Source organism: Paramagnetospirillum caucaseum, assembly GCF_000342045.1.
Taxonomy (GTDB): Bacteria; Pseudomonadota; Alphaproteobacteria; order Rhodospirillales; family Magnetospirillaceae; genus Phaeospirillum; species Phaeospirillum caucaseum.
The window spans coordinates 1-51,148 of sequence record NZ_AONQ01000028.1 but is presented as its reverse complement, the minus strand read 5'-3'; the positions used below and the strand labels follow the sequence as shown (position 1 = coordinate 51,148).

Below are 51,148 nucleotides of genomic sequence, written 5' to 3'. Positions count from 1 at the left end.
TTCCGCCCGGAAGAGCCCTACATCCTGACCTCGGGCTGGGCCAGCCCGGTCTATGTGGATTGCCGCAAGGTGATCTCGTTCCCGCGCGCGCGGACCAAGATCAGCGAACTGATGTCCAACGCCATCCTGCGCGAGGTCGGCTATGAATCCACCGAGGCGGTGGCCGGCGGCGAAACGGCGGGCATTCCCTACGCGGCGTGGATTTCCGACCGCCTGAACCTGCCCATGCTCTACATCCGCAAGAAGCCCAAGGGCTTCGGCCGCAACGCCCAGATCGAGGGCGACTTCAAGGACGGCGACCGGGTGGTGCTGGTCGAGGATCTGGCCTCCGATGGCGCCTCCAAGGTCAATTTCGTCAACGCGCTGCGTCAGGCCGGCGCCAAGGTGGACCATTCCTTCGTGGTGTTCTTCTACGGCGTCTTCCCCGGCGCCCTGAAGAGCCTGGAGGAAATCGGCGTCAGCATGGGCTATCTGTGCAATTGGTGGGACGTTCTGGAAGTGGTCGAGCAGGAAGGCCAGTTCGACAAGCGCGCCATCGAGGAGGTCCGCTCGTTCCTCCACGATCCCGTCCAGTGGTCGTCCCTGCACGGCGGCCGCAGCGCGTAATACAGGTCCTACATTCGCCGGGCGCGGGACTTCGCATGAAGGCCGCGTCCCGGACGGGCATTCAGACGGGGGGCTTGTCGCCCCCCGTTTCGTTTCCCATGTTGCGAAGCTTGACCACCAGGATGGTCCCGGCCAGGGCCAGGGTGGGGACGTTGGACGCCACGATGGGCCACGCCCCCAGCAACAGGCCGTAGATCGTCCACAGGCTCACCCCGGTGATGAAGGTCACCCACATGGCCAGGGAGATATCCCGCGTCCGACGCGTGCGCAGGGTCTTGACCACCTGCGGCACGAAGGAGATGGTCGTAAGGAGCCCCGCGACGGCGCCAAGCAGGTCGATGGGAGAGAGCCAGTCCATGGATAAAACCTGAGAGGAGAGCGACAATGCTTCCCTATATCACGGTTCTGCTGCTCTGCCAGCTTGCCGGCGAGGTCCTGGTCCGCCTCTCCGGCCTGCCCCTGCCCGGCCCGGTGGTCGGCATGGTGATCCTGTTCGCCGGCCTGGTGATCCGCGGCCGGGTGCCCGACGGCCTGGAGCAGACGGTAAAGGGCATCTTCGCCAACTTCGCCCTGTTGTTCATCCCCGCCTGTGTCGGCGTGATGGTCCATCTGGAGGTGATTGCCGCCGAGGCCCTGCCCATCGCCCTGGCGGTGTTGGGCAGCACCGCCGCCACCCTGGTGATCTCCGGCCGGCTGATGCAGTTCCTGATGCGGAGCAAGGGGGGCGACACTCCATGAGCCAGGATTTCGCCGGCCTGTGGGTCTATCTCTCCACCTCACCGCTGCTGGGGCTGACCTCCACCCTGCTGGCCTATCAGGTCGCCGTCTGGCTGTTCGAGAAAAGCGGGCGCACGCCGCTGCTCAACCCCATGGTGGTGTCGGTGTTCATGATCGTCGCCTTCCTGATGGCCACCGGCACCCCCTACCGCACCTATTTCGACGGCGCCCAGTTCGTCCACTTCCTGCTGGGGCCGGCCACGGTGGCCCTGGCGGTGCCGCTCTATAACCAGTTGCCCATCCTGCGCCGCGCCTGGCCGGTCATCCTGCTGGTGGTGCTGGTCGGCGCCCTGATCGCCGGCGGCGGCGCGGTGCTGATCGCCTGGGTCCTGGGCGGTTCGGAAAAGGTGATGCTGTCCCTGGCCGCCAAATCGGTGACCACCCCCATCGCCATGGGCATCGCCGAGCGGGTCGGCGGCATTCCCTCGCTGACCGCCGTCATGGTGCTGCTGACCGGCATTTCCGGTTCCATGGCCGGCGCCTGGATTCTCGATCTGGCGCGGGTCCGGGATCAGGCGGCGCGGGGATTGGCGCTGGGCATCGCGGCGCACGGCATCGGCACCGTCCGCGCCCTGCAGATGAGCGAGAAGGCGGGAGCCTTCGGCGGCCTGGCCATCGGGCTGACCGGGCTGTTCACCGCCGTGCTGGTGCCGCTGATCCTGGGATTACTGCGGTAGGGCCTTGCGGATACCGCCGAGGTTCCAGCCCTTGGCGGCGTCGCTCAGCACCTCGCCGTTGGGCAGGTTGTCGCCCTCGATCTGCAGCAGGACGCGCGCCCCCAGCACCATCAACACCTCGCCGTTGCGGCCCTGGGGGTCCCAGCGCAGCACCGCCTCCTCGTTGCCCACCGCCACCTTGCGGGCGTTGGGCTGGGGAAAGGCGGCAAGCTGGGAGGTGGCGGCGGACACCGCCGGGCTGTCGATGATCAGAGAGATGTTGAGCGTGCCGTCGTCGCGCCCATAGGCCCGGGTCACCGCCAGCCCGCCGCCGCTTCCCGCCAGGGAATGGGTCTCCACCGCATCGGCCTGCCAGCCGGCCAGGGGCGGCGGCAGGAACTCGGCCAGTTGCCGGCCCAGACGGCCCTGCAATTCGGCCACCGCCGCCTCCAGTTCCATGGCGGCGCGGGCCAGATCGCCCCTGGCATGGGCAATGCGGGCGGCGTCGAGGCGGGCGGGAACAGAATCCGCCGCCAGGACGGGAGAGGCCAGCAGGGTGGCAAGGCCGAGGATGAGCACGGCACGGCGCATGATGGTTCATTTCTCCCGCATATTCGTCCCCCGAGATTTACAACGTGCGAAGGCGGGCGGCAAGGATGCGCGGCGCCATTCCTTCTGATAGGGTCGGCGTGAATTGGGGGGGTGCCAGCGTGAACGCCGTTTTCCTGGTCCTGGTGGTGGTGTCGTTCGTGGTGGCCGCGGCAGCCGAGCTGTCGGGCGGCGCCGGCGCCATGGAGACGCTGTCGGCCGGCCTGGTGGAGGCGGTGGCCGGCGCCGTGCCCCTGGCGCTGGGGCTGGTGGGCATCATGGCGCTGTTCCTCGGCCTGATGAAGGTGGCCGAGGCCGGCGGGCTGCTGGGCGCGGTGGCCCGGCTGCTGGAACCGCCGCTGCGCCGCCTGTTCCCGGAAATCCCCGCCGGCCACCCGGCCATGGGCGCCATGGTGATGAACCTGGCCGCCAACCTGCTGGGGCTGGGCAACGCCGCCACGCCGTTCGGCATCCGCGCCATGGAGCACCTGGAAAGCCTCAACCGCGACAAGGGCACCGCCAGCAACGCCCAGGTGCTGTTCCTGGCCATCAACACGGCGGGCCTCACCCTGCTGCCCACCAACGTCATCGCGCTGCGGGCCGCCACCGGCTCGGCCGAGCCGGCGTCCATCGTCGCCCCCACCCTGATCGCCACCATCATCGCCACGCTGGTCGCGGTGCTGGCGGCGCGCGGGCTGCAGGGCCTGTGGCAGCCGCGTCCCTCCGAGCCGTTGCCCGAAGCCGGAGCGGCACCCGGCCCGCTGTGGCCGTCCATCGCCGCCCTGGCCGTCCTCCTGGCCCTGTCGGGGGCGCTGCTGGCCTGGGGCAAGGCGGTGGGGCCGTGGATCATGCCGTCGCTGGTGGTCGGACTGCTGGTCTACGGCGCGGCCAGGCGGGTCCGCCTCTACGAGGTGTTCATCGAAGGCGCCAAGGAAGGCTTCGATGTGGCGGTGCGCATCATCCCCTATCTGGTGGCCATCCTGGCGGCCATCGGCATGGTGCGGGCCTCGGGCGCCATGGACCTGCTGATCCGCCCCCTGGGCCGCCTGACCGAGGGGCTGGGCCTGCCGGCCGAGGCGCTGGTGATGGCCGCCATGCGCACCCTGTCGGGCTCGGGTTCCTACGGCATGCTGGCCGCCAATCTGAAGGACCCGGCCATCGGCCCCGATTCCTATCTCGGCGCCCTGCTGTCCACCCTTTACGGTTCGACGGAAACCACCTTCTACGTGCTGGCCGTCTATTTCGGAGCGGTGCAGGTGCGGCGCATCCGCCATGCCCTGGCGGTCGGGCTGATCGCCGACCTCGCCGCCCTGGTCAGCGCGGTGATCGTCTGCCGCCTGCTGTTCGCCTGAGGCTTGGGCGCCCAGCTGATGTGCCTGTGGCCCTCACCACACCCCACAAATGGAAAGCCCCCGAAAGGCGTTACCTTCCAGGGGCTTAAAGTGGTGCCCAGGGCCGGAATCGAACCAGCGACACTGCGATTTTCAGACCTGCCGGGCGATAAATCAATATGCTGATGCGGCGAGGTAACAACGCTCTATATACGGCGCACTACCTGCCAAGATCTCCAAGCAGTTCGGCTACGACCGTTCGCAGCCCCGGCAGCGCGCTTTGGGCAATATCCCACACGCGGCGATGTTCGATTCCGGCATAGCCGTGGATCAGGACATTGCGGAAGGCGATAATGTCGCGCATGTCTGGGACACGCAGGGCCAAATCGGGATCGACCTTCGCCAATTGACCCAAGGCTTCGCCGATAATCTCGAACTTCCGCTCCACCGCCGAGTAAACCAATTCGTTCTCGGCAAAGGTCGTTGGGTCGAACCCGTCCAGGAAACGCATGATCGCATCGGCCGCCTGCTGGATGTCCCAGAGATAGGCTCGTGCGTCACGACGCATAGACCACCTCGCGCGTCTGGTTGACGGAGGCGAGCAAGAACGGGTTGCGCAACGCTCCGGCCTCGACAAGATCCACGGGCCGCCCCAGCAAGCCAGCAAGCCCCTCGGCAAGGCCGAAATATTGCTCCAGCGGCGAAAGGTTGGATACTGCCGGATCGAACGCCACCAGGAAATCGGCATCGCTCTCCACCGGATCAAAATCCACTCCCCTCGCCGCCGAGCCGAAAACCTCCAGCCGCCGCACGCCATAGCGGCGGCACATGGTGGCGATTTCGGCGCGGTGCTGATCAATGAGGTGATGCATGGTCTTTCCGGGGCAGGATCATTTGACCCTACCACAGCTTGCGTGACAGTCCAAACGGCCCTCGGTCGCACCCACAGGGTGGAAGCACGAACCACGGCTTCCGGTATCAGTCTTCGCCATCACCGAAGATAACTCGGTCCTCGATCAAGAACCATGAGGCCAATTCCCTTTCCCAGTAACGGAAGGCGTCCCTGAACACATCAATCGTTTCCAGCATATTTGAGCCGTCATGGATCACCGCATGCTGGCGATAGGTCCGCAGCGGGCTGTCACAGGTACCTTCACACGTCGCCTCATCGACGACCTCCCAACCGAGATCGGCGGTGACATTCTCGTCGTTTCCGCGTTGCACGACTTTATGCTTGGAGCCGGTTGCAATCTGTCGGCACAGATGCAAGGCTCGGCATTGGCGGCGAAGAAATGCTTGAAACGTCCCCACATCCGCAATCCGGTCTCCCGCGCGGGCAGAGAGGTCTCCTTTGACCTCCTCGTCCAATTCTTCCCACGCCCAGTCGCTGATATGCCATGCGGTAACCGCGCAATTAAAGGCCGTGTAGCGGACGTCAAAAAAACTGTCCCCTTTGGATGCACGATCCAGGTTGGAAATTTCCCACGCCAGCTTGCCCAGCATGTGACCAGCCGTATGGATGGCGAATGTCTTTCCTCTGGGAGGCGGTGGCGGAATGCGCATCCGATGGCAGCCTGATATATGAAAATTGCAGCTTGGAGCGCGACACCCTGACAGCGCAACAGGTATGGCAATGTGTGGGGAGGTGACCGTTTCTGCACTGGCGATGAAATTGGGGGATCAGCACCAAACCAAGCAATGATGCGGGTTTGAGGCGATGGGGGTTTTGCACCGAGTATCGGGCAAGAATGGTCAGGAATGGTCAAATTGCCGGTCGATTTTGCACCGGATAGGGGTTCCGACGAGGCGGAAATGGCTCACCACTTTTCGATGACGGGATCGGGCGGAATGATGGCGCCTGGCTTCGAGTACTTCCCTTCCAGATCCCTGGCGAGTGCCTTGGCCCCGCCACCGGTGAGCAGCGCCCTGGCGTCGCCGAAGGTGGTGTAGGGCACCTTCCCCTTGGTGAAATCCAAGGCTGTCTTGGCGAACAGCAGGGCTATATCGGACAGTAAGGCGATCTGCCGATCCTCTTGGCCGGCGGCGATTCGCATGGAGATGTTGGCGGCATCAAGGCGACCCGCGATCTGCGGCTTGAGTGGCGCGGGCAGTGCGTTGTCAGCGGCCAGCTGAATCATATCCCCGACCATCACCATGTCGCGCCAGGTCCGCACCACGTCGGCGGGAGTCTGCACCTGTTTGATGGCGGTGGGATTGGCTACCAGATACTGGGAGACTTGGGCGGTAAGTCTGTCATTTACCGCGTCGGCCCGAGCCACCGATCCCATGGACAGCAGCGTTAGAATGGTGATGACGGCAAGGCGCATGGTAACCCCCTCTAACGCTATGGCGCGCCCGATAACAGGCGTGCGAAGCGGAGCATGGTGTTGAAACCAGCCACTAAATCGGCCAATTGAGTATCCTGCAGGTCGGCTACCGCATCCGTACCGAACGCCCGCTTCAATTCCCCTCGGAACGCCTCTTCAACCTTCTCGCCTTCGCCAGCCAGGAAGCCCTCCAGCCGGTGAATCAAGGTCTTCCGCTGGGCATCCAGGCCGGATTCCATGGTCAGGTTAAGGACGGTGACCGGGGCCTGAAAGATGATGGTGGGGGCTGCCTGGGAAATCTGCCTGTTGTCGTTGCTGCCGGCAGCCGATGCCAGCAATCTCCGCGCCTCGGTCGTCCAATCTTTCCCACCCATCGCCATCAACTCGCTTGATTCAATAAGTCCTTGAGGATTTCACCGGGTATTTGGCCTTTTGCAACAACGTCCGTCAATTGTTTGTATACAAGAGCGATCATTTCCCCCTTCTTTTCCGGGGGTAAGGTTGCCTGACGTGCCCGCAACAATTCTTCGACTGCCGTGATGGCCCCGGCCAAGGCGCCCGCATTGACGCTTTCGATCTTTGGCTCCAGCAAGGGGGCGCTGGCCATCTGCGGCCCTTCCCCGGTGACCAGCCAATGGCCGCTATAGCCCAGGGCGCAAAGCTTGGCCAAAAACTCCGCATCCGGTTGTCGCTCGTCCCGCTCGTAGCGGCCGATGGTGTTCTTGTCGACGCCCAAACGGGTTGCAAAGTCCGGCTGCCGCACATCTCCACGCACCATTCGGATGCGCTCCCCAACGGTCTGGCCTTTGGTTTCAGCGGACATAGCCACGGCTGAAACTCCGGCACAGGCCCGCTGAAACCGTTTCAGCGGCATTCAACTGATTGAATAATAAAGGTGTTTTAGACATCCAGGCCACGCAAGGCACCGCCCAGCCGCTGAAACTGCCGAACGGTGTTTTTCGCCGTTGCAAATAACCCCGTTTGGGGTTTATAACGTTTGCCATGTCAAATGCCATTGCAACTACTGACGTCCCAAAAAACCCCGCCATCAGGCGGGTGTGGATTTGCGGCCAGCTCCGTATCCGGGGCACCAGCCTGCGTGCGTTGGCGCTCAGGGCCGGAGTAACCCATCAGGCCATGAGCGCCGCCCTGATGGCGCCCAACATTCATCTCGAACCGGCCATCGCCGAGGCCATCGGCTTGACGCCCCAGACGCTATTTCCCGAGCGCTTCGGGGCGGGCGGGGTCCGGCTGACCAGGACTCGCACCATTCAGCGTAGCACGCAGCCAAGGTGCGACAAGGTCGAAAGTGCGGGGGGACGCTGACATGACCCGCCGCCGCCAGGACCCGACCACGCCCCTGCTGGACTGGCAGCCGCCGCCGATCACCCGCCGCTACCCGGACGTGGCGCTCAAATCCACCTCGCTGGCGACCCTGCTGGCCAAGGCGGTCAGCCTGACGCTCAAGGATTGCGGCATGAGCCGCGCCGATGTCGCCCAACGCATGAGCGCCTATCTGGGCGAGACCATCTCGGAAAACATGCTGGACAACTACGCCAGCGAGGCCCGCGCCGACACCGTCATCAACGGGGTGCGGATCATGGCCCTGGCCCATGTCACCGACGATGTCCGGCTGCTGCAGGTGATGGCCGAGCCCTTCGGCTGGGCGGTGGTCGATGACCGCTATGTCTCGCTGATCCGCGCCACCCAGATCCGCGAGAAGGCCCGCGAGCTGGAGCAACTGGCGGCGGTCGAGGAGCGGCGGGCACGGGGGGCGGGACGATGAGCGACTGGATGACCGCCGCCGAATTGGCCGGGCTGGGCCTGCCCAAATTTCCCGCCTCTCCCCAGGGCGTCAACAAGCGGGCCGGCACCGAGGGATGGCCGCGCCGCCGCCGCGCCGATGCCACCCACGCCTGGGAATACCGGGTAGCCGCCATCCTGCCCGCCCTGGACGACGCGGCCCGCGAGATCCTGCGGCACGGCCACGCCCACCATGTCGCCGCATCTCTCCTCCCGGCGCCGGTAGTGGCCGCCGCCGCCACGAGTCTGGCCCCGGTGGAACTCATCGGCGACACCACCCACCTGACCAACAGCCAGCGCGCCATCATGGATGCGCGGGCCGCCATCCTGGCCTATGTGGACCGGCTGATCCCCGTCGCCGGCGGTATCACCCAGGCGCGCCAACAGGTGGAGCGGCTGGCCAAGGGGGGCAATCTGCCGCCCGAGATCGCCCGGCTGCTGCCGGTGGCCAACGCCAAGGCCGGCACGGCGGGCAGCCGCACCATCTGCCTGCGGACCCTGATCAACTGGCACACCGAGCGCACGGCGGCCGGCGGCAAGGCCGTCGCCCTGGCGCCCAAGGTGCCGGAGCCGGACATGAGCGTCCCCGCCTGGGCGCCCGCCTTGCTGTCGCTTTACAACACACCCACCAAGCGCTCGCTGCGCGACATCGTCGAAAACGATCTGGCCAAGCCGGGTGCCCTGCCCATGGGTATCGCGCCGCCCAGCTACGGCCAGGCGCGGCGCTGGCTGGACAAGGTCTCGACCATCGAGCGCAACCGGGGCCGTTTGGGTCCGAAAGAGCTCAAGTCGCTGCAGCCCTATGTCCGGCGCGACCTGTCCGGCCTCGATCCCCTCGACATCGTGCAAAGCGACGGCCATTGCCTGGATGCCGAGGTCACCCACCCCCGCCACGGTCGCCCCTTCCGGCCCGAGATGACCACCATCATCGATCTGGCCACCCGCCTGTGCGTCGGCTGGTCGGCGGGGCTGGCCGAAAACGCCCTGGGGGTGACCGAGGCCATCGTCTACATGGTCACCCGCTGGTGCATCCCGGCGGTGTGGTACGTGGACAACGGCTCGGGCTACAACAACCAGCTGATGGATGACGGGCGCACCGGCCTGCTGGCCCGCATCCGCACCACCAAGCTCAACCGCCTGCCCAACAACCCCCAGGCCGGCGGCTATGTGGAGCGCTCGCACCAAAGCATCTGGATCAAGGGCGCGCGTCGCCTGCCCACCTATATGGGCCGGGACATGGACCGCCAGGCCGGGCAGAAGGTGCACAAGATCACCCGCGCCGACATCAAGGCGTTTGGCGCCTCGCGTCACCTGATGGCCTGGAACGAGTACCTGGCCTGGGCCGAGGCGATGGTGACCGAGTACAACAACACCCCCCATCGCGGCCTGCCCAAGATTACCGACCCGGTGACCGGGCGGCGCCGTCACCAGACCCCCATGGAGGCCTGGACCGCCGCCATTCAACGCGGCTGGAACCCCCTGCGGGTGTCACAGGCCGAGGCCGCCGACCTGACCCGGCCCTACGAGACCCGCAAGGTGCTGCGCGGCACCGTCTCCGTGCTGGGCAGCAGCTATTTCAACCGCGATCTCAAGGACTGGCACGATTGCGAGGTGCTGGTGGGCTACGACGTCCACGACGCCTCCAAGGTCTATGTCCGCGATCTCGACGGCCGCCTGATCTGCGAGGCGGGATTCGAGGCCAACAAGCGCTCGGTGGTGCCACGCTCCTATCTGGACGCCGCCCTGGACAGGCGCCACCAGGGCCGCATCCAGCGGGCCGAGGCCCATGTGGCCGAGATCCACGCCGAGCGCGGCCACCAGATGATCGACGTCACCGCCACCCCGGTGCTGCCCGACAACGTCGCCGCCATCCACCAGCATCTGGTGCTGGAGATGACCGCCACCCAAATTCCCGCCGCCACCATCGCCGCCATCCCCGAAACCGCCGCTGGCCGCTTCCAGCGCTGGCGCGACCTCGACGCCGCCACCGCCACCGGCACCCCCGTTTCCGACGATGAGCGCCGCTGGCACCAGCGCTACCCGCTGTCGGCGGAATGGCGCGCCCAGACCGAAATGGCCGCGAGTTTCGATCGGGAGGAGGTCAACGCCGACCGGGCCGGCTGATAAGCAAACCGCCCGCCGTTGGAGCGGCGGGCGGCTTAGAAAACATCAACACACAGGGGAATCTTATGACCGTGATCACGCCCATCGTCAACACCGTCGCGCCGCTGACCAACGTGGCCATCATGCAGGAACTGGTCGGCCGCCTGCGCGACCGCAAGCCCCATCTGCCCGGCATCGGCTGCTTCTACGGCTTTTCCGGCTACGGCAAATCCATCGCCACCACATACGCCGCCAACAAGCTGGATGACCGCGCGGTCTATGTGGAGGCGCGCTCCACCTGGACCAAAAAGAAGTTCATGGATGCGCTGCTGGGCGAACTGGCCCCCGGCGTCAATTACCGTTCCCGGCCGGTCTACGACCTGATCGAGATCGCCGCCGAGAAGCTGATGACGGGGCGCATGGTGCTGTTCGTGGACGAGGCCGACTATGTGGTGGATCGCGGCTATATCGAGATCATCCGCGACCTCTACGAGATCGCCAACACCCCCATCATCCTGATCGGCGAGGAGGATCTGCCGGTCAAGCTGGAGCGGTACGAGCGGCTGCACAACCGCATGGCCCGCCCGGCTCCGGCACTGCCCTGCACCCTGGACGACGCCCGCCACCTGACCCGCCTGTATTGCGACAAGGTGGAGATCGCCGACGATCTGCTGATGCATCTGCTGGCCGAGGTCACCGGCTGCACGCGCCGCGTCGCCGCCAACCTGGACGATATCCAGGAAGAGGGCCTGCGCAATGGCTGGGACAAGGTGGACCGCAAGCTGTGGGGCGAGCGCAAGTTCAACACCGGCGCGGTGGTCGCCCGCAAGAGGCACTCCTGATGGCCGCCCATCCCCGCCACCCCGGCCGCCAGCCGGCCGACAAGATCGCCACCGGCCGGGCCGTCACGGGCCAGGACGCGGTGTGGATTGCATTGCGCGCCCTGTCCGGCGGCCAGGGCATAACCCTTGACCGGATCATGGGGTATTTCGCCGAAGCCCGTGCGCCGCGCCTGTCCGCCGACCGTAAAACGGTCAAGGATTATCTCGCCCGTCTAACGGCCGCCGCCATCCTGACCGAGGCGGATGGCGCTTACCTTCTGGCCCAGGACGACGGCGCCAAGACGCCGCGCGTCCGCAGGGACGGCAGCCGTGTCGAGATGGGGGCGGGCCGCCGGGCCATCTGGCGCACCATCCGCATCCTCGGCCAATTCACCCTGGACGATCTGGTCAGGCTGGGTTCCACCGAGGAAGTGGCCATCAACCGGGTGGATGCCACCCATTTCGTCCGCTGGCTGGTCCGGGCCGGCTACGTGATGGTCACCGACCGCCCGGCCGACAACCGCATCCCCACCGGCTACCGCCTGCTGCCCTCGAAAAGCACCGGCCCGCTGCCGCCGCAGATCCAGCGCTCCCACCAACTGTTCGACCCCAACCTCCGCAAGGTGGTGTGGCGCGAGGAGGAGCCGGCATGCCTGTAGCGCCCGCCATCCTGATGCCCCACGCCGACGATCCCGACTGGCTGGCCCAATTGCGGGCCGAGGCGGCGGCCACGTCCATCGCCGCCGCCGCCCGGCGCATCGGCATGGCGCGGGCCTCGGTCTCCCTGGTGCTGTCGGGCGGCTATCCCGCCGGCCTGGACCGGGTCGAGGCCCGGGTGCGCGCCAAGCTGATGGACCAGGTGCGCTGCCCGGCCTTCGGCGAGGACATCGCCTTGGCCAAATGCCGCGCCCAGGCCGCCAAGCCGTTTTCCGCCGCCTCGTCCCGCGCCGCGCGGCTGTACCGGGCCTGCCAATCCTGCCCCCACCGTCCGCCAATCCTGCCCCACCGTCCGCCAATCCTGCCCCACCGTCCGCCAATCCTGCCCCACCGTCCGAAGGAGAGCGCCGATGACTGATACCTGCACCATGCTGCTGGACGAGCTGCTGGCCACCGCCCAGACCTGGCTCAAGCCCACCATCGACGCCGAGTGCCGCCGCCAGGATGCCGCCAAGCTGCGGGCCTTCGTCACCAACCTTCAGGACGTCCGCGACCTGGTCCACCTGATGGAGGAGGGCCTGGTGGCCGACCCGGCGGATTCCCTGGCCGCCACCATGGAGGGTCTGGCCCAGTCCTTCGCCGCCATCCCCGACGGCGCCACCCTGTCGCGCGCCGCCCGCCTGACCTTCATCGCGATCTTCAACGAGGCCGCCTCGCGGGCCTGGGCCTGGGAGGTGGCGCTGCGCCTGCACGCCGACATCATCGCCACCACCGACATCGAGACCCTGGCCCTGGCCCGCAAGCTGCGTCTCGGCGCCGTTACCCGGGCCTCGGCCCTCGGCTTCGGCCCCCAGCCCCCCGAGCGCGGAGGTGCGGCATGATCACCGGCGGCACCATCAAGCGGCTGGTGGCCGACGAGTTCGGCATCACCATCCCGGAGATGGATGGCAATTGCCGCAGCCAGCGACTGGCCCAGCCGCGTCGGGTGGCCATGTGGATCATCCGCTTCGCCCTCGGCAGTTCCTACTCCCAGATCGGGCGGCTGTTCCGGCGCGATCCCACCACGATCCACCATGCCATGGCCGTAATCGAGGATCGGCGCGCCCGTGACCCGGATCTGGCGGCCCGCATGGACCGCCTGCTGGCGGCCTGCCGGCCGGAGGCCATCGACATCCCCTCCGAGCAGATCCCCGATGCCGCCGCCCGCATGGTCGATGCGCTGGTCGATGAGTTCCGCGCCGTCGCCCGCCGGGCGGCGCTGCGCGATCCCCAAGCCTTCGTGGCGCGGGCCATGGCCATGCTGGCCGAGGGAGATGCCGCATGCGCGCCCTGATCCTGCCCAGCCTGGCCCTGGTCCTCGCCCTGGTGGTGCTGCTCACCGCCTCGGCCGAGATCGCCGCCGAGATCGAGCAGACCGCCCCGTCCCTCGGCATCACCCACTTCATTCCACCCCAGCCGTAAGAGGCCCTTCAATGACCGTTCAATCCCCCGAAAAGACCATCCCCGGCGCCGTCGTGATCGGCGGCGAGACCTATCTCCCCAACGCCCAGGGCGACCTGGTGGCGCTGGCCAACATCAAGCCCATGGACCGCCTGATGGACGAGATGGTCCGCAAGGTGGCCGCCTACGGCGAGGATCTGTCGGCCGAGCTGGCCCGCTTCGCCGCCCACACCGACGCCGATATCGCCGCCCTGGACGCCTTGATCGCCCAGGATTACGGCGTCGAGCCCAAGGAGACCAAGGGCAACCGCACCTTCACCAGCTTCGATGGCCTGCTCCAGGTCAAGGTGGCGGTGTCCGAGCGCATCGTGCTCGGCCCCGAGCTGCAGGCGGCCAAGACGGTGCTCGACACCCTGATCCGCGAGCGCGGCACCGGCGTCGATCCCTTCCTGATGACCCTGATCCAGCGGGCCTTCAAGGTCGACCAGGAGGGCAAGGTGGACGTCCGCTCCATCCTGGCGCTGCGCCGCATGCAGGTGGACGATCCCCGCTGGCCCGAATTCTGCCGCGCCATCGACGATTCCGTCCGTGTTGTGGGCTCCAAGCGCTACATCCGCATCTACCGCCGGCCCAATCCCCAGGCCAACTGGTCGATGATTCCCCTCGACCTGGCCGCAATCGAGCCCGGCCCCGCCGCCTTCGAGCGCCGCAGCCTGCGCCGCCAGGTCGAGGAGGCCGAGCAGATCAGCACCCGACTGGCCGACCTGTTGGACCGCGCTCTGATGCACCTGTCCCTGGAGGGCGGCAACACCGAGGTGGCCCGCGACCTGATCTCCAGTTCTCTGCGCCTGCTGGGCGTCCCGGAGCGCGTCCAGGCCGGCATCCAGGGGGAGGGCTGACGCCATGAGCAACTTCTCCGCCGATGCCCTGCAAATCTGCGCCGAGGAAGGCATTCGCTTCGATGCCATCATTCCCATCGCGCTGTCCTGCGCCAACTGGATCGATGACGGCCTTCCCGACGTATTCACCGAAACCTTCTTCGAGGATTTCATCCAGTCCTTCGAGGCCGGAAACGTGAATTTCGATCCGCTTATCAAAAGCCTTCCGGCTATTGCCAAGCTCCTTAAGCGAGACGATTTCGACGAACTTGAAGCGGGCCATGTGGCCGATTGGCTGATTGAGAAGGGACACCTTGGCATCCTCGCCATGGTCTCTACCCCTGTTCGCAAATACCACAGCAGTGGAAGCAGTTGGTCGGACTCGTGGGCGCACACCACCTACACCTGGCTGTATGGCGAATCTCTTCAGGACTTGTTCGTCGCCGCCGGTGAGTGGGTTGAGGACAATATCGCCCGCTGGATCGCCAAAGCGAAGGAGTCCTGAGCCATGTCCCAGCACTCCCTGCGCTTCCCCGCCTGCCAGTCCTGCCGCCATCAGGTTGGCGGCGCCATCATCCCCACGCGCTGCGCCGGTTGTCAGGATGCCGCCGAGCACGAGCCGCGCCTCCTGCCCATCACCCGCGACCAGATCGACACCACCGTGCTGGCCGCCATCGCCCGCTACATTCCAGGCCAAGCGGTGACTCTCGACGCCCCCCTTCAGGACATGGGCGTGCGCTCGGTCCACAAGGTCCAGGTCGAGCTGGATCTGGAGGACGAGTACGAGGCGCACCAGATGCACCTGCCGCCCCGGCTGGCCTGGGACACCCCGCGCCAGCTGGCTGACCACGTCGCCCTGCAGCTGCTGCCCGGCGAGTCGGGCGAGATCATCGATCATGCTGCCTGGGCCGAGGACACCCTGGCGGCCTGCGCCGAGGCCCGCCGCCCCCAGGCCGCGCGCGACGTGCCACCGGGCACGCTCTGGGCCTTCACCGAATTCCGCACCATGGATGAGGTGATGGTCGCCGAACAGCAGGCCGCCGCCTGCACCGACGGCATCCCCAGGCCCGAGGTGGTGCGCGAGCCCTGGCCGCCGGTCGACGAGGGCATCTTGGCCCCCAAGACCGGGCAGGAGGGCTGAGTCCATGCAGACCAGGACCGAGGCCACCCTGACCTATGGCTGGGAGGATGCCGGCACGTTCGAGATGCGCTGGGGCAACGAGACCCTGCTGATCCCGGCGCCGGTGGCCAAGGCCATGGCCCAGGACATTCTCGGCCAACCCATCTCGGACATCGCCAAGGCCGCCCTCGCGGTGGCCAACGCCCCATAAGGATTTGGCCGGCCCCGTTGCACCGGGACCGGCCTTCACAGCGGCAAACGCCGCGATATCAGGAGAGCACCATGAATATCATGCCCGCCGGTTCCGGCACCATTCCGAAAAAGTCCCGCCCGATCCCCACCGGTAATCATTCCACCCGTGGGCGCCTCGATTCCGGCGCCCCCAACCCGGTGGACGTCCATGTGGGCGGCCGCATGCGTCTGCGCCGCACCCTGCTGGGCATGTCCCAGGAGAAGCTGGGCGAGGCCATCGGCCTGACCTTCCAGCAGGTGCAGAAATACGAACGCGGCGCCAACCGCATCGGCGCCTCGCGGCTGTTCGACCTGTCCCGCGTCCTCGACGTGCCGGTGTCCTACTTCTTCGACGACATGGCCGACGGCGTCCAGGCCCAGAGCCCGGTGAACATCATCAAGGGGGATGCCGCCCTGACCGAGGCCCCCACCGGCTTCGAGCCCGACCCGATGATGAAGCGGGAAACCCTGGAGCTGGTCCGCGCCTATTACACCATCGCCGATCCCACCGTCCGCAAGCGCGTCTACGAACTGGCCAAGGCCCTGGCCGCCGTCGCCGACTGACCCTCCACAGCCCCCGGCGCCAGGAGCGGCGCCGGGGCCATCCCTGAGGACCGCCCGCCATGACCATCGCCGCCAAGATCCCCACCGGACCCGCGCTGCGCCTCCACCTGATCGAGCTGCTGCTCCCCACCGCCGGCCGCGACGTGATCGACCTCGCCGCCAAGGCTGAAGGTTACGTGCTGGGGCCGCTGTACCACGTCCCTGCCGAGGCCACGGACCAATTGGCCGACACCATCATCCGCCTGTCCGAGTCCGCCGCCTCCCTGGGGCCGTTGATCGGCCACGGCGACGATCTCGCCGCCGAGCTGGCCGAGGAGCGGCAGTGGGACGCCATCATCATGCCGGGCGATGAGCCCATCGAGGAGGCCGATCATGACCGCCCTGTCGAAACGCCCGTGGCAATGCCAGACGCCGGCCGAGCAGAGGCGGGAGATCGAGGAGGCCAACCGCCGCCTGCACAAGACCCTGGCCAGGAGGGCACCGCCCAGGAGCTGACCGCCAAGGTCAAGCCCGCCCGCAAGGTCCCTGCGGGACATCTCCGGTGGACCCCGGAGCGCCAGACCGAGCTGCGCCGCCTCTGCCTGCAGGGCCTGGAGGCCAAGGAGATCGAGGCCGCCATGGGCCTCAAGGACAACGGCGCCTTCGCCAACGCCCATCGCTTCGGCTGGACCGCCGAATGGCGCGAGGCGCGCGAGCGCCGCCGGGCCGGGCAGCAGACCGAAGCCCCGCCGCCCCCCGCACCCGAGTTGGCGGCCACCGGCCAGGACCCGGGCGTCGAACTGCCGCCTCCGCCGGTCGAGATCCGCGAGCCTGCCGCCCAGGTCAAGCCCAAGCGCGACTACGCGGTGACGGTCTGGGCCAAGGAGCGCAAGGACCGCCTGCGCGACATGGTGTTGGAGGGCCGCAGCGTCGAAGAGATGGCCGCCGAACTCGGCCTCGCCCCCCTGCAGGTCGAGCAGCAGATTCCGCGTCAGTGCCTGACCGCCGCCTGGGCCGAGGCCAAGGCGGCCAAGGTCGGCGCCGCGCTGGCCAAGCCCCGGGCCGCCCCCGAACGCCCCCGCCTGCCCGAGGACGCCATCCGCCGCCCGCCCGAAGCCCAGGCGGCGGCCCCGGCCACCATCGACACCGTCGCCGACTACCTGCGCGGCTGCGGCCAGACGGTCGGCCTGAACGAGACTGGCGCCTGGACCATCGACGGCTGCGCCCTGCCGCCCAAGCGCCTGCTGGCCGCTGCCAACCAGTATCGCACGGCCAACGGCCTGCCGCCCTTCAGCGTGCGGGGGCTGTAGGCCATGGCCCGGCTGCTCGACACCCTGCTGCAGCTCGACACCGTCGCCCGCATCGGCGCCGGTCTCCTCGGCCGCACCCGGGCCGGGCACCAGTTGAGCCAGATCGCCGCAGATCTGCGCCGCACCCTCGCGCCGCTGGCCCTGCGCCAGGCAGCCGAGCAGCCGGACCCCAAGACCGACCTGATGCGCATCTTCGCCGCCGCCGAGGCCGCTGGCCTCACCTGGCCGGACATGCGCGATGCCCTCAACGAATACCACCAACGAAATTCGGGAGCCTGACCATGGCAGACCGCACCATCTATCCTGACGACCTCGCCACCGTCTGCGCCAAGCGGGCCGGGCAGAAATACCGCCCGTCCAACGGCACCGAGGGCGAGCTGTTTTATGGCGCGTGGTGCGCCGATTGCGCCCGCGAGGCCGCCTACCGCGCCGACCCCGCCCTGGGCGAGCCGTGCCCGATCCTATCGGCCACCATGACCTTCGACGTTTCCAACCCGCTCTATCCCGAGGCCTGGCAATTCGGCGCCGACGGACAGCCCACCTGCACCGCCTTCACTACCGAGGCGGAGACCGGGCGCTGCCCGGACACCATGGATATGTTCGGAGATCCGTCATGAAGGCGCTTTCTCTCTGGCAGCCCCACGCCAGTCTGATCTTCATTCCCGCGCCCGGTTGGGTCGGGATGGTCAAGCCTTATGAAACCCGTGGCTGGCCGGCGCCGCGTTGGCTGATCGGGCGCAGGCTGGCAATCCACGCGGCCAAGGCGACCGACGACATCAACCTGCTGCGGGGATACCTGAACTACCGCACCCCCGCCCGCCAGGACCCGGCACTGGAATCGTTCATCCCGGCGCTGTCGGCGGGCGGCTTCACCAGCCTCGCGCGCCTGCCGCTGGGATGCCTGCTGGGAACGGTGCTGGTGGTGGCCTGTCACGACTGCAACACCTGGCAACCGAGCGGGCCATCAGCGGAATTCGGCGATTTCGGCGAGGATCGCTTCGCCTGGGAATTGACCGACGCGCAGCTGCTGCCGAAGCCCATTCCCTATCGGGGGCGCCAGCGCCTGTTCGATGTCGCCGACGAGGTGCTGCGATGACCACCTACTGCCTCTCGTCCAGCCACGTTTCCCAGGCTGCGATCCCGGTGGCCGGTGTGTGCGGGATCGTGTTGCCGTCGTCGTCACGCAGCCCCGCCACAATCTGGGCGGCGATCACCTGCCAGTACCGATCCACCAGGGCGGGGAGTTCGGCCTCGGAGACATTGGGGAACCCCGGACCTCGCGCTCGCAGATCGCCCTGGCGACGGGTTCGATGTTGTCGGTAGCCATGTCACCCATCCTGGTGGTCGAGAGTGCCCAGCATGCACCTTGGAGGGGGCTCCTGCCAACGGTCCACGGAGGCGCCGCCATCCGCCTGTCGCCCGACGTGGGCCGGGATCTGAGCTACCGCCAGGCCGAATGGCCGGAGCGCCTCCGCGTCCGCCAGATGCCGGGGGCTGCCCGATGATCAAGTCCAAACCCACTCCCTATGGGGAGTCCAGCGTTGGGATCTGTCCTCTCAATTGCGCTGCCCGCTGGTCGTCTGCCCAGACTACCGGCCCAGCCCGAGGCGCGCCGCCTTGTCCGACACGGGAGGCGCAGGGCCGCTGGGGATGGCCGTGCGTGCCCACCATGGCCGAAGTGATCCGCCGCGAAGAGGATGGGGCCGCCCCATGAGCAACCGTAACCCCCACCACCTGTGGCGTCCCATCCTGCGCGTCCTCCTGCTGCTGGCCGCCGATGCCGTGTGGCGTGTGGGGGACGTGGCGGGCTGGATCTGCACCAAGGCCTATCGCCAGGCCGGGCGCATGCGGGCCAGGGCGCTGTTTCCAGGGAGGACCGCATGACCACAACCCCCGCCCGCCGCGCGCTCAACGCCGCCGTCCATGCCGCCGCCAAGGCCAAGGGCCTGGACGACGACACCTACCGCGCCATGCTGGCGGCCCAGACCGGCAAGCGCTCGGCCAAGGACTGCACCGACGCCCAACTGCGCCAGGTGCTCGACCACCTCAACGGCGGCAACCGGACTCCGGCGCCGGCCAATGCCGCCCGGTCGCCCCATGCCAGGCTGGCCCGGGCGCTGTGGATCTCGCTTTACAATCTCGGCGAGGTCACGGACCCCAGGGAATCGGCCCTGCGCGCCTGGGTCAAGCGCCAGCACCAGGTCGACGATCTGCGCTTCGTCCGCGCCTCCGACGCCGCCCCGGTGATCGAGGGCCTCAAGGCCTGGGCCACCCGCGCCGGCGTCGCCTGGGACACCTTCGAAAAACTGGGCTCCGAATTCCGGGGCCGGCGCGCCGTGCTGGCCGCCCAGTGGCGCATCCTGGCGGCGGCCGGCGCCACCCCGGCCCTCGACCTCGCCGCCCACGCCTACGCCCTGGTCAAGGTGGCATCGTTGCATTTTTGCCGCGCCGCCGATCTCGACAAGCTGATCACCGACCTCGGCGCCCGCGTGCGGGCGGCGAAGCAGTCTCAGTGACCTTGGTCTGAATGAGCCACAACGGCCCCAAAAGACGGGCGACAGGAAGGAAGCCATGACAGTCATTTCCACAGCAGAAATCTTCCGGGTGCGGGCCGGACATGAGTGGGCGCTGATCGCCCTTGATGACGTCACCGGCATGATCGCCATCGAAAGCAGCTATGGGTCGTTCAACTATATCTGGCCTCGGCAGCACCGCAGCCAGCCGCTTGGTGAGTTCGTCACCACCTGCGATTTTGACTACTTCATGGGGAAGACCCGTGGGCAGCGAGCCAGGGAGTACGACGAGGATTCCACCCGCCGGGCGATCAAGGACGCCATCTTGCTGGCCCGGCGTGACCAGTGCAGCACCAAGGCGCAGGCGCGGGACGCCTGGGACGAACTGGAGAATATCGAAGAAGGGCTGCCCCGTGACCTGCTCGCTCACGAGATTTACACCAGCTCCGCCATCCTCGAATGCATCGGCCACGACGACTGGTGGCATGTGATCCAGGAGCGCTACACGCCTGAATGCAAATGGTTCTGGAAAACTATTTGGCCGGCTTTCACCGTCGCGTACTGGTGCCGTGATGGACTGGAAAGTCCTTTGCTGGCGATCTGACACACCTCGTTTAGATCGAAACAATTGGAGGAAACGCCATGGATGACCTGACCTATTCCGAATTCCGCCAGGCCGTCATTGATGGCGTCGTGACCAAGACGGGCTGGCCCCGTGATCAGGCCGACAACTTGGTCGGTGATGTCTCCAACGCCTACGACGAGGCCATGACCGTGGACGAAACGGTGGCCGATGTTCTGGATGCTGCGGCGGCCGAATAGGGCCGCGTCGGCCCAGTAACACCTCCCTTTGAAAGACCGTTGAACCATGGCCGCCAGCATCATCAGCTATGCCGATATCGCCCAATTGATCGGGGAGAGTCTGGCGCTGCACCTGTCCAAGGAGCGCGGCGGGCGCGCCCTTTACATCCCGTCGCCGCGCCGCCTGGGGCCGCAGACGCCGGTGGTGATCCTGGTGGGGATTGCGGCGGCCGAGAGCCTGGCGCAGCGTTACGGCGGCACCCATATCGATGTGCCGCTGGGGCCGGGCAAGCGGGCGCGGGTGTGGGAATTGCGCGAGGTCCACAAATGGACCATCGCGCGGATCGCCGCCGAGATGCGCTGCACCGAGCGCACCGTCTACGCCACACTGGCCGGGCCGCGCCCCCGGTCCATGGGGGCCGCCGCCCCGGTCGAGGAGCCGCCGCTGCTTGCATACATGGCCAAAGGCTGAGATGCTTTGGCCGCCTGAAATCCTGCGGGATTGACTGGACCTGAAGTCCAACAGGGCTCAATGGCGCCCTCGCACCCCATACCCTCGCATCGATCGCAATCCCGCCGCGAGGGCCTCCCATGTTCGACTTCAGCGACTTCGCCATCACCGCCTTTCTCCTCAAGCTGGGGTACGGCGTCGTCGCCGTGCTCGGCCTGATCTGGCTGTCCTCCCACCTCGACCAACGAGCCGGGCGGACCTTCGCCCAGAGCATGGAGGAGATTGCCAAGGACCCCATCGGCCTGGCGCTCTATTACGGCCTGCGCTTCATCGGCCTGGCCCTGCTGTTGGGCGCCCTGATGGGCTGCTCGGCCGCCAGCGCCGGGACGATCTATTCCAGCCGCTACGACGACGAGATCGCCTCGGCGGTCAAAACCTACTGGCCCGACTATCCCCGCCCCGCGAGCTGGAAGGCCCAGCTGTACGCCGAAAGCCGCCTCGACCCGGCGGCGGTGTCACCGGTGGGCGCCAAGGGCCTGGCGCAATTCATGCCCGGCACCTGGGACCAGGTGACCCGCGAGCTGCGCCTGGGCGCGGCGTCCCCCCATCACGACATCGCCATCCAGGCCGGCGCCTATTACATGGCCAGGCTGCGCCACATCTGGCGCGCCGGGCGCGATTCCGCTGACCGCCAGCCCCTGGCCCAGGCCAGCTACAACGCCGGGGCGGGCAATATCATCAACGCCCAGAAGGTCTGCGGCGGCGCGCGGCTGTGGGCCGTGATTGCCCCTTGCTTAGGGACGGTGACCGGCATTCACTCCCGCGAGACCCTGACCTATGTATCGCGCATCGCCGATTACACCGCCCGCATGGAGGCGGGGCTGTGAGTCTGCGTCTCGCCACCCTGGCCGCCCTCGGCGCGGCCATCCTGTCCGGCATCCTGGTGCATCGCTATGACGCCGCAATCCACGGCCAGGCCGTCGCCGATCTGCGGGCCGAGGCCGCCACCACCCTGGCCGACCAGACCGAAATCGTGCTCCGCCTGATGCAGGACAAGATCGATCAATACACCAAGCTGGAGAACGACTATGCCCGCCTCTCCCAGGATACCGCCCGCGCCCAGGCTGATGGCGTCCGCCTGTCTGCTGACCTTGATGCTGCTCGCAACCGCCTGCTCGCCCTCGCCGGAGCGGATCGGCGCGGTGGTGGTGGCCCCCTCGGCCAAGCCGATGCCGGCCCCGACGGCTGTGCGCAATTACGTGCCGCCCTCTCCCGGTCCCTTGGAGCGCTGGAACTCCTCGAAATCGGCGGCAACGAAGCTGCTCGGATCGGACAGGACGCCGTAGACGTGGCCACCATCGCCGCCCTGGCGGCGAAGACCGCCGAACAAGACGGTGCGGCCCTGGCCGCAGGGGCCACCATCGCCGCCCCGGACGCCGCCCGCGCCCCGGAGATCGCACCGTGAGCGATACCGCCGACGAGGCCCAAGCCCGCGAGGAGCGCTTTCGCGCCGAATCCCTGGTCCGGGCAGGCATCAAACCCCGGCCCCTGGTGATCCCGCCGCCCCATTACGCTGATGACACAGCGCTGGCGGATGCGGACGGCCATGTTTTGGACAAGGAGGGGCGTTGATGGGTGACTGGATCTTGCAATGGTGGCCCATCATTTCCGCTGTCCTCGGCAGTCTGCTCGGGGGGCTGGGCATGTGGACCGCGTGGTCGGCCCGCAAGCAGTTCGTGACCCACGATCAGTTCAGCGAATTCCGCGATACCCACGAGTCCGCGCATGACGAGGTGACCGATCGCTTCGCCAGAGGCGAGATCCGGTTCGAACGGCTGGAATCGACCCTGGCCGATCTGCCGACCAAAGGCGACATCGCCGACCTCAAGATCCAGATGGAGCGCCTGGGCGGCGACATCCGCGTGGTGACCGCCATCCTGCATCGGGTGGAAACCCCGGTCAGATCCATGGTCGAGGGCGCATTGGAGGCTCACCTGAAATGAGCGACGTCATCATCGAATCCGCCCGCCTCGCCATCCTGCGCTTCCTGGCCGATGACGGGGACTACTCCCACAACACCTCGGTGCTGCAGGATCTGCTCGACCAGATCGGCTTCGGCATGTCCCGCGACCAGGTGGAGACCCTGTGCGCCTGGCTGGCCGAGCAGGGGCTGGTGACCGTCGCCCCGCGCGGCCCCGTCACTGTGGTCACCCTGACCCCGCGCGGCGCCGACGTGGCGTCGGGCCGCGCTCGCGTGCCGGGCGTTAAACGACCGTCCCCGGCCGACATCATGGGGGCCGCCTCTAACGCCGCCCGCGCCCGGCTGGGAGGTTGACATGGCCCATCCGCCCGAGGCCAAGGCCGCTATCCGTCACGCCTATGTGGTCGACAAGCTGGATCTGGAACAGGCAGCCGCCCGTACCGGAATCCCCCATGCCACGGCGCGCAAGTGGAAGGCCGCCGCCTCGGCCGCCGCCGATGATTGGGACAAGGCCCGCGCCGCCCATTCGCTCACCTCTTCCGGCGCAGGCACCATCGCCCAGCTGGTGCTGCACGATTTCCTGGCCATGTACCAGTCCACCGTGGACGCGGTGCGCGATGACATCACCCTGCCGGCCATGCAGCGGGCCGAAACCCTGTCGCGTCTGGCCGACGCCTTCCAGAAGACCATGTCTGCCGTGGCCAAGGCCGCCCCCGATCTCGGCCGCTTCGCCGTGGCCACCGAGCTGCTGTCCGACCTAGCCGAGTTCGTGGCCCGCGAATTCCCCGATCACCGCGCCGGCCTCCTGGAGATCCTGGAGCCCTTCGGGGCCTTCGTCGCCAAGAAATACGGCTGATTGTCATGACTGGGCGCGGTAAGCGGGTCACCGCCGACGACTTCCTTAAGTCCCTGGCCGAGCTGGCGGCCGAACAGCGCCGTCTGATCGAAACCGAGTGCCCCGGTTTCACCATGGATCGGATCGCCTCGGCTCAACGCCGGGCCAAGGTCCTGGCCGATGACGGCTTCCGCTTCTTCTGCCGCACCTACTTCCCACATTACATCAAGGGGGAGTCCAGCGAGTTCCACGAGTGGCTGTTCGACCACCTGCCCCAGGTGGCCGTGGCCCCGGAAGGGCGGCGTGAGTTGATCGCCGCGCCGCGCGGCAACGCCAAATCCACGGTGGTCACCCTGCTGTTCACCCTGTGGTGCCTGATCCGGCGCATCAAGCGCTTTCCGGTCATCCTGTCCGACACCTTCGACCAGGCCGCCGTCCATCTTCAGGGCCTCAAATCCGAGTTGGAATTCAATCCCCGCCTGCGGGCCGACTTTCCCGACGATACCGGCGCCGGGCCGGTGTGGCAGGCGGGCGAGATTGTCACGATCACCGGCGCCAAGGTCAAGATCGGCGGTGCCGGCAAGGCGCTACGTGGCTTCCGTCACGGTGCCCAGCGCCCCGATCTGGTCATCGCCGACGATTTGGAGAACGACGAGAACGTCAAGAATCCCGACCAGCGCAACAAGCTGGAATCCTGGATCGACAAGACGGTGGAGCCCCTGGGTCCGCCCGACGGCTCCATGGACCTGATCTGGGTCAACACCTTCCTGCATTACGACGCCGTGGCCATGCGGAAATCCCGCAATCCCCTGTGGCGCTGCAAGGTGTTCAAGGCGGTGATCCGCCAGCCCGACCGCCTGGATCTGTGGGAGCGGTGGGAAGGCATCCTGCGCAATTCCGATCCCGCGTTGGCCGAGGCCCTGGCCGACCAGTTCTACCACGACCACGAGGCAGAGATGCTGGCAGGTAGCAAGGTGCTGTGGCCCGCCGTCCAGCCCCTGGTCAAGCTGGCCAAGATCAGGGTCCGCATCGGGGACGGCCCCTTCAGCTCGGAATACCAAAACGAGCCCATGGACGGCGCCAACCAGATGTTCGCGCACCTGACCTTCTGGACCTCGCGCCTGGCCGAATGGGTGTTCGTCGGCGCCTGCGACCCCTCCATGGGAGGCGCGGGCAAGAACGCCGATCCCTCGGCCATCGGCGTCGGCGGCTTCAACCGCGCCACCGGCATTCTCGATGTGGTCGAGGCCTCGATCCGCAAGCGGGTGCCCAGCGTCATCATGGCCGACATCGAGGCGCTTCATCGCGAATACAAATGCCTGAAATGGGGCGTCGAGATCGTCCAGTTCCAGGCCTTCTTCGCCCAGCAGCTGGTTAAGGAATCGGCGATACGCGGCACCCCCATTCCCATGGTGGGCATCCAATCCACCACGGAAAAGGCACTGCGTATCGAAAGTCTGGAACCCCACATCAGGAATGGCCTGATCCGCATCGGCGCCAACCAAGCCGTGCTGAAGGAACAGCTGCTGTTCTATCCCCAGGCCGCCCACGACGACGGCCCCGACATGCTGGAGATGCTGTGGCAGATGGCCCAATCCATCCGCTCCGGCCGCTCCAACATCCGCACCGGCGGTCGCCGGGCCGTCACCTCCCACAGCCTCGCAGGATTCCAGTCATGACCCTCAAGCCCGGCCTGCGCCAGCATATCGCCACGCCCAAGCGCGACATCTTCGTCCAGGTCTTCGGGGATCTGATGCGGCCCCAGGACGATGTGCTGATCGCCCAGGGCGGCGGCAAGGGCCTCAAGATCTACGAGGAGATCGAGCGCGACCCCCTGGCCTTTGCCGTGCTGCAGAAGCGCAAATTGGGAATGGTGGCCCGCACCTGGACGGTCGAACCCGGCGGCCCCCGCCGCCAGGACCGCCTGGCGGTCGAACTGGCCGAGCGGGTGCTGGGCGGCGAGTGGGGACTGTCCTTCGACCGGGTCTGCCTGGATCTGCTGGACGCCAACCTCAAGGGCTATGCCGTGGCGGAGATCATCTGGGATCTGGTGGACGGTTACAATGTCCCCGTCGAGATCAAGCCCAAGGACCAGCGCCGCTTCGTCTTCGACGACGAGGGGCGGCCCCGGCTGCTGACCTGGGAAAACCCTTTGTTCGGCGAGGAATTGCCGGAAAAGAAGTTCCTGGTCCACCGATTCGGCGACAAGACCGGCGATCCCTACGGGCGCGGCCTCGGCCACCAGCTGTTCTGGTGGGTGTACTTCAAGCGCATGGCGGCCCAGTTCTGGCTGGGCTTTGCCGACAAATTCGGCAGTCCGACGGTGATCGGCGAAGTGCCGGACACCATGCTGCCCGAGGACGAGGACAAGCTGTTGGCCAAGCTGGCCGGCATCGCCCAGGAATGCGCCATGACCGTCCCCACCGGGACGGTGGTCAAGCTGCTGGAGGCCATGCGCTCGGGCACCGTCACCTATCCCGATCTGGTCTCCTATTGCGACCAGATGATCACCATCGCCGTGCTGGGCGAGACGCTGACCACCAGCGAGGGCAACGCCGGCAGCCGGGCCTTGGGCCAGGTCCACCAGACGGTCAAGGACGAGATCATCGACGCCGATTCGGATCTGTTGTCCGGCACGCTGAACGGCCAGTTGCTGGCCTGGGTGAGCCAGGCGAATTACCCGGATGCGCGTCCGGCCTCCGTCTGGCGGCCCCGGCCGACCCGCAAGGAGGCCGAAGCCAAGACCGAACAGGAGCAGTTGAAGGCCCGCCAGATGGCCTTGGACTATATCAAGGCCATGCTGGCCGCCGGCTGGGAGCCCGAGGACCCGGCGGCGGATATCACCGAACAATGGTCCGGCGGGTGGACCTATACCGGCATCGTGTCGCAGATCGACGCCCGGCCGCCAGCGGCGCCCGACACTCCATTGGTATCGGCAGACTCTTTGGCGCCGCCCGTCCCGGCACTGGCGGCCCCCGACCGCCCGGCCCCCATGGACCATCTCGCCGCCGATCTGGACGCCGCTGCCGCTCCGGCCATGGACAGGTTGATCGGCCAGTTGCGCCAAATGCTCGCCGACGTGGAGGCCGGGGGCGGCGATCTGGCCGATGTGCTGGGCCGCCTGGCCGACCTCTATCCGGCGCTGGACCCGTCCGATCTGGGGCTGGCCATCGCCGAGGCCATGACGCTGGGCAATCTGACCGGCCGCCTGGACGCCGCCCATGGCCGGTGACGGCACCACCGGCCAGGGCGTGGATTTCGCCGAGGCCATCGACTATCACCGCAACAAGCTGGCGCTGCCGTCCAAGTCCTGGACGGACATCAAGGGGCGCGAGCATGGGCGCGGCTTCATCGTGGCCGGCGCCGCCACCGACGAACTGGTCACCGGCTTTCACCAGGCCATCGGCAAGGCCCTGGCCGAGGGCCGGACGCTCGCCGACTTCCGCAAGGATTTCGACCGCCTGGTGGCGAGTCACGGCTGGAGCTACAACGGCTCGCGCGGCTGGCGGTCAGCGGTGATCTACAACACCAACCTGTCCCAGGCCTACAATGCCGGGCGCTGGGAACAGGCCAAGGGCCTGGATGATCCGGTGGGCCGCTACCGCCATAACCCCAGCGACCACGAGCGCAAGGAGCACAAGGCCTGGCACGGCACCACCTTGCCCCTGTCGCATGCCTGGTGGGGCACGCATTGGCCCATCAACGACTGGGGGTGCCACTGCCAGGTGGACGTGCTGTCGGCCAGGGTCGCCAAGCTGGCCGGCTGGGCCATATCCGACGATCCGCCCCCCGACCCCATGGTGACGCACACCATCAATACGCCGTCCGGCCCCATGACCGTCAGCGTGCCCAAGGGCATCGGCCCCGGCTTCGACTACAATCCCGGCGAGGCCGCCTTCGGCCACAGGCTCAACGACCAGGTCATGGAGCAGTGGCGCCAGGCCAAGCGAGACGCCTGGGAGGTGCTGACCCCCGGTGACCGCGTCACCGCCAATCGCCCGGCCCTGGTCCCGGTGGACAAGCCCCGGCTCGATCCAGCGAGCAAGGCGCTGCTGGGGGGCAAGGCCTCCTCCGCCGACGATCTGTCCCGCATCATCACCCAGGTGATCGGCGGGCCGGAGCGGGTCTTCGCGCTGCCCGATGGCAGCCGCGTGCTGGTGGATGCCGCCTCCCTGGCCGCCCATGTGGACCCTCGGCGGGCTGGTTGGCTGCCCTATCTGCCCGACCTGCTGGCCGATCCCTTCGAAATCTGGATGGCCTTCGAGCGGCACAAGGGCACCGGCAAGGTCGAGCTGCGCAAGCGGATCATCAAGGTGGTCGATACCGACAAGGGGGCGTTGACCCTGGTGGCCCAGGCCAACAAGGGGCGGCTGGAGGCCTGGACCTTCGTGCCCTCGGACAAGCCCAAGCAATTGGACCGGTCCCGGATCGGCAAACTGTTGTATGGGAGATAGTGAGGTGGGGCCCTCGCCGAGGTGGCCGGCGGAGCGCCGGGCGATGGTTGTCGGAGCCACTCCCGACCAGCGCCGTCGTGCGCCCATCATAGCGCCGCTGGCGGGCGAAATCAATTCCGGGTCCGTGGGCAAGGCCCTGCCGTCCACCCCCCCGTTAGACCCCCGTTAGAGGCGCGGCAATGGGCATGCGTCCAGGCAGGCGGGGTTGGGGATTGCGCGGGCGGGAAAACCAGGGCAACAATGAGGCGCGCATCCCCCATGCCGCCCGGCCCTGAAATCCCTCAGGGTTACCCTCCAAGACCGCAGCCCCTAGCCTGATCCGCATGGTTTTCCCGATGCGGGGGCGCACCCTTGGCCGACACCCTTACCCTTGAAGCCGTCGAGATCCTGCGGCCCGGTACCTATGCCGACGCCAATGGCCGCCAGGTGACTGTGACCACGGCCGACATGATCGAACTGGCCGCCGCCTATGATCCGGCCCTGCGCGACGCCCCGGCGGTGGTGGGCCATCCCAAGATGGACGATCCCGCCTATGGCTGGATGCGCAACCTGCGGGTCGATGGCGAGGTGCTGCTGTGCGACCTGGACGGGGTCGATCCCGATTTCGCCGCCAGCCTCCAGGCCGGGCGCTACAAGCACCGCTCGCTGTCGTTCTATCGCCCGGCATCGCGGGGTAACCCCAAGCCGGGCTCGCACTACCCCAAGCATCTCGGCCTGCTGGGCGCCCGCGCCCCGGCGGTGCCGGGCCTCAAGCCCATCGCCTTCGGCGAGGGGGACGACGATGCCGTCGTCATCGATCTGTGCGCCGCCGACTGGCGGATGCCCTGGGCCTTTCGCTCTATCGCCAACGGTTTCGGCCGTTTCCGCGACTGGCTGATCCAGGAGCAGGGCGTCGAGGCCGCCGATAAGATCATGCCCGCCTATGTGGCCGAGGATCTGCGCTCCACCGCTGCCGGCATCGAGGCCGATACCCAGGCCGAGGAGCGGGCCGCGCCCACCACCAGTTTTTCCACTCCCGACAATGGAGGCCCCATGGGGACCCAAGAGGATCTGGCGGCCCGTGAGGCCGCGTTGATCAAGCGCGAAGCCGAGTTGGGCGCTCGCGAGAAGACTGTCGATGCCCGCGCGGTGGCCCTGGCCGCCGCCGAGGACGACAGCCGCAAGAAGGACGATGCCGCCTTCGTGGACGGCCTGATCGCCGAGGGTCGTCTCGCCCCCGGCGAGAAGGATTCGGTCCTGGCCGAACTGGCCGCCATGGATGACGGCGCCGCCGTGATCGAGCTGGCCGCCGACGAGGGCAAGACGGTCAAGCTGACCCCGCGCCAGGCCTACCGTTCGCGCCTGTCCAAGGCCTCCAAGCTGGTGGAGCGCGGGGAATTCGACAAGGGCAAGCGCGACCCCGGCGCCGTCGATTTCGCCGCCCCCGACGGCTACACGGTCAGCCCCCTCAGCGCCGACATCAACGCCAGGGCGATCGCCTATCAGCGTGCCCATCCCGAAATCGATTACGCGACGGCGTTGGCCGCAATCCTGAAGTAAGGAGGTCCCCTTGCACCCCACCTTCACCTCTCTTTACACCCGCAGCGTCACCGCCTCCGGCGCCATCGCCTCGGCGCGCTGCGTCAAGGCCGGCGGCGCTCAGGCCACGGCCATCGGCGAGAAGATTCTCGGCATCGCCCGCTACGGCGTCGCCGATGGCCAGGCCGCCACCATCGACGTGCTGGGCTCCGCCCTGGCCGAGGCCGGCGCCGCCCTCAATCTCGACGACGATCTCACCACCGATGCCGTCGGCCGGGTGATCCCGGTCACCGACGCCGCGACCCAACGCCCGCTGGGCCGCGCCCTGTCGGCCGCGTCCGCCGCCGGCCAGAAGGTCGAAGTCCTGCTGCTGCCCCGTTAAGGAGACCGTTAATGACCATTCCCGGCGCCATCCTCTCGCCGGTCGGCCCCGGCAACGTTCGCGTTGCCGATGCCGTCCTCACCAATCTGGCCCTCGGCTATTCCAACACCGATGCCGTGGGCTCCCTGCTGTTTCCCTCGGTGCCGGTGATCCTGCGTGCCGGCAAGATCATCCGCTTCGGCCTGGAGGCGTTTCGCCTTTACAGCACCAAGCGGGCTCCCGGCGCCCACATCGCCGAGGTGATGTTCGGCTACACCGCCGACGACTACGCGGTGGTCCAGGACGCCATCACCGCCAAGATCCCGGTGGAGATCGCCCAGGAGGCTCAGGCCGCCCACAACATCGACCTGGGCCAGGGGGCGGTCAGCCTGACCATGGAGGTGTTGACCCAGATCCAGGAGCACGATCAGGCCACCCTGGCCACCAGCGCCGCCAGCTACGACGCCAATCACAAGCTGGCCTACACCAACCTCACGTCGTGGTGGAACGACGACTCCAAGCCGCTGACCGACATCGCCGAGGCGAAGGAGGCGGTGCGCCGCACCTGCGGCCGCTATCCCAACACCTTCGTACTGAGCCCGAGCGCCTGGTCGGCGGTACGCCGGCATCCCCAGGTTCTGGCCCGCTTCCCGGTGCACGAGGGCGTCATCACCCTGGAGCAGTTCGCCAAGCTGATCGAGATCGACACCATCCGCGTCGGCACCCGCACCTATTGGGATGACGGGCTGGACGGCTTCCAGGATATGTGGGGCGCGCACGCAGTCATGGCCTGGGTCAACCCCACCGCCCAGAATCCGGCGACCAAGCCCGGCATCTTCCAGCGCGCCATGCCCAGCTTCGGCTACACCTACACCCTGGTCAACGGCCTGGTGGTCGAGCAGCCCTACTATCACGAGGACACCCGCAGCTGGAAGTACCCGAACCTGCGGGAGCAGAAGTCGGTGCTCACCGGCATGCTGGCCGGCTTCGTCTTCATCGGCGCGGGGACCAAGTAAATGCCGGGCTATATCGCCCACGGGCATCTCCGCCTTTCCTCCGGCCACCACAAGCCGGGAGAGGTTTTCGAGGCGCCCGATGCCGAGGTCGCCGAACTGCTGCGTCAAGGCATGGTCTCCCTGGCCGGGAGGGAGGCTCTCGCCGAATCGCCGGACGCCGCCGCTGCCGCCGATCGGGACGTGGAGACCGACGATCTGCACCGCCGGGTGAAGGATCTCCATGAACAGCTGGCCACTGCCGCCCGGCGGGCAGAGGTGGCCGAGGCCGAACGTGACGTAGCCCTCTCCCGCGCCGCTGCCGCCGAGGCAGCCTTGGCCGACGACAAGACGGGGGCCAACGACAAGACGGGCGCTGCCCCCGCCAGCACGGTGGAACAGGGCACCTCTCAGGCCAAGGCAGCCACCAGGCCCAAGGCCAAGGGGTAACGGGCCATGACCTACGCCACCAAGGCCGACATGATCGCCGCGTTCGGGGAGGTCGAGCTGATCGAGCTCACCGACCGCGCCGACCCGCCCGCCGACGCCATCGACGACGCGGTGCTGTCGGCGGCGCTGGCGGCGGCTGGGGCGGAGATCGACGGCTATGTGGGCCGGGTGGCGGTCTTGCCGCTGGCGGTGGTGCCCGAGTCCCTGCGGCAACTGGCCCTGGCCATTGCCCGCTACCGCCTGGCCGCCGACCAGCCCGATGGCCGGGTGCGGGTGGATTACGAGGATGCCATCGCCACCCTGGAGCGTATCGCCAAGGGCCTGTTCGTCCTTGATCTGCCGCCCGGTTTGCCCGAGCCCGCCAATGCCGGCGGGCGGGTACAGGGCACCGCCGCGCCGCGCGTGTTCGGCCTCGGGGGCACCTGGCCATGAGCGGCGCCTCCCTGGTCTCCGACTTCTCCGGGCTCGCCCGCGTCCAGGCGCTGCTGCGCCAGGTGGGCGAACGTCTGGCCGACCCGAAGCCGTTGCTGACCGATATCGGCGCGGCCCTGGTCACTTCGACCCGGAACCGCTTCGACACTCAAAGCGGCCCCGATGGCCGCCGCTGGGCGCCCCATTCCGCCGATACGGTGATCAGCCGTCTCGGTGGCACCAAGCGCGTCTACACCCAGAAAATGCGATTCCGCAAAGGGACGCAGGCCCGCATGGGCAATCTGCGCATCCTGTTCGCCGAAGGGCATCTGCGCAATTCCATGACGTTCCGCGCCAGCCGCACCGGTGTCGAGATCGGCACCAGTCTGGCCTACGGCGCCATCCACCAGTTCGGCGGCAGGGCCGGGCGGGGCAAGAAGGTCTCCATCCCGGCGCGGCCCTATCTCGGCCTGTCGGCCGCCGATGAACAGATGATCGAAGGCCTGGCCCAGGCCTATCTGCGCGAGGTGCTGCCGTGATCATCTCCGGCCTCGAACAGGCGATCATCGACCGCATCATTGCCCATGCCGGCACCGGCGCCGGCAAGCTGGGCTATGCCCTGACCGTCGGCGGCTATGGCGGCGAGTTCGACACCGACCAGGAGCTGGCGAGCGCGGCCGTCAACTTTCCGTGCGCCCTGGTGTTGCTCAAGGAGATCGGCGCCGGTGTGGATGTCGGGCAAGGCCAGAAGGTCCGGCTGACCTATACCGTCTTCGTCGCCGCCCAGAACCGCCGCAACGAGGCCGCGCGGCGGCGGGGCGCCGCCGGCAAGCCCGGCTCCTACCAGATCGCCTGGGACATCCGCCAGCTGCTGAAGATGCAGATGCTGGGCTTCGACGATCAGATCGACGGGCTGGTGCCCGGCCCGGTGCAAAGCGTCATCAACGGCAAATCCAACAACCGCTCGATCTCGGTCTATGCCTGCTCCTTTTCTACCATTTGGTACGAGGATCTGTCGCCGGTCTCCGACGAGGCCATGGGCGAATTCCTCGAATTGGACGTGGCCTGGGACGTGCCGCCGCTGGGCAACGTCCAGCCGCCTCTGCCGACCGCCGAGGCCGACGCCCGCGACCTGATCAAACCGAGGGAAAGCAACCCATGAAGATTCTGCACCTGAAGCCGGCCGAAGGGCTGGTGATTCGCGATCCGGCCACCGGCCGTCCCATCCCCGCTCATGGCGCCAGCGTCCCCGCCAGCCCGTTCTGGCGCCGGCTCGCGCGCCACGGCGACGTGGTCGAGACCACTGCGGCGGAGATCGCCGCCGGTGAGGCGCCCGAGGCCGCCCCGCCCGAGGCCGCCCCGGCGGAAGCCACCCAGGCGGAAACCGGCAAAGCCGCCCGCAAGGCCAAGGAGTAGTCCCCCATGATCTCCTTCAACACCATCCCCATCGACCTGCGCTCGTCCGGCCAGTACGTGGAGTACAACAACAGCCGCGCCGGCCAGAAGCTGGTGGGCATGCCGGTCAAGATCCTGCTGATCGGCCAGAAGCTGAGCAACGGCAGCGTGGCCATGCTCCAGCCCACACGCGTGGCCAATCCCACCGAGGCCGCCGGGCTGGTGGGCAAGGGCTCGCAGCTTTACGCCATGGTCGCGGCCTTGAAGGCCGCCAACACCTCCATCGACACCTGGATGATCGCCCTGCCCGACGACGCGGCGGCCCTGGCCGCCAGCGGCGGAATCACCTTCAACGCCGCCGCTCCCGTCTCGGGCACCTTCACCCTGCGCCTGGACGGCATCCGCATCCGCATCGCCATCGCCGCCGGGCAGGCCGTCGCCTCCATGGCGACCGCCCTGGCGGCTTCCATCAACGCCGACCCCGCCCTGCCGGTCACCGCCACTTCCGCCGCCGGCGTGGTCACCTGGACCTGCCGCTGGAAGGGCGCCACCGGCAACGCCATCGACGCGCGGGTGGGCCATTACGAGGAGGAGGCTCCGCCCGCCGGTCTGGACTACACCTTCACCGCCATGGCCGGCGGCACCGCCGACCCCGATGTGGGCGACGCCCTGGCCGTGGTGGCCGGCGACTGGTACACCGACATCGTCTGCCCCTATGCCGACGCCGACAACATCACCCAGCTGGAGGCCGACGGCGAGCGGCGCTGGGGCGGCACGGTGATGACCGACGCCCATTATTATGTGGGCAAGCACGGCACCTACGGCGCCCTGGCGACTTTCGGCAATACCCGCAACTCGCCCAACCTCACCTATATCGGCGGGTACGAACAGCCCGTCGTCGCCGTGGAAATGGGCGGCGGCCCTGGCCGGCATCTGCGCCTTTGAAGCCAAGCAGGACCCGGCCCGGCCCTATCAGACCCTGGTGTTGCCGCGTGGCCAGATCCTGGCTCCGCCGGTGGGCGACCGCTTCGACCTGGACGCCCGCGAGCAGCTGCTGAAGGACGGTATCTCCACCTGGTGGGCCGACGACGACGGCTCCATCCGCCTCGACAACATCATCACCAGCTACCAGCGCAATTCCTATGGCTACGAGGACACCTCGTATCTGCAGCTGGAGACGGTCAAGACCCTGGCCTTCCTGCGCTATTCCATGCGCGCCCGCATCGCCCAGCGCTTCCCCCGCCACAAGCTGGCCGGCGACAGCTTCGAGCTTCGCCCCGGCCAATTCATCGTGCGGCCCAAGGATATCCGTCACGAGCTGATCGCCCTGGCCGGCGACTGGCAGGACGCGGGCCTGGTGGAAAGCATCGAGCAGTTCAAGGCCGAATTGCTGGTGGAGCGCGATACCAACAACGTCAACCGGGTCAACTCCATCGTGCCGCCGGATCTGGTCAACCAGTTCCGCGTCTTCGCGGCCCGCGTCGACTTCATCAACTAAGGGGGCAGTATCATGACGAAACTGGCGGGTCAGGCGACCGTCACCAAGAACGGCGCGGTTCTGCGCCTGCTGCCCAAGGTCGAGCTTGACCCCGGCGGCGTCAATCGCAAGGTCCATGTGGGCGCCGGCGGCGTCATCAACGGCGTCACCGAGGAGACGGCGCCCGGCGTGCTGAAGGCCAAGGGGCAACTGGCGGCGGGCGAACGCCTGAGCGACTTCGCCTTCGCCGACGCCACGGTGATCGCCACCATGAACACCGGTCAGGTGTTCATCTTCCGCGACGCCTGCACCCTGACGACCCCAAAATGGGGCTCGGGCGATGGCGAGGTGGAGGTGGAGATCGGCTCGGCGTCGGCCATCCCGGAGGAGATCTGACATGGCCGAGATCAAGGTCCCCCTGCCCACCGGCAGCAAATTCGGCGAGCGCACCGCCGTCATCGCCATCCTGCGCGAGCTGGGCACCGCCGACATCGTCGGTGCCGGCGAGGATTCCGAGAAATGCGTTCTCGGTCCCGACGGGCAATACCACCTGGTGGTCAGCCCGACCCTGTCCGGCCTGCATCTGCTGCGCCGTCAGATCAAACGGCTGGAGGATGCGGGCGGCACCGTCATGGACGGCCCGCTGGACGTGCCCATGTTCTTCAGGTTGGCACCGGAGGACTTCCTGGCGATCCAGCAGGCGGCCGAGACCATGGACAAGGCCGGGCAGGAGGCCCTGGACCGGATGTCCGAGCGGGGGCGAGGTGCTCCGCCATCGTGATCTGTTCGCCGATCTGGCCCTGTTCCTGCCGGGCCGGATCGGCTGTACGCGGGCCGACGTGATGGCCATGTCGATTCGGGCCGTCACACGGCTGGTTACCAAGGTAGCGAAGTAAATGGGCGATCTGGCCGCATATCTCGGGCTCTACGTCAAAGGCGATGCCGCCCACAAGGTGGACGAGCTGGAGAAGGGCTTTCAGCGCCTGTCCACCCGTGGCGAGGCCCATATGGGCGCGCTGTCGCGCTCCATGGGCGTGGCGGGCCGCGCCGTGGACGGCCTGGCCAACCGCTACACCGCCCTGCTGTCGGGCGCGGCGGGCGTCGGGGCCGTCAAGTTCACCGGCGATCTGCAAGAGCGCATGAACTACATGGGCATCACCGCCGGCAAGTCGGCGGAGGCGATGGACGCGCTGAAAAAGCAGGTGTTCGCCATCGCCCAGGCCCCCGATATCCGCCTCGATCCGGCCCAGTTGCTGGATGCGGTCGACGCCATCGTCGAGAAGACCGGCGACCTGGATTTCGCCATGGCCAATCTGCGCAACATGGGTCTGGCCATGCGCGCCACCAAGGCCGAGGGCAAGGATGTCGGCGCCTGGGCGGCGCAACTGTCCGAAAAATTCAACATCAAGACGCCGGAAGGCGTCCTGGCCGCCATCGACCATTCCATCAACGCCGGCAAGGCCGGTGCCATGACCTTCAAGGATCTGTCCACCCAGGGCGAACGCCTGGCGGCGGCCTACGGCGCCATGGGGCGCAGCGGCCCGCAGGCCGCCATGGAAGTGGACGCGACCATCCAGATGATCCGCAAGGGCGTCGGTGGTTCGGAACAGGCCGCCACCGCCTTCGAGGCGATGATGCGCACCTTTGGCGATGCCGAAAAGCTGAAGAAGCTCAAAGCCGTCGGCATCCGCGTCATGGACCCCGAAGACCCCAAGCGCATGCGCTCGGCGGTGGATCTCTACAAGGAGCTGATCACCAAGTCCAAGGGCGACGTGTCAAAGCTCTCCACCATCTTCGACGCCGAAGCCATGCGTGCCTTCAACGCCGGTATCACCGAATTCAAGAACACCGGCGGCCTGAAGAGCATTGACGAGTTCATGGGCGTGGCGGCGGACGGTGTCACCACCAAGGCCGATGCGCTCCGCGCCAATTCGAAAAACATCAACGCTTCCATGATCGCCTTGACCACGGCGGCCAAGCAGTTCGCCGATACCAATCTGGCGGGGCCGGTGGGGGAACTGGCCGACGCCATCGGCAAGCTGCAGCCGGAGCAACTGCAATCAACCATGACGGCGCTGAAATACGGTGCCATCGCCGTGGCCGGGGTGATCGCCGTCAAGAAGGGGTTCGATGCTGTCCGCTGGACCGCCGACACCATGCGCTTCGTCAAGGGCGGCAGGGGCGGCATCGCGGGCGCGGCGGCTGGAGGGGCCGGGGGGATCGCCGGTGGCGCCCCCATACAGGTCATCGTCATGAACTGGCCGGGCGGGGCCTTGGGCGGCGCCCCGGTGATCGGCCAAGGGGCGGGGCAGGCTGGCGCGCCCGCCACGGCTGCCGCATCGGCCGCCGCTGGCTCCAAGGGGCTGCTGTCGCGCATCGCGTCGCGCGGCGCCGGCATCGCCAGTGCCATCGGGCGGCATGCCGCACCGCTGGTCACCGTGGGCCTGGGGGCCTATGACGCCATCGATTCCTACCTCGACGGTGACAAGCGCTCGGCCATCGGCGCCGTGGGCCGCACCGCCGGCAGCCTGCTCGGTGCAATGGGCGGCGGCGCCCTCGGCTCCATGGCGCTGCCCGGCGTCGGCACCCTGGCCGGCGGCTTGGCCGGGGCGCAGGCCGGGGGCATGGGCGGCGAGACCATCGCCAATCGCCTCTACGACTGGCTGGCCGGCGAGAAGGAGCGGGCCTCCGAACCCACCAAGGTGGAAAGCACCGTGGCGCTGCGCCTCGATCTGCCGCCCGGCGTGACGGCCAGGGCCACCAATCTGTCGTCCTCGTCCGGCCTGGACGTCGACCTCGGCTATACCGTGCTGGGGCCGTGATGGGCTGGAAAGACACTCTGCGCAAGGCGTCCTGGCGTGGTGCCGAATTCTATTGGACCGACGCCAACACCACCTTCGACCCCATGGTGGTGGTGCATAAATACCCCCAGCGTCGGGGTGGCTGGTCCGAGGATCTGGGCCTCGGCCCCGATGAGTTCGAGGTGGTGGGCTATGTGCTGGGCGCCGATTACATGGTCGCCCGCGACGCGCTGATCAAGGCCATCAAGGAGGGCGGCCCCGGCACATTGGTGCATCCCACCATGGGGGAAAAGACGGTGGTCTTGAAGCCGCCGGCCCGCATCCAGGAAAGCACCCGTGAAGGCGGCATGGCCCGCTTCACCCTGGTGTTCGTCGAAGAGGGCGAGAACAGGTATCCCACCGAAACCGCCATCAGCGCCACGGCCGCCGCCGATGCGGTGGATGCCGCCCAGGTTGCCGTCGCCGAGGATTTCGACCGGAATTTCGACACCGGCGGCCTCGACCTGCTGGAAAGCGACGCCGCCCAGGCCTTGCTCAATGTGGCGGGAGTAATCTCCGAATCCATGGGGGCGCTCCGCCATGTGATGCGCACCGTCGAGGGCGTCATCCTCACCACCAGCGCCATCGGTGCAGGCCCTCTGGATCTGATCCGCGATGCCCGCAGCTTGGCCGCTCGTCTGGCCGCCCTGTTTGGTGGCCTGGCATCCGGCGGTTCCGGTACCGCGTCCTCGTCCCTGTCGGCCCTGTCCCTGATCTCCGGCGGAATCGGTGCCATCAAGACCACGTCGGCCTCGGCGCGCCAGGATACCAACCGGGCGGCCCTGGATCTGCTGGTGCGGCGCTCAGCCGCCATCGGCGCGGCGGCGGTGGCGGCATCCGCCGGTTATTCCAGTCGCGACGATGCCATCGCCGCCCGCGATCATGCCGTCAAACTGCTGGACGCCGCCCGTATCGACGACGGCGCCACCGGCAAGGTGTTCGCGGCACTGACCGATCTGCGGGCGGCGACGGTCAGGGCCTTGACCGACAAGGCGGGTACCCTGGCCAGCGTGCGGTTGATCGAGATGGCCGAGTCCATGCCGTCGGTGCTGCTGGCCTATCGCGAACTGGGCGATGCCACCCGTGCCGCCGAGCTGGTGGCCCGCAACCGCGCCCGGATCTGGCACCCGCTGTTCGTCCCCGCCGGGGCCACCATCGAGGTGCTCAATGATTGACCCGCGCGACATGGTCACTCTGCGGGTGGCTGGGGTGGAGTACGGCGGCTGGACCGCCATCAACTCCATCCGCACCGGCATGGACGCCATCGCCGGCGGATTCACCATTGCGCTGACCGAAAAGTGGCCGGGCGCGGCCCAGCGTCCTATCCACAAGGAGGACGCGGTCGAGCTGCGGATCGGCGACGACACCGTCATCAAGGGCCATGTGGACGAGGTGGCGCGCGAGATCTCCGCCGGCACCCACACCATCGGGGTGACGGGGCGCGACGCCACCGCCGATCTGGTGGATTGCTCCACCATGCTTGCTCCCGGCGAATGGAAGGACCGGGGGCTGGCCGACATCGTCCGCGAGATCTGCGCCCCCTTTGGGATCGCCGTCGAGGTGGCGCCCGGCGCCGATCCGGGCAAGGCCTTTGCCGGATTCACCCTGCAGAAGGGGGAGAAGTCCCTGGCCGCCATCCAGCGCCTGTGTGCGGCGCGCGGCATCCTTCCCTATTCCGATGGCCGCGGTGTGCTGGTGCTGGGGCCGGGCCAGCCGGGGCGCATCTCCACCCGACTGGTCGAGGGCGTCAACATCAAGGCGGGGAAAGCCAAGGACAGCCGCATCGGTCGCCATCGCGATTACACCGTCTATTCCCAGACCAATCTGTGGGGCGACGCCAACGCCAATGCCGGCACCAAGGGCACCGCCCATGATGCCGGCATCCGCCGTTACCGTCCCACCGCCCGCATGGCCGACGATCTAGCCGACGGCATTACCGCCGCGCAGCAGGCGGCATGGGATGCCAAGATCGCCAAGGCCAAGGCCGAGACGGTGGAGATCACCGTCCAGGGCTGGCGCCACGCCACCGGGCTGTGGCGCCCCAACAGGCTGGTTCCGGTGTCCGCGCCCAGCCTCCAGATCGAAGGCGACCGCCTGATCGCCAGCGTCGAGCGCACCCTGGACGAGCAGGGTGGCACCATCGCCAGGCTGTCCCTGGTCGGCCCCGGCGCCTTCGACCTGCTGGCGCAAAAAGAGCAGGGGGCGGTGACATGGTGAGACGCCTGATCGCCGCCGCTCTCCAGCCGCTGCGCGACCGCTTGGCCATGATGGTCGGGCGCGGCGTGCTGGCGGCGTTGGAGGCCGATGGCGGCCTCATGCGGGCTGGCATCAAGGGCATCGACGACGAGGTATTGGGCGAACGGGATTACGTCCTGGATTACGGCATCTCCACCCGGCCCCATCCCGGCGCCGAGGCGTTAATGCTGTTTCTGGCGGGGCTGCGCTCTAACGGTGTGGTGGTCCGCCTTTACGACCGCCGGTACACGATCAGCCTGGAATATGGCGAAGTGGCCATCCATGACGATAAGGGCCAGAAGGTCCATCTGACCCGCACTGGCATCGCCGTCACCAGCCCGCTCGACATCACCGTCGCATCCGCCAAGACCCTGCGCCTGGCCGGCGAGCGGGTGCACATCCATGCGACCAAGTACCTGGACGTGGATTGCAACGGCCATGGCTGGTGCTGGGCGTCCCTGGGCGCCTCCTACACCGTGACAAACTACGTCATCGGCGAGGTCTCGTCGGCGACGGTGGCGGTGTCCCCGGCGGAGGTGCCCCATGGCGACTGACCGGCTGATCACCTTCGACCCCGCCACCCTGTCCGGTGACCTGGGCCTGGGCGAGGACGGCGCCATCGTCATGACCGACGGGCTGGAGACGGCGGTGACCATCAGCCTGTTCACCGACCGCCGCGCCCGTGACGACGACGCGATTCCCGACAACAGCGGCGACCGCCGGGGCTGGTGCCTGACCCATCGCCAGCAGGATGAAGACCCCGAGTCGGACGAGATCGGCTCCTGGCTGTGGCTGCTGCATCGCGAGAAGCAGTTGGCCAGCGTGGTGGCGCGGGCCAGATCCTACGCCGAGACCGCCCTGGCCTGGATGGTGCGGCGCAAATACGCCCGCCAGGTCACCGTTACCGCCGAAATCACCGCCCCCGGCCTGCTGGGCCTGTCCGTGGAAATCATCCGCCGCGACGGCACCCGCTGGAGCCGCATCTACGATTATTACTGGACCCGACATGCCGCTTAGCCGCCCCACCTACAAGGCGCTGCTGGAGCGCTACATCGCCACCATCGAGACGCGGCTGCCCGGTGCCGATGCCCGGCTGCCGGCCAGCGATCTCAATGTCAGCGGCCATGTCATCGCCGAGGTGGCCAGCGGCCTCTACGATTTCGGCCTGCGCATCGCCGATCAGATCCTGCCCAACAGCGCCGATACGGATCAGCTGGAGATCATCGCCGCCGACTGGGGCATCCACCGCAAACCGGCGGTGCCCGCCACCGGCACCGTGACACTGACCCGCAGCGGCGCCGCCAACGTGGTGGTCGGCGCCGGGACCGTGCTGCGTTGCGCCGGCCGGGATTATACGACGGATGCCGAGGTGACGGTCAGCACCGCCACCATGGAGGTGGCCGTCACGGCGGTGTCCGCCGGAATCGCCGGCAATCAGGATGCCGGCCTGTCCATGGCCCTAGCCTCGCCCATTGCCGGCATTGCCGCCAAGGGCATCAGCGGCGAGATCTCCGGCGGCTCGGATCAGGAGGAGCCCGCCAGCCTGCTGGCCCGGCTGCTGGCCCGCATGCGCCGCCCGCCCCATGGCGGCGCCGCCGATGATTACGAGGCATGGGCCTTGGCCTGCGACGGCATCACGCGGGCCTGGGTCTACAAGGCGACGCCCCGGCGCGGCTTTGTCACCGTGCTGGTGGTCCGCGACAACAACGAGGGCGGGCCGATCCCCACCGAGGGCGAGGTGGCGGCGGTCCAGGCCTATATGGACCGGCCCGACGTGGCCCCGGTGTGCAGCGAGTGCATCGTTCTGCCCCCCACGTCCGTCGCCCATGATCTGGTCATCCAGATATACCCCAACAATTCGGAGGTCCGCGCCACGGTCGAGGTGGCGATCCGCTCCTGGTACCGCGCCGAATCGGTGCCCGGCCAGCTGGGTGCCCTGTCGCGCCTGTCGGCGGCGATCAGCGCCGCCGATGGCGAGATCAAGCACCGCATCGTGGCGCCGGCCGCCGATGCGGTGCTGAGTGCCTTCGAGATGGCCCTGGTCAACTCCATCACCTTCCAGGATTACGCCTGATGGCCCGCGATACGGAGACCTATGCCCGCCTGATGCTGGCCCTGTTGCCGCCCGGTCGGGCATGGCCGCGCGATCCAAACAGCCTGCGCGGACAAATGGTCGCGGCGCAATCCGCCGAGTTCGCCCGGATCGACGCCGCCTTCGAGCAGATCCTGGCCGAGCGCTCGCCCGCCACCGCCTTGCTGCTGCTGGCCGAGTGGGAGGCCGTCCTCGGCCTGCCCGACGAATGCACCGGCGGGGCCGAGACCATCGCCGAGCGCCGTGCCGCCGCCCATGCCCGCATGATCGCCACCGGCGGCCAGTCGCCGGCCTATTTCGTCGAGCTGGCCAAGGCGCTCGGCTACGACATCACCATCACCCAATACCGCGCCCGCTGGTCCGGTCGGCGCCGCTGCGGCGAGTCCTTCGGGGCCGAGGACATGCAGTGGACCTGGAAGGTCAGCTGCACCACCGGCACCATCCGTCCCCGTCGCTTCGGCCAGTCCTTTTGCGGCGAGAAATTCACCACCTGGGGCAACTACCCCCTGGTCTGCATGATCCGGCGCCTGGCTCCAGCGGGCACCGTGGTCCTATTCGAGTAGCGAGGACACGATGGATTATCCCCTCAGTTTGACGGATGTGTACCTGCACCTCGGCAAGTTCACCGACGGCACCGCCGACGGGAGCATCCCGCCGTCCCGTGATCCGGCCAGATGGAATAACGACGTCACCGACGAACTGCTGGCCGTCATCGTGGCTGGGGGCGGTGTGCCCGACGAAGCCAATCTCCATCAGGTGCGCGACGCCATCGCCGCCATGATCGCCGAGGCCGTGGCTGCCGCCGCCTTCAGCATCCCGGCGCTGCCCGACCACGCCGGCGCAGCCGCCGATGGCGACGAGCTGGCCATCGCGGTGGGGGGCGCCCACAAGCGGATCTCGGTGGCCGAGCTGTTCACCAACCGCGCTGGTGTCGACCAGATTGCCCGCGATATGGCGATGGTCAACGCCTTCCAGCTGTCCATATCGGGCAGCATCGCCGCCGGTACCTTCGCCGACTGGGCGCGGGTCAATACCTTCCCGTCCGACAATTTGCCGACCAAGTCCGGAGCCGTCTGGGACGCCGTGACTAAGACCTACGGCAATCAGAGCGGTTACAGCGCGGACATCGTCGTCGGCGCGACCGTCACCGCCAGCAGCAATTACGGTGCGTCCTATACTCCCGACAAGGCGCTTGACGGTAATGGGGCGACTTGGTGGCAGGCTGCCGAGTTGAGCCCATGGTTCCGCATTCAGCTCACGGGTCCGAAAAATATCCGCCGGGTCTCAATCCAGACCCATCCAGCGGCAGGCAATTCCGGGCCGAAGACCTTCACCCTGAAGGCCTGGGACGGCGCCGCCTACCAGGCCGTCTATACCTTTCCGGTCCAGACCGGCTGGGCTAACGGCGAGACCCGCGTATTGGACGTGCCAGCCCACGCCTACACCGTCTCGGACTATCGCATCGACATCACCGACAATGAAGTGGGCAATACCTCGCCCTCCATTGCCGAGTTTAAGGCTTATGAGCTGACCGCGCCCTCCAACATGGTGCTGGTTGACAGCCCGTTCACCGTGCCCGCCGCGCCGCTCGATGGCCGCCTGTCCCTGCTGCACCGCTTCACCGGAGCCGGCGTCCTCAACACCGACATCAAGGCGTTCATGGCTCGTGATGGCTCGGGCGCCGGCGGCTGGGTCGAGGGCGTGCTCTCGCTTCAGGACGCCTACGTCTACGGCACCACCTACAACAATCTGGTGGCCGACTTCGACCTATCGACCTTGCCCGCCGGCACCCAGCCGCTGGTCAAGATCACGACCCATAACACAGTCGAGCAGCAGATCCGCGCGCTCGGCGCCATCGCGTCCTGATGAGGTGACCTCCATGTCCGACACCGTGACCACCGGCCCGTCCTATCGCGTCCAGCGCCGCGAGCGGTACCTGCGCGACATCCCCGAGCACGAGTTCCGCGCCGCCGTGCTGGACTACCTGCTGGACGGCAATTCCGCCGCCCTCGACGCTATCAGGGAGAAGATTGAGACCATCAAAGTGGCCATACCGAAGGTGGCGGCCTGATGGCGGCCTGGGCCGCCCCTGAGAGACAGACTCCCCCGCCGGTCTCGACCGGCGGGGGGATGGGCGCACCAACGCCCAGAGCCACGGGAGTATAGCCCGCATGTACCAGACCCGGCCGCAATCTGGCCATCCCCGCACCCGGTGCACGGGCGGGGTGATAATGGGCATGCATCATCATGGAGTCCATCCTTTGCGGGACATGCCGGCGCAAGCTGGCCGAGGCCGACATCACCGGCCGCCTTGCCATCAAGTGTCCGCGCTGTGGCGCGGTCAACCAGATCCAGAGGGCCACGAGCCCCTTACCCGAGCGCCGGGCCGGCCTCGCCGGCAGTCCAACCGACTGCGCGACATGCGCCGGAGCGCCCGAACGGGAGCGTGTTCCTTGACCCATCAATCCGACTTCCGACCGGTCTCACCGGCCAAACCCGTGGCGGCCTATATCGGCGGCAAGCGCCTGCTGGCCGCCACCATCATCGACCGCATCGCGGCGATTCCCCACGCCACCTATGTGGAGCCCTTCGTGGGCATGGGCGGCGTCTTTCTGCGCCGGTCACTGGCTCCGAAATCCGAGGTGATGAACGACATCAGCCGCGACGTGGTGACCCTGTTCCGGGTCCTGCAGCGTCACTATGCCTATTTCATCGACTTCCTGCGGTTTCGCGTCACGGCCAGGGCCGAGTTCGAGCGACTGCGCCAGACCGACCCGGAGACCCTGACCGACCTGGAGCGGGCGGCGCGCTATCTCTATCTCCAGCGGCTGTCCTATGCCGGCAAGCCGGACGCCGTCTTCGCCGTCCACCCCGGCAGCGGTGCCCGCTTCAACATCACCCGGCTGGAATCCCTGTTGGAGGCGGCCCATGCCCGCCTGTCAGGCGCGGTGATCGAGTGCCTGCCCTGGGCCGACTGCATCCGCCGCTGGGACCGGGCTGACACCCTGTTCTACCTCGATCCGCCCTATTACCGGTGCGAGGATTACTACGGCAAAGGCCTCTTCACCCGAGATGATTTCGGACGTCTGGCCGAGGTGCTGGCGGGGCTGAAGGGGCGGTTCATCATGTCTCTCAACGATACCCCGGAGGTCCGCGAAATCTTCGCCGCCTTCGCCATCGAAACCGTCGAAACGACCTACTACGCCGGTGGCGGCAACAACGCCAAGGCCACCACCGAAGTGCTGATCACCAAGCCGTAGGGCTTGCCGCTCTTTGTCATCGTGCATCAATCTGTATCCCCGGCCTCACAATGTGGGGTCGGGGTGAGGATTTTCAGTGCAAAATCGGACGTGATTCGGTGCAAAATCGCCCGGCGCGCTACACAATGCCTCTTGTTACCTGGGGCGTTACCTGGAAGGGGGATTTACCATACCCCTCAAAATGGAAAGCCCCCGAAAGGCGTTACCTTTCAGGGGCTTAAAGTGGTGCCCAGGGCCGGAATCGAACCAGCGACACTGCGATTTTCAGTCGCATGCTCTACCAACTGAGCTACCTGGGCCTCGTGCACCTCGCGGCGAAGAGGAGGCGCTTATAGGCGACTTTCCCGGTGTCGGTCAAGCCCCCCTGAGGCAAAAAGTTCAATCTTCCTCGGGCAGGCCTTCCGGGTCCTCGACCGCCGGCGCCCGGTAGGATTCGTTCAGCCAGCGGTGCAGGTCCACGTCGGCGCAGCGGGGCGAACAGAACGGCGTGTACTTCGCTTCGGCGGGCTTGCCGCAGATGGGGCAGGCGGGCGTCTTTTCGCCGGTCGTCACATCGGAGGTCATCGGGTCATATCCTCGATCAGCACGTCCTCGGGGGCGCGGGCGGCGTCCTCGCGGATGGTCAGGGGGTGCCCCAGGCGGCGTTCGGTTTCCGCCCGTTCGGCGGCCAGGACCGTCAGGGCGGCGGCCACCGGGGGCGCGGCGCGCAAGGCCAGCATCTTGCCGGGGCGGGCCAGAGTCTCGGCCAGCAGGGAGCGCAGGGCGGCCAGGGCCAGGGTTTCCGGCGTGGCCGCCTGGGCGCGGCGGCACAGCAGCCCGACCAAGGACGGCCCGCGCCGTTCGCGGGTCAACTCCACCAGCCCCAGGGGCGACACCCCGAACACATGGGTGGGCACCGGGTCGGCCGCCACCGCCTGTTTCAACGCCTCGGCCAAGCGGAACAGCGGTTTGCGGTCACGGCCCGAGACGAAGTCCACCACCACCTGCCCGCCCACATTGCGCAGCCGCAACTGACGGGCGATTTCCGCCACGGCGGCGGCATTGGCCTCGGCCGGGCGGGTGCCGCCCGAATCCACGTCCATGGCGGTGAGCGCCGCCGTCGGCTCGATCACCAGCCGCCCGCCGCCGGGCAAGGGCACCACCGGGTCCAGGGCGGCGGCCAGGGCCTCATCCACCTCGTGGTGGGCATTGTCGACGATCCCGGCCTCGGGGAAGGCGGCGCGCAGGCGCTCCAGCGGATCGGGACGGCGCAGCCGGGCCGGAGCCTCGCCGCTGGCCGGAAAACCGTCCTCGGGCATCAGCAGCGGCCCCTTGCCGTCCCGGCCTTCCGCCCGCACCCGCACGACGATGGCGGCGCCCTCGGACAGGCCCAGGCCCCGGGCGCCGGGCAGGAAGCCGGGACGCAGGCCGGCCCCCAGGTCCACGAAGGCGGCGTCGAGGCTCTTGTCCAGGGCCACGACGCGGCCGCGGAACACCGAACCCAGCAGCAGGGAGGGACGGTCGACGACCAGTTCCAGCGGGCGACCCTCGGCCAGCACCAGGTAACGGGCCTCGCCGGGGCCTGCGGAGACAAGGATTTCCAGCCGCCCGCTCACGGGGCGAAGCCGAACCCGTCCAGCAACTGCGCCGTCTCGAACAGCGACAGGCCGACGATGTTGGAGTAGGAACCCTGGATGTCGCGCACGTAGCGCGCCGCCAGCCCCTGGACGGCGTAGCCGCCGGCCTTGCCGTCCCACTGGCCCGAGGCGAGATAGGCGGCGGTCTCGGCGTGGGACAGGCGTTTGAAGGTCACCGAGGTGGTCACCGTGCGGCGTCCGACCCGGCCATCAGGGGCGATCAGGCAGATGCCGCCCACCACGCGGTGCCGGCGGCCGGACAGCAGGTCCAGGCATTTCCGCGCGGTGGCCTCGTCCTCGGCCTTGGGCAGGATGCGCCGCCCGCAGGCCACCACCGTATCGGCGGCCAGCACGAAGGCCCCCGGATGGCGGGCGGCCACGGCCAGGGCTTTCGCCTCGGCCAGGCGGCGGGCGTGGGGAAGCGGCAATTCGCCTTTGAGGGGCGTCTCGTCCACATGGGCGGGGTCGACGAGACCGGGCGTGATGGCGATCTGGCGAAGCAGGTCGAGGCGCCTGGGCGATGCCGACGCCAACACCAGAACGGCCATGGGATTACTCCGACGGTTCGATGAGCCGCCCCGCGGCTCGTCGGACCGGAGGCAAGGGCAAAGCCCGGCGCGGCTTATGCCGCGAAAGCCAAGCGAAGCGCCCGGCGTTTGAGGGCTCGATGCGGGTCAATGTATTGAGCCGCCGAAACTACTTATAGCGGAAGGTGATGCGGCCCTTGGTCAGGTCATAGGGCGTCATCTCGACGTTCACCCGGTCACCGGCCAGCACGCGAATGCGGTTCTTGCGCATCTTGCCGGACGTGTGGGCAAGAATCTCATGGTCGTTGTCGAGCTTGACCCGGAACATGGCGTTCGGAAGCAATTCCGTCACCGTCCCCGAAAACTCGATCACATCCTCTTTCGCCATTTGGCCTCCGAACTGGGTTTTGCGCGCGCGAAGATAAGTGAGCGCAGGCAGGGTTTTGGTCAAGCCTTTTCGAGCGTGGGAAGGGTTATTATTCCCGTGCCATGCCCTGGGGCGGGAAGCGCTTGCGGATATGGCGCTCCAATTCGTCGCGCACCGCGCGGTAGGCATCGAGACGGACCTCGCGGCTGCCCTCGATCAACGTGGGATCGAAGGTCGGCCAGAACTCCACCTCGCAGGCGTTGTGCCGGGTGAGGTCCACCGCCTTGTGCTGGGCCTCGGGCGACAGCGACACGACCACGTCGAAGCTGTCGTCCTCCAGTTCCTCGAACAGGCGCGGCTTGTGCTTGGAGACGTCGATTCCGATCTCGTCCATCACCTGGACCACGAAGGGATCGGGCTCGCCACGGCGCACCCCCACGGAATAGACATAGATGCGCTTGCCGTGGATGCGCTTCATGATGCCTTCCGCCATGGGCGACCGCACCGCGTTCATGGTGCAGCAGAACAGCACGGCGGAGGGCAGGTCCCCCATCTTCCCCCTATCCCCTGATGTGGAGGACGCAGATGAGGGTGAACAGGCGCCTTGCGGTATCGAAATCCACGTCGATCTTGCCCCCCAGGCGCTCGCGCAGCAGCTCGGAGCCCTCATTGTGCAGGCCGCGGCGGCCCATGTCGATGGCTTCGATCTGGCTGGGGGTGGACTTCTTGATGGCGGCGAAATAACTCTCGCAGATCAGGAAGTAGTCCTTGACGATGGACTGGAAGGTTTTCAGCGGCAACGGCACCTGCACCAGGGGCGATTCGTCCTCCTTGCGCACGTCGAAGACCAGCCGCGTCTCCTCCAGCTTGATATAAAGGGCGTAAGGGCCGATGAAATCGCCGTTGGGGGCGAAGTAGTTCTCTTCCAGCAGATCATAGACCGCGACGGCCCGCTCGTGCTCCACCTCGGCGGCGCGGCGGACCTGATGCTTCTCCACCAGTTCGATCTTGGCCAGCTTCTGCCGGTGCGGCATCAGCCCGGCCCCATGTTGAGGCGCAACGCCACCGACAGGCCATGGGCACCCAGCCCCTCGGCCTCGGCGAGGCGCACCGCCGCCGGGCCGATGGCCCGCAAGCTGTCGGCGTCGCAGCCCAGCAGGGTGGTGCGCTTCATGAAGTCCAGCACGCCCAGGCCCGACGAGAAGCGGGCCGAACGCGCCGTGGGCAGCACGTGGTTGGGACCGCCGATATAATCGCCCACCGCCTCGGGCGTGTAGCGGCCCAGGAAGATGGCCCCGGCATGCTTCACCCGGGCGGCCAGGGCATCGGGGTCCTCCACCGCCAGTTCCAGGTGCTCGGGCGCGATGCGATCGATCAGCGGCAGCGAGGCCTCCAGGTCGGGCACCACGATGATGGCGCCATGGCTGTCCCAGCTTTCCCGGGCGATCTTGGCGCGCGGCAGGGTCTTGAGGTGGGACTCCACCGCCTCGGCCACCCGCCTGCCGAAACCGGTATCGTCGGTGATCAGGATGCTCTGGGCAGCGGTGTCGTGCTCGGCCTGGGACAGCAGATCGGCGGCGATCCAGGCGGGATCGTTGAAGCGGTCGGCCACCACCAGGATTTCCGACGGTCCGGCGATCATGTCGATGCCCACCGTGCCGAACACCCGGCGCTTGGCGGCGGCCACATAGGCGTTGCCGGGGCCGACGATCTTGTCCACCGGACGGATGGTCTCCGTGCCGTAGGCCAGGGCGCCCACCGCCTGGGCGCCGCCGACGCGGTAGATCTCGTCGATGCCGGCCACCCTGGCGGCGGCCAGGACCAGCGGGTTGAGCACGCCGCCGGGCGAGGGCACCACCATCACCAGGCGGGGAACTCCGGCGGCCTTGGCGGGAATGGCGTTCATCAGCACCGACGAGGGATAGGCGGCGGTGCCGCCCGGCACGTAGAGGCCGGCGGCGGAGACCGGGCTCCAGCGCAGCCCCAGCCGCACCCCGGCGGCATCGGTGAAGGAATCGTCGCTGGGCACCTGGCGGGCGTGGAAGGCGCGGATGCGCTCCGCCGCCAGTTCCAGGGCGGCGATCAGTTCAGGATCGCAGGAGGCGGCGGCGGCCTCCACCTCGGCGGCCGTGATGCGGAGCGTGGCGGCGGTGAGGTCGAGACGGTCGAAGCGGGCGGTGTACTCGATCAGCGCCGCGTCGCCGCGCGTCCTCACTTCGGCAAGGATGGCGGCCACCGCCTGATCCACGTCCTCGTCCACCTCGCGCTTCATGGCCAGCAGGGCCAGGAAGGCGGCTTCGAAGCCGGGATCGCGGGTATCGAGAATCTGCACCATCAGCCTCCGCAGGCCTTGCGAAAGGCCTCGATCCAGCCGGTCATCTCGTCGGGGCGGGTCTTCAGCGCGGCGCGGTTGACGATCAGCCGCGAGGTCACCTCGGCAAGCACCTCCACCTCCTTCAGGCCGTTGGCCTTGAGAGTGGCGCCCGACGACACCAGGTCGACGATGCGGGTACACAGGCCGAGCGAGGGGGCCAGCTCCATGGCGCCGTTGAGCTTGACGCATTCGGCCTGGACGCCGCGCGCCGCGAAATGGCGCCGCGTCACTTCCGGGTATTTGGTGGCGATGCGCACATGGCTCCACCGCCTGGGATCGTCCGAGGCGGCCAGATCGTCGGGCTCGGCCACCGACAGGCGGCAGGCCCCGATGCCCAGGTCGAGCGGCGCGTAGATTTCGGGATAGTCGAATTCCATCAGCACGTCGTTGCCGGCCACTCCCAGATGGGCGGCCCCGAACGCCACGAATGTGGCGACGTCGAACGAGCGCACCCGGATGATGTCGATATGGGGATGGTTGGTGGCAAAGCGCAACAGCCGGCTCTTCGGGTCGTCGAAGGCGGGTTCGGGAAGGATGCCTGCGGCGCGGACCAGCGGCATGGCCTCGTCGAGGATGCGGCCCTTGGGCAGGGCGATAACCAGTTTGTCTTGCGGGCTCACGTCGATCGAAACTCATAGAATCCGGGGAGCCCTGTTTACCCGGTTTCTCGCCCCCATTCCAGTGCGGAGAAACAATCTTTCGTCTGTTACCATCGGTTACCGAAAAGCAACCGACGCCACGTGCACGGAGGGGTATAACGGAATCCATGGACACTACCAATCCGCATATCCTGGTCGTGGACGACGACCGCGAGATCCGCGACCTGCTGGGCAAGTTCATGGTGCGCCACGGCCTTCGGGTCAGCGCCGCCAAGGACGGCGTCGAGATGATGAAGGTGCTGGACGAGCGCCGCATCGACCTGGTGGTGCTCGACCTGATGCTGCCGGGCGAGGACGGATTGAGCCTGTGCCGCCGCCTGCGCGAGACCCGCCCGGGCACGGCCGTCA

77 protein-coding genes and 1 tRNA gene (1 of these 78 cut by a window edge) are annotated in these 51,148 nt (G+C 67.6%); 61 read left to right on the top strand and 17 right to left on the bottom strand.

Annotated features, from left to right (window positions below; translation table 11 throughout):
- A protein-coding gene (locus tag H261_RS11925; RefSeq protein WP_008617788.1) for an orotate phosphoribosyltransferase crosses the window boundary here: on the top strand, positions 1–606 show its 3' portion. It extends 87 nt beyond the left edge of the window; the window shows 606 of its 693 coding nt (coding positions 88–693); the start codon falls outside the window, past its left edge; the stop codon is at positions 604–606.
- 61 nt (positions 607–667) lie between these two features.
- Here the strand turns inward: H261_RS11925 and H261_RS11920 are convergent, their stop codons facing one another.
- Entirely contained in the window at positions 668–964 is a 297-nt protein-coding gene (locus H261_RS11920) for a SemiSWEET family sugar transporter (protein ID WP_008617787.1), read from the bottom strand.
- Positions 965–990: 26 nt separating this feature from the next.
- Here H261_RS11920 and H261_RS11915 point away from each other — a divergent pair, with 26 nt between their 5' ends.
- Complete coding sequence (locus H261_RS11915; RefSeq protein ID WP_008617786.1) at positions 991–1,344, top strand: CidA/LrgA family protein; 354 nt, start codon at positions 991–993, stop codon at positions 1,342–1,344.
- Positions 1,341–2,060, top strand: a complete 720-nt coding sequence (locus tag H261_RS11910; RefSeq protein ID WP_008617785.1) for an LrgB family protein — start codon at positions 1,341–1,343, stop codon at positions 2,058–2,060. Before H261_RS11915 ends, H261_RS11910 begins: the two co-directional genes overlap by 4 nt.
- On the opposite strand, the gene H261_RS11905 is transcribed toward H261_RS11910, so the two are convergent.
- On the bottom strand, positions 2,049–2,630 hold the full coding sequence (locus H261_RS11905) for a hypothetical protein (RefSeq protein WP_008617784.1): 582 nt from the start codon (positions 2,628–2,630) through the stop codon (positions 2,049–2,051). The two genes, H261_RS11910 and H261_RS11905, sit on opposite strands and share 12 nt — an antisense overlap.
- A gap of 119 nt (positions 2,631–2,749) precedes the next feature.
- Here H261_RS11905 and H261_RS11900 point away from each other — a divergent pair, with 119 nt between their 5' ends.
- Positions 2,750–3,979, top strand: a complete 1,230-nt coding sequence (locus tag H261_RS11900; protein ID WP_008617783.1) for a nucleoside recognition domain-containing protein — start codon at positions 2,750–2,752, stop codon at positions 3,977–3,979.
- A gap of 199 nt (positions 3,980–4,178) precedes the next feature.
- Here H261_RS11900 and H261_RS11895 read toward each other — a convergent pair whose 3' ends face one another.
- The 6 genes from H261_RS11895 to H261_RS23370 form a co-directional block, all read right to left on the bottom strand.
- Complete coding sequence (locus H261_RS11895) at positions 4,179–4,526, bottom strand: HepT-like ribonuclease domain-containing protein (RefSeq protein WP_008617774.1); 348 nt, start codon at positions 4,524–4,526, stop codon at positions 4,179–4,181.
- On the bottom strand, positions 4,516–4,830 hold the full coding sequence (locus tag H261_RS11890) for a nucleotidyltransferase family protein (RefSeq protein ID WP_008617773.1): 315 nt from the start codon (positions 4,828–4,830) through the stop codon (positions 4,516–4,518). The genes H261_RS11895 and H261_RS11890 overlap by 11 nt, the downstream gene beginning before the upstream one ends.
- Positions 4,831–4,936: 106 nt before the next feature.
- Complete coding sequence (locus H261_RS11885; protein WP_008617772.1) at positions 4,937–5,461, bottom strand: hypothetical protein; 525 nt, start codon at positions 5,459–5,461, stop codon at positions 4,937–4,939.
- 314 nt (positions 5,462–5,775) lie between these two features.
- A complete protein-coding gene (locus H261_RS11880) occupies positions 5,776–6,285 on the bottom strand; it encodes a hypothetical protein (protein ID WP_008617771.1) in 510 nt (169 codons plus the stop codon).
- Between the two features lie 17 nt (positions 6,286–6,302).
- A complete protein-coding gene (locus H261_RS11875) occupies positions 6,303–6,623 on the bottom strand; it encodes a hypothetical protein (protein ID WP_152426836.1) in 321 nt (106 codons plus the stop codon).
- A gap of 41 nt (positions 6,624–6,664) precedes the next feature.
- Complete coding sequence (locus H261_RS23370; protein WP_008617769.1) at positions 6,665–7,108, bottom strand: helix-turn-helix domain-containing protein; 444 nt, start codon at positions 7,106–7,108, stop codon at positions 6,665–6,667.
- Between the two features lie 233 nt (positions 7,109–7,341).
- Between H261_RS23370 and H261_RS11865 the strand changes: the two genes are divergently transcribed.
- The 56 genes from H261_RS11865 (at position 7,342) to H261_RS11615 (ending at position 45,257) form a co-directional block, all read left to right on the top strand.
- Positions 7,342–7,611 carry a helix-turn-helix domain-containing protein gene (locus H261_RS11865; RefSeq protein ID WP_008617768.1) on the top strand — a complete coding sequence of 90 codons (270 nt, stop codon included), beginning with the start codon at positions 7,342–7,344 and terminating at the stop codon, positions 7,609–7,611.
- A gap of 1 nt (position 7,612) precedes the next feature.
- Positions 7,613–8,071, top strand: a complete 459-nt coding sequence (locus H261_RS11860; RefSeq protein ID WP_008617767.1) for a hypothetical protein — start codon at positions 7,613–7,615, stop codon at positions 8,069–8,071.
- Positions 8,068–10,212 (top strand): Mu transposase C-terminal domain-containing protein, encoded by a 2,145-nt coding sequence (locus H261_RS11855; RefSeq protein ID WP_081608919.1) that lies wholly within the window; start codon positions 8,068–8,070, stop codon positions 10,210–10,212. The genes H261_RS11860 and H261_RS11855 overlap by 4 nt, the downstream gene beginning before the upstream one ends.
- Positions 10,213–10,277: 65 nt before the next feature.
- A complete protein-coding gene (locus H261_RS11850; protein ID WP_008617765.1) occupies positions 10,278–11,033 on the top strand; it encodes an AAA family ATPase in 756 nt (251 codons plus the stop codon).
- Positions 11,033–11,671 (top strand): hypothetical protein, encoded by a 639-nt coding sequence (locus H261_RS23365; RefSeq protein WP_008617764.1) that lies wholly within the window; start codon positions 11,033–11,035, stop codon positions 11,669–11,671. Before H261_RS11850 ends, H261_RS23365 begins: the two co-directional genes overlap by 1 nt.
- Complete coding sequence (locus H261_RS11840; RefSeq protein WP_008617763.1) at positions 11,662–12,087, top strand: hypothetical protein; 426 nt, start codon at positions 11,662–11,664, stop codon at positions 12,085–12,087. Before H261_RS23365 ends, H261_RS11840 begins: the two co-directional genes overlap by 10 nt.
- Positions 12,080–12,550, top strand: coding sequence for a hypothetical protein (locus H261_RS11835; RefSeq protein WP_008617762.1), 471 nt, complete (start codon positions 12,080–12,082; stop codon positions 12,548–12,550). The genes H261_RS11840 and H261_RS11835 overlap by 8 nt, the downstream gene beginning before the upstream one ends.
- Positions 12,547–13,002, top strand: coding sequence for a helix-turn-helix domain-containing protein (locus H261_RS23360; RefSeq protein ID WP_008617761.1), 456 nt, complete (start codon positions 12,547–12,549; stop codon positions 13,000–13,002). The genes H261_RS11835 and H261_RS23360 overlap by 4 nt, the downstream gene beginning before the upstream one ends.
- The gene (locus tag H261_RS25445; RefSeq protein WP_161625027.1) at positions 12,990–13,130 is read left to right on the top strand and encodes a hypothetical protein; all 141 of its coding nucleotides are present in this window, start codon (positions 12,990–12,992) and stop codon (positions 13,128–13,130) included. Before H261_RS23360 ends, H261_RS25445 begins: the two co-directional genes overlap by 13 nt.
- Before the next feature lie 11 nt (positions 13,131–13,141).
- Positions 13,142–14,008, top strand: a complete 867-nt coding sequence (locus H261_RS11825; RefSeq protein WP_008617759.1) for a DUF3164 family protein — start codon at positions 13,142–13,144, stop codon at positions 14,006–14,008.
- Between the two features lie 4 nt (positions 14,009–14,012).
- The gene (locus H261_RS11820) at positions 14,013–14,492 is read left to right on the top strand and encodes a hypothetical protein (protein ID WP_008617757.1); all 480 of its coding nucleotides are present in this window, start codon (positions 14,013–14,015) and stop codon (positions 14,490–14,492) included.
- 3 nt (positions 14,493–14,495) lie between these two features.
- Positions 14,496–15,128 (top strand): acyl carrier protein, encoded by a 633-nt coding sequence (locus tag H261_RS11815; protein ID WP_008617755.1) that lies wholly within the window; start codon positions 14,496–14,498, stop codon positions 15,126–15,128.
- Between the two features lie 4 nt (positions 15,129–15,132).
- The gene (locus tag H261_RS11810; protein WP_008617744.1) at positions 15,133–15,318 is read left to right on the top strand and encodes a hypothetical protein; all 186 of its coding nucleotides are present in this window, start codon (positions 15,133–15,135) and stop codon (positions 15,316–15,318) included.
- A 71-nt stretch (positions 15,319–15,389) separates the two neighbouring features.
- Positions 15,390–15,902, top strand: coding sequence for a helix-turn-helix domain-containing protein (locus H261_RS11805; protein WP_008617743.1), 513 nt, complete (start codon positions 15,390–15,392; stop codon positions 15,900–15,902).
- Between the two features lie 59 nt (positions 15,903–15,961).
- Complete coding sequence (locus H261_RS11800) at positions 15,962–17,191, top strand: hypothetical protein (protein ID WP_008617742.1); 1,230 nt, start codon at positions 15,962–15,964, stop codon at positions 17,189–17,191.
- A 3-nt stretch (positions 17,192–17,194) separates the two neighbouring features.
- Positions 17,195–17,470 carry a hypothetical protein gene (locus tag H261_RS11795; protein WP_008617741.1) on the top strand — a complete coding sequence of 92 codons (276 nt, stop codon included), beginning with the start codon at positions 17,195–17,197 and terminating at the stop codon, positions 17,468–17,470.
- Between the two features lie 2 nt (positions 17,471–17,472).
- Positions 17,473–17,808: a hypothetical protein gene (locus H261_RS11790; RefSeq protein WP_008617740.1), complete on the top strand. Its 336-nt coding sequence runs from the start codon at positions 17,473–17,475 to the stop codon at positions 17,806–17,808.
- Positions 17,805–18,287 (top strand): ASCH domain-containing protein, encoded by a 483-nt coding sequence (locus H261_RS11785; protein WP_008617738.1) that lies wholly within the window; start codon positions 17,805–17,807, stop codon positions 18,285–18,287. Before H261_RS11790 ends, H261_RS11785 begins: the two co-directional genes overlap by 4 nt.
- A gap of 614 nt (positions 18,288–18,901) precedes the next feature.
- On the top strand, positions 18,902–19,075 hold the full coding sequence (locus H261_RS25440) for a hypothetical protein (RefSeq protein WP_161625026.1): 174 nt from the start codon (positions 18,902–18,904) through the stop codon (positions 19,073–19,075).
- Positions 19,072–19,707, top strand: coding sequence for a regulatory protein GemA (locus H261_RS11775; protein ID WP_008617723.1), 636 nt, complete (start codon positions 19,072–19,074; stop codon positions 19,705–19,707). Before H261_RS25440 ends, H261_RS11775 begins: the two co-directional genes overlap by 4 nt.
- A gap of 55 nt (positions 19,708–19,762) precedes the next feature.
- The gene (locus tag H261_RS11770; RefSeq protein ID WP_008617722.1) at positions 19,763–20,308 is read left to right on the top strand and encodes a hypothetical protein; all 546 of its coding nucleotides are present in this window, start codon (positions 19,763–19,765) and stop codon (positions 20,306–20,308) included.
- A 38-nt stretch (positions 20,309–20,346) separates the two neighbouring features.
- On the top strand, positions 20,347–20,526 hold the full coding sequence (locus H261_RS11765; protein ID WP_040476299.1) for a hypothetical protein: 180 nt from the start codon (positions 20,347–20,349) through the stop codon (positions 20,524–20,526).
- 46 nt (positions 20,527–20,572) lie between these two features.
- A complete protein-coding gene (locus H261_RS24530) occupies positions 20,573–20,977 on the top strand; it encodes a hypothetical protein (RefSeq protein WP_008617721.1) in 405 nt (134 codons plus the stop codon).
- Between the two features lie 119 nt (positions 20,978–21,096).
- The gene (locus tag H261_RS11755; RefSeq protein WP_008617720.1) at positions 21,097–21,843 is read left to right on the top strand and encodes a transglycosylase SLT domain-containing protein; all 747 of its coding nucleotides are present in this window, start codon (positions 21,097–21,099) and stop codon (positions 21,841–21,843) included.
- Complete coding sequence (locus H261_RS11750; protein WP_008617719.1) at positions 21,840–22,421, top strand: hypothetical protein; 582 nt, start codon at positions 21,840–21,842, stop codon at positions 22,419–22,421. Before H261_RS11755 ends, H261_RS11750 begins: the two co-directional genes overlap by 4 nt.
- A complete protein-coding gene (locus tag H261_RS25435) occupies positions 22,418–22,588 on the top strand; it encodes a hypothetical protein (protein ID WP_008617716.1) in 171 nt (56 codons plus the stop codon). Before H261_RS11750 ends, H261_RS25435 begins: the two co-directional genes overlap by 4 nt.
- Complete coding sequence (locus tag H261_RS11745; protein WP_008617714.1) at positions 22,588–22,959, top strand: DUF2730 family protein; 372 nt, start codon at positions 22,588–22,590, stop codon at positions 22,957–22,959. Before H261_RS25435 ends, H261_RS11745 begins: the two co-directional genes overlap by 1 nt.
- Positions 22,956–23,291 (top strand): VpaChn25_0724 family phage protein, encoded by a 336-nt coding sequence (locus tag H261_RS11740; protein WP_008617711.1) that lies wholly within the window; start codon positions 22,956–22,958, stop codon positions 23,289–23,291. Before H261_RS11745 ends, H261_RS11740 begins: the two co-directional genes overlap by 4 nt.
- A gap of 1 nt (position 23,292) precedes the next feature.
- Positions 23,293–23,793 (top strand): DUF1804 family protein, encoded by a 501-nt coding sequence (locus H261_RS11735; protein WP_008617709.1) that lies wholly within the window; start codon positions 23,293–23,295, stop codon positions 23,791–23,793.
- 5 nt (positions 23,794–23,798) lie between these two features.
- A complete protein-coding gene (terL, locus tag H261_RS11730) occupies positions 23,799–25,451 on the top strand; it encodes a phage terminase large subunit (protein ID WP_008617707.1) in 1,653 nt (550 codons plus the stop codon).
- Entirely contained in the window at positions 25,448–27,004 is a 1,557-nt protein-coding gene (locus H261_RS11725; RefSeq protein ID WP_008617700.1) for a DUF935 domain-containing protein, read from the top strand. The genes terL and H261_RS11725 overlap by 4 nt, the downstream gene beginning before the upstream one ends.
- A complete protein-coding gene (locus tag H261_RS11720) occupies positions 26,994–28,226 on the top strand; it encodes a PBECR2 nuclease fold domain-containing protein (RefSeq protein WP_008617699.1) in 1,233 nt (410 codons plus the stop codon). Before H261_RS11725 ends, H261_RS11720 begins: the two co-directional genes overlap by 11 nt.
- Positions 28,227–28,577: 351 nt before the next feature.
- Positions 28,578–29,765: a hypothetical protein gene (locus H261_RS23355; protein ID WP_008617698.1), complete on the top strand. Its 1,188-nt coding sequence runs from the start codon at positions 28,578–28,580 to the stop codon at positions 29,763–29,765.
- A gap of 10 nt (positions 29,766–29,775) precedes the next feature.
- Positions 29,776–30,126 carry a capsid cement protein gene (locus tag H261_RS11710; RefSeq protein ID WP_008617697.1) on the top strand — a complete coding sequence of 117 codons (351 nt, stop codon included), beginning with the start codon at positions 29,776–29,778 and terminating at the stop codon, positions 30,124–30,126.
- 11 nt (positions 30,127–30,137) lie between these two features.
- Positions 30,138–31,121, top strand: coding sequence for a major capsid protein (locus tag H261_RS11705; RefSeq protein WP_008617696.1), 984 nt, complete (start codon positions 30,138–30,140; stop codon positions 31,119–31,121).
- Positions 31,122–31,547 carry a hypothetical protein gene (locus H261_RS11700; protein ID WP_008617695.1) on the top strand — a complete coding sequence of 142 codons (426 nt, stop codon included), beginning with the start codon at positions 31,122–31,124 and terminating at the stop codon, positions 31,545–31,547.
- Between the two features lie 6 nt (positions 31,548–31,553).
- Entirely contained in the window at positions 31,554–31,979 is a 426-nt protein-coding gene (locus H261_RS11695) for a gp436 family protein (RefSeq protein WP_008617694.1), read from the top strand.
- Positions 31,976–32,497, top strand: a complete 522-nt coding sequence (locus tag H261_RS11690) for a phage virion morphogenesis protein (RefSeq protein WP_008617693.1) — start codon at positions 31,976–31,978, stop codon at positions 32,495–32,497. Before H261_RS11695 ends, H261_RS11690 begins: the two co-directional genes overlap by 4 nt.
- Positions 32,494–33,120 (top strand): phage protein Gp37, encoded by a 627-nt coding sequence (locus H261_RS23350; RefSeq protein ID WP_008617692.1) that lies wholly within the window; start codon positions 32,494–32,496, stop codon positions 33,118–33,120. Before H261_RS11690 ends, H261_RS23350 begins: the two co-directional genes overlap by 4 nt.
- The gene (locus tag H261_RS11680; RefSeq protein WP_008617691.1) at positions 33,117–33,374 is read left to right on the top strand and encodes a DUF2635 domain-containing protein; all 258 of its coding nucleotides are present in this window, start codon (positions 33,117–33,119) and stop codon (positions 33,372–33,374) included. The genes H261_RS23350 and H261_RS11680 overlap by 4 nt, the downstream gene beginning before the upstream one ends.
- A 6-nt stretch (positions 33,375–33,380) precedes the next feature.
- Complete coding sequence (locus tag H261_RS23345) at positions 33,381–34,298, top strand: hypothetical protein (protein ID WP_052004243.1); 918 nt, start codon at positions 33,381–33,383, stop codon at positions 34,296–34,298.
- 37 nt (positions 34,299–34,335) lie between these two features.
- The gene (locus H261_RS23340; RefSeq protein WP_161625025.1) at positions 34,336–34,851 is read left to right on the top strand and encodes a phage tail sheath C-terminal domain-containing protein; all 516 of its coding nucleotides are present in this window, start codon (positions 34,336–34,338) and stop codon (positions 34,849–34,851) included.
- A 12-nt stretch (positions 34,852–34,863) separates the two neighbouring features.
- The gene (locus H261_RS11670; protein ID WP_008617690.1) at positions 34,864–35,226 is read left to right on the top strand and encodes a phage tail tube protein; all 363 of its coding nucleotides are present in this window, start codon (positions 34,864–34,866) and stop codon (positions 35,224–35,226) included.
- Between the two features lies 1 nt (position 35,227).
- Positions 35,228–35,611 (top strand): Mu-like prophage FluMu protein gp41, encoded by a 384-nt coding sequence (locus H261_RS23335; RefSeq protein WP_008617689.1) that lies wholly within the window; start codon positions 35,228–35,230, stop codon positions 35,609–35,611.
- Positions 35,595–35,726 (top strand): hypothetical protein, encoded by a 132-nt coding sequence (locus H261_RS26515; RefSeq protein WP_268743957.1) that lies wholly within the window; start codon positions 35,595–35,597, stop codon positions 35,724–35,726. The genes H261_RS23335 and H261_RS26515 overlap by 17 nt, the downstream gene beginning before the upstream one ends.
- On the top strand, positions 35,727–37,652 hold the full coding sequence (locus H261_RS11660) for a phage tail tape measure protein (RefSeq protein WP_008617688.1): 1,926 nt from the start codon (positions 35,727–35,729) through the stop codon (positions 37,650–37,652). It begins immediately after the preceding gene.
- Positions 37,652–38,845, top strand: a complete 1,194-nt coding sequence (locus tag H261_RS23330) for a DNA circularization protein (RefSeq protein WP_008617687.1) — start codon at positions 37,652–37,654, stop codon at positions 38,843–38,845. Before H261_RS11660 ends, H261_RS23330 begins: the two co-directional genes overlap by 1 nt.
- On the top strand, positions 38,838–39,887 hold the full coding sequence (locus H261_RS11650) for a phage baseplate assembly protein (protein WP_161625024.1): 1,050 nt from the start codon (positions 38,838–38,840) through the stop codon (positions 39,885–39,887). Before H261_RS23330 ends, H261_RS11650 begins: the two co-directional genes overlap by 8 nt.
- Positions 39,881–40,459 carry a phage baseplate assembly protein domain-containing protein gene (locus tag H261_RS23325; protein WP_008617685.1) on the top strand — a complete coding sequence of 193 codons (579 nt, stop codon included), beginning with the start codon at positions 39,881–39,883 and terminating at the stop codon, positions 40,457–40,459. The genes H261_RS11650 and H261_RS23325 overlap by 7 nt, the downstream gene beginning before the upstream one ends.
- Positions 40,449–40,922, top strand: coding sequence for a phage GP46 family protein (locus H261_RS11640; protein WP_008617684.1), 474 nt, complete (start codon positions 40,449–40,451; stop codon positions 40,920–40,922). Before H261_RS23325 ends, H261_RS11640 begins: the two co-directional genes overlap by 11 nt.
- On the top strand, positions 40,912–41,979 hold the full coding sequence (locus tag H261_RS11635; protein ID WP_008617683.1) for a baseplate J/gp47 family protein: 1,068 nt from the start codon (positions 40,912–40,914) through the stop codon (positions 41,977–41,979). Before H261_RS11640 ends, H261_RS11635 begins: the two co-directional genes overlap by 11 nt.
- Positions 41,979–42,560, top strand: coding sequence for a YmfQ family protein (locus H261_RS11630; RefSeq protein WP_008617681.1), 582 nt, complete (start codon positions 41,979–41,981; stop codon positions 42,558–42,560). Before H261_RS11635 ends, H261_RS11630 begins: the two co-directional genes overlap by 1 nt.
- A 10-nt stretch (positions 42,561–42,570) precedes the next feature.
- On the top strand, positions 42,571–43,863 hold the full coding sequence (locus H261_RS11625; protein ID WP_008617680.1) for a discoidin domain-containing protein: 1,293 nt from the start codon (positions 42,571–42,573) through the stop codon (positions 43,861–43,863).
- A gap of 13 nt (positions 43,864–43,876) precedes the next feature.
- The gene (locus H261_RS11620; RefSeq protein ID WP_008617678.1) at positions 43,877–44,068 is read left to right on the top strand and encodes a hypothetical protein; all 192 of its coding nucleotides are present in this window, start codon (positions 43,877–43,879) and stop codon (positions 44,066–44,068) included.
- Positions 44,069–44,244: 176 nt separating this feature from the next.
- A complete protein-coding gene (locus tag H261_RS26715) occupies positions 44,245–44,454 on the top strand; it encodes a Com family DNA-binding transcriptional regulator (protein WP_407636090.1) in 210 nt (69 codons plus the stop codon).
- Positions 44,451–45,257 carry a DNA adenine methylase gene (locus tag H261_RS11615; RefSeq protein WP_008617676.1) on the top strand — a complete coding sequence of 269 codons (807 nt, stop codon included), beginning with the start codon at positions 44,451–44,453 and terminating at the stop codon, positions 45,255–45,257. The genes H261_RS26715 and H261_RS11615 overlap by 4 nt, the downstream gene beginning before the upstream one ends.
- A 223-nt stretch (positions 45,258–45,480) precedes the next feature.
- Here the strand turns inward: H261_RS11615 and H261_RS11610 are convergent.
- From H261_RS11610 to hisG, 9 genes are all read right to left on the bottom strand, one after another.
- Positions 45,481–45,556, bottom strand: a tRNA-Phe gene (locus H261_RS11610).
- Positions 45,557–45,635: 79 nt separating this feature from the next.
- Positions 45,636–45,821: a DNA gyrase inhibitor YacG gene (locus tag H261_RS11605; RefSeq protein ID WP_008617675.1), complete on the bottom strand. Its 186-nt coding sequence runs from the start codon at positions 45,819–45,821 to the stop codon at positions 45,636–45,638.
- Complete coding sequence (locus H261_RS11600; protein ID WP_008617673.1) at positions 45,818–46,852, bottom strand: ribonuclease E/G; 1,035 nt, start codon at positions 46,850–46,852, stop codon at positions 45,818–45,820. Before H261_RS11600 ends, H261_RS11605 begins: the two co-directional genes overlap by 4 nt.
- The gene (locus H261_RS11595; protein WP_008617672.1) at positions 46,849–47,421 is read right to left on the bottom strand and encodes a Maf family protein; all 573 of its coding nucleotides are present in this window, start codon (positions 47,419–47,421) and stop codon (positions 46,849–46,851) included. Before H261_RS11595 ends, H261_RS11600 begins: the two co-directional genes overlap by 4 nt.
- 148 nt (positions 47,422–47,569) lie before the next feature.
- Complete coding sequence (gene infA / locus H261_RS11590) at positions 47,570–47,788, bottom strand: translation initiation factor IF-1 (RefSeq protein WP_008617671.1); 219 nt, start codon at positions 47,786–47,788, stop codon at positions 47,570–47,572.
- An 88-nt stretch (positions 47,789–47,876) separates the two neighbouring features.
- Positions 47,877–48,320: an arsenate reductase ArsC gene (locus tag H261_RS11585; protein ID WP_008617670.1), complete on the bottom strand. Its 444-nt coding sequence runs from the start codon at positions 48,318–48,320 to the stop codon at positions 47,877–47,879.
- Between the two features lie 7 nt (positions 48,321–48,327).
- Positions 48,328–48,801 (bottom strand): UPF0262 family protein, encoded by a 474-nt coding sequence (locus H261_RS11580; protein ID WP_008617669.1) that lies wholly within the window; start codon positions 48,799–48,801, stop codon positions 48,328–48,330.
- Positions 48,801–50,102, bottom strand: a complete 1,302-nt coding sequence (hisD, locus tag H261_RS11575) for a histidinol dehydrogenase (protein ID WP_008617668.1) — start codon at positions 50,100–50,102, stop codon at positions 48,801–48,803. The genes H261_RS11580 and hisD overlap by 1 nt, the downstream gene beginning before the upstream one ends.
- On the bottom strand, positions 50,102–50,761 hold the full coding sequence (gene hisG / locus H261_RS11570) for an ATP phosphoribosyltransferase (protein ID WP_008617667.1): 660 nt from the start codon (positions 50,759–50,761) through the stop codon (positions 50,102–50,104). The genes hisD and hisG overlap by 1 nt, the downstream gene beginning before the upstream one ends.
- Positions 50,762–50,907: 146 nt before the next feature.
- Here hisG and H261_RS11565 point away from each other — a divergent pair.
- Positions 50,908–51,148: response regulator (locus tag H261_RS11565; RefSeq protein WP_008617666.1), on the top strand; the 241-nt coding region annotated here is incomplete at its 3' end.

What these genes read in the sequence shown, in the direction of transcription:
- H261_RS11920 (WP_008617787.1), bottom strand. Translation starts at nt 964, where the DNA reads ATGGACTGGCTCTCTCCCATCGACCTGCTTGGCGCCGTCGCGGGGCTC.
- H261_RS11915 (WP_008617786.1), top strand. Translation starts at nt 991, where the DNA reads ATGCTTCCCTATATCACGGTTCTGCTGCTCTGCCAGCTTGCCGGCGAG.
- H261_RS11910 (WP_008617785.1), top strand. Translation starts at nt 1,341, where the DNA reads ATGAGCCAGGATTTCGCCGGCCTGTGGGTCTATCTCTCCACCTCACCG.
- H261_RS11905 (WP_008617784.1), bottom strand. Translation starts at nt 2,630, where the DNA reads ATGCGCCGTGCCGTGCTCATCCTCGGCCTTGCCACCCTGCTGGCCTCT.
- H261_RS11895 (WP_008617774.1), bottom strand. Translation starts at nt 4,526, where the DNA reads ATGCGTCGTGACGCACGAGCCTATCTCTGGGACATCCAGCAGGCGGCC.
- H261_RS11890 (WP_008617773.1), bottom strand. Translation starts at nt 4,830, where the DNA reads ATGCATCACCTCATTGATCAGCACCGCGCCGAAATCGCCACCATGTGC.
- H261_RS11885 (WP_008617772.1), bottom strand. Translation starts at nt 5,461, where the DNA reads ATGCTGGGCAAGCTGGCGTGGGAAATTTCCAACCTGGATCGTGCATCC.
- H261_RS11880 (WP_008617771.1), bottom strand. Translation starts at nt 6,285, where the DNA reads ATGCGCCTTGCCGTCATCACCATTCTAACGCTGCTGTCCATGGGATCG.
- H261_RS23370 (WP_008617769.1), bottom strand. Translation starts at nt 7,108, where the DNA reads ATGTCCGCTGAAACCAAAGGCCAGACCGTTGGGGAGCGCATCCGAATG.
- H261_RS11860 (WP_008617767.1), top strand. Translation starts at nt 7,613, where the DNA reads ATGACCCGCCGCCGCCAGGACCCGACCACGCCCCTGCTGGACTGGCAG.
- H261_RS11855 (WP_081608919.1), top strand. Translation starts at nt 8,068, where the DNA reads ATGAGCGACTGGATGACCGCCGCCGAATTGGCCGGGCTGGGCCTGCCC.
- H261_RS11850 (WP_008617765.1), top strand. Translation starts at nt 10,278, where the DNA reads ATGACCGTGATCACGCCCATCGTCAACACCGTCGCGCCGCTGACCAAC.
- H261_RS23365 (WP_008617764.1), top strand. Translation starts at nt 11,033, where the DNA reads ATGGCCGCCCATCCCCGCCACCCCGGCCGCCAGCCGGCCGACAAGATC.
- H261_RS11840 (WP_008617763.1), top strand. Translation starts at nt 11,662, where the DNA reads ATGCCTGTAGCGCCCGCCATCCTGATGCCCCACGCCGACGATCCCGAC.
- H261_RS11835 (WP_008617762.1), top strand. Translation starts at nt 12,080, where the DNA reads ATGACTGATACCTGCACCATGCTGCTGGACGAGCTGCTGGCCACCGCC.
- H261_RS23360 (WP_008617761.1), top strand. Translation starts at nt 12,547, where the DNA reads ATGATCACCGGCGGCACCATCAAGCGGCTGGTGGCCGACGAGTTCGGC.
- H261_RS25445 (WP_161625027.1), top strand. Translation starts at nt 12,990, where the DNA reads ATGCGCGCCCTGATCCTGCCCAGCCTGGCCCTGGTCCTCGCCCTGGTG.
- H261_RS11825 (WP_008617759.1), top strand. Translation starts at nt 13,142, where the DNA reads ATGACCGTTCAATCCCCCGAAAAGACCATCCCCGGCGCCGTCGTGATC.
- H261_RS11820 (WP_008617757.1), top strand. Translation starts at nt 14,013, where the DNA reads ATGAGCAACTTCTCCGCCGATGCCCTGCAAATCTGCGCCGAGGAAGGC.
- H261_RS11815 (WP_008617755.1), top strand. Translation starts at nt 14,496, where the DNA reads ATGTCCCAGCACTCCCTGCGCTTCCCCGCCTGCCAGTCCTGCCGCCAT.
- H261_RS11810 (WP_008617744.1), top strand. Translation starts at nt 15,133, where the DNA reads ATGCAGACCAGGACCGAGGCCACCCTGACCTATGGCTGGGAGGATGCC.
- H261_RS11805 (WP_008617743.1), top strand. Translation starts at nt 15,390, where the DNA reads ATGAATATCATGCCCGCCGGTTCCGGCACCATTCCGAAAAAGTCCCGC.
- H261_RS11800 (WP_008617742.1), top strand. Translation starts at nt 15,962, where the DNA reads ATGACCATCGCCGCCAAGATCCCCACCGGACCCGCGCTGCGCCTCCAC.
- H261_RS11795 (WP_008617741.1), top strand. Translation starts at nt 17,195, where the DNA reads ATGGCCCGGCTGCTCGACACCCTGCTGCAGCTCGACACCGTCGCCCGC.
- H261_RS11790 (WP_008617740.1), top strand. Translation starts at nt 17,473, where the DNA reads ATGGCAGACCGCACCATCTATCCTGACGACCTCGCCACCGTCTGCGCC.
- H261_RS11785 (WP_008617738.1), top strand. Translation starts at nt 17,805, where the DNA reads ATGAAGGCGCTTTCTCTCTGGCAGCCCCACGCCAGTCTGATCTTCATT.
- H261_RS25440 (WP_161625026.1), top strand. Translation starts at nt 18,902, where the DNA reads ATGAGCAACCGTAACCCCCACCACCTGTGGCGTCCCATCCTGCGCGTC.
- H261_RS11775 (WP_008617723.1), top strand. Translation starts at nt 19,072, where the DNA reads ATGACCACAACCCCCGCCCGCCGCGCGCTCAACGCCGCCGTCCATGCC.
- H261_RS11770 (WP_008617722.1), top strand. Translation starts at nt 19,763, where the DNA reads ATGACAGTCATTTCCACAGCAGAAATCTTCCGGGTGCGGGCCGGACAT.
- H261_RS11765 (WP_040476299.1), top strand. Translation starts at nt 20,347, where the DNA reads ATGGATGACCTGACCTATTCCGAATTCCGCCAGGCCGTCATTGATGGC.
- H261_RS24530 (WP_008617721.1), top strand. Translation starts at nt 20,573, where the DNA reads ATGGCCGCCAGCATCATCAGCTATGCCGATATCGCCCAATTGATCGGG.
- H261_RS11755 (WP_008617720.1), top strand. Translation starts at nt 21,097, where the DNA reads ATGTTCGACTTCAGCGACTTCGCCATCACCGCCTTTCTCCTCAAGCTG.
- H261_RS11745 (WP_008617714.1), top strand. Translation starts at nt 22,588, where the DNA reads ATGGGTGACTGGATCTTGCAATGGTGGCCCATCATTTCCGCTGTCCTC.
- H261_RS11740 (WP_008617711.1), top strand. Translation starts at nt 22,956, where the DNA reads ATGAGCGACGTCATCATCGAATCCGCCCGCCTCGCCATCCTGCGCTTC.
- H261_RS11735 (WP_008617709.1), top strand. Translation starts at nt 23,293, where the DNA reads ATGGCCCATCCGCCCGAGGCCAAGGCCGCTATCCGTCACGCCTATGTG.
- terL (WP_008617707.1), top strand. Translation starts at nt 23,799, where the DNA reads ATGACTGGGCGCGGTAAGCGGGTCACCGCCGACGACTTCCTTAAGTCC.
- H261_RS11725 (WP_008617700.1), top strand. Translation starts at nt 25,448, where the DNA reads ATGACCCTCAAGCCCGGCCTGCGCCAGCATATCGCCACGCCCAAGCGC.
- H261_RS11720 (WP_008617699.1), top strand. Translation starts at nt 26,994, where the DNA reads ATGGCCGGTGACGGCACCACCGGCCAGGGCGTGGATTTCGCCGAGGCC.
- H261_RS11705 (WP_008617696.1), top strand. Translation starts at nt 30,138, where the DNA reads ATGACCATTCCCGGCGCCATCCTCTCGCCGGTCGGCCCCGGCAACGTT.
- H261_RS11700 (WP_008617695.1), top strand. Translation starts at nt 31,122, where the DNA reads ATGCCGGGCTATATCGCCCACGGGCATCTCCGCCTTTCCTCCGGCCAC.
- H261_RS11695 (WP_008617694.1), top strand. Translation starts at nt 31,554, where the DNA reads ATGACCTACGCCACCAAGGCCGACATGATCGCCGCGTTCGGGGAGGTC.
- H261_RS11690 (WP_008617693.1), top strand. Translation starts at nt 31,976, where the DNA reads ATGAGCGGCGCCTCCCTGGTCTCCGACTTCTCCGGGCTCGCCCGCGTC.
- H261_RS11680 (WP_008617691.1), top strand. Translation starts at nt 33,117, where the DNA reads ATGAAGATTCTGCACCTGAAGCCGGCCGAAGGGCTGGTGATTCGCGAT.
- H261_RS23345 (WP_052004243.1), top strand. Translation starts at nt 33,381, where the DNA reads ATGATCTCCTTCAACACCATCCCCATCGACCTGCGCTCGTCCGGCCAG.
- H261_RS11670 (WP_008617690.1), top strand. Translation starts at nt 34,864, where the DNA reads ATGACGAAACTGGCGGGTCAGGCGACCGTCACCAAGAACGGCGCGGTT.
- H261_RS23335 (WP_008617689.1), top strand. Translation starts at nt 35,228, where the DNA reads ATGGCCGAGATCAAGGTCCCCCTGCCCACCGGCAGCAAATTCGGCGAG.
- H261_RS11660 (WP_008617688.1), top strand. Translation starts at nt 35,727, where the DNA reads ATGGGCGATCTGGCCGCATATCTCGGGCTCTACGTCAAAGGCGATGCC.
- H261_RS23330 (WP_008617687.1), top strand. Translation starts at nt 37,652, where the DNA reads ATGGGCTGGAAAGACACTCTGCGCAAGGCGTCCTGGCGTGGTGCCGAA.
- H261_RS11650 (WP_161625024.1), top strand. Translation starts at nt 38,838, where the DNA reads ATGATTGACCCGCGCGACATGGTCACTCTGCGGGTGGCTGGGGTGGAG.
- H261_RS23325 (WP_008617685.1), top strand. Translation starts at nt 39,881, where the DNA reads ATGGTGAGACGCCTGATCGCCGCCGCTCTCCAGCCGCTGCGCGACCGC.
- H261_RS11640 (WP_008617684.1), top strand. Translation starts at nt 40,449, where the DNA reads ATGGCGACTGACCGGCTGATCACCTTCGACCCCGCCACCCTGTCCGGT.
- H261_RS11635 (WP_008617683.1), top strand. Translation starts at nt 40,912, where the DNA reads ATGCCGCTTAGCCGCCCCACCTACAAGGCGCTGCTGGAGCGCTACATC.
- H261_RS11630 (WP_008617681.1), top strand. Translation starts at nt 41,979, where the DNA reads ATGGCCCGCGATACGGAGACCTATGCCCGCCTGATGCTGGCCCTGTTG.
- H261_RS11625 (WP_008617680.1), top strand. Translation starts at nt 42,571, where the DNA reads ATGGATTATCCCCTCAGTTTGACGGATGTGTACCTGCACCTCGGCAAG.
- H261_RS11620 (WP_008617678.1), top strand. Translation starts at nt 43,877, where the DNA reads ATGTCCGACACCGTGACCACCGGCCCGTCCTATCGCGTCCAGCGCCGC.
- H261_RS26715 (WP_407636090.1), top strand. Translation starts at nt 44,245, where the DNA reads ATGGAGTCCATCCTTTGCGGGACATGCCGGCGCAAGCTGGCCGAGGCC.
- H261_RS11605 (WP_008617675.1), bottom strand. Translation starts at nt 45,821, where the DNA reads ATGACCTCCGATGTGACGACCGGCGAAAAGACGCCCGCCTGCCCCATC.
- H261_RS11595 (WP_008617672.1), bottom strand. Translation starts at nt 47,421, where the DNA reads ATGGCCGTTCTGGTGTTGGCGTCGGCATCGCCCAGGCGCCTCGACCTG.
- infA (WP_008617671.1), bottom strand. Translation starts at nt 47,788, where the DNA reads ATGGCGAAAGAGGATGTGATCGAGTTTTCGGGGACGGTGACGGAATTG.
- H261_RS11585 (WP_008617670.1), bottom strand. Translation starts at nt 48,320, where the DNA reads ATGGGGGACCTGCCCTCCGCCGTGCTGTTCTGCTGCACCATGAACGCG.
- H261_RS11580 (WP_008617669.1), bottom strand. Translation starts at nt 48,801, where the DNA reads ATGCCGCACCGGCAGAAGCTGGCCAAGATCGAACTGGTGGAGAAGCAT.
- hisD (WP_008617668.1), bottom strand. Translation starts at nt 50,102, where the DNA reads ATGGTGCAGATTCTCGATACCCGCGATCCCGGCTTCGAAGCCGCCTTC.